Annotated in this window: 53 protein-coding genes, 6 tRNA genes and 1 rRNA gene (1 of these 60 only partly in view); 28 read left to right on the forward strand and 32 right to left on the reverse strand. The window is 62.2% G+C overall.

Annotated elements, in window-relative coordinates; genetic code table 11:
• On the reverse strand, positions 1–1,640 hold the 5' portion of the coding sequence (gene ettA / locus ACZ6YA_RS21760) for an energy-dependent translational throttle protein EttA (protein WP_346614845.1). 28 nt of this gene lie to the left of the window's left edge; only the first 1,640 of its 1,668 coding nucleotides appear in the window; it begins with the start codon at positions 1,638–1,640; the stop codon falls past the left edge of the window.
• Positions 1,641–1,931: 291 nt separating this feature from the next.
• Entirely contained in the window at positions 1,932–2,327 is a 396-nt protein-coding gene (locus ACZ6YA_RS21765) for a hypothetical protein (RefSeq protein WP_465899328.1), read from the reverse strand.
• Between the two features lie 258 nt (positions 2,328–2,585).
• On the opposite strand from ACZ6YA_RS21765, the gene ACZ6YA_RS21770 reads away from it, so the two are divergent.
• The 5 genes from ACZ6YA_RS21770 (at position 2,586) to ACZ6YA_RS21790 (ending at position 9,945) form a co-directional block, all read left to right on the forward strand.
• Positions 2,586–6,422, forward strand: a complete 3,837-nt coding sequence (locus ACZ6YA_RS21770) for a sensor domain-containing protein (RefSeq protein ID WP_465899330.1) — start codon at positions 2,586–2,588, stop codon at positions 6,420–6,422.
• Between the two features lie 163 nt (positions 6,423–6,585).
• Entirely contained in the window at positions 6,586–7,839 is a 1,254-nt protein-coding gene (glyA, locus tag ACZ6YA_RS21775; protein ID WP_012316314.1) for a serine hydroxymethyltransferase, read from the forward strand.
• A 202-nt stretch (positions 7,840–8,041) separates the two neighbouring features.
• Complete coding sequence (locus ACZ6YA_RS21780; RefSeq protein WP_465899332.1) at positions 8,042–8,998, forward strand: arsenic resistance protein; 957 nt, start codon at positions 8,042–8,044, stop codon at positions 8,996–8,998.
• Between the two features lie 400 nt (positions 8,999–9,398).
• Complete coding sequence (locus tag ACZ6YA_RS21785) at positions 9,399–9,626, forward strand: hypothetical protein (protein ID WP_465899333.1); 228 nt, start codon at positions 9,399–9,401, stop codon at positions 9,624–9,626.
• 1 nt (position 9,627) lies between these two features.
• Positions 9,628–9,945, forward strand: coding sequence for a helix-turn-helix domain-containing protein (locus ACZ6YA_RS21790; protein WP_465899335.1), 318 nt, complete (start codon positions 9,628–9,630; stop codon positions 9,943–9,945).
• A 211-nt stretch (positions 9,946–10,156) separates the two neighbouring features.
• Here ACZ6YA_RS21790 and ACZ6YA_RS21795 read toward each other — a convergent pair whose 3' ends face one another.
• The 4 genes from ACZ6YA_RS21795 to ACZ6YA_RS21810 all read right to left on the reverse strand — a co-directional run bounded on the left by ACZ6YA_RS21795 (position 10,157) and on the right by ACZ6YA_RS21810 (position 11,812).
• Positions 10,157–10,387, reverse strand: coding sequence for a hypothetical protein (locus tag ACZ6YA_RS21795; RefSeq protein ID WP_465899337.1), 231 nt, complete (start codon positions 10,385–10,387; stop codon positions 10,157–10,159).
• 480 nt (positions 10,388–10,867) lie between these two features.
• On the reverse strand, positions 10,868–11,221 hold the full coding sequence (locus tag ACZ6YA_RS21800; protein WP_465899338.1) for a hypothetical protein: 354 nt from the start codon (positions 11,219–11,221) through the stop codon (positions 10,868–10,870).
• A 168-nt stretch (positions 11,222–11,389) separates the two neighbouring features.
• Positions 11,390–11,503 (reverse strand): hypothetical protein, encoded by a 114-nt coding sequence (locus tag ACZ6YA_RS21805; RefSeq protein WP_465899340.1) that lies wholly within the window; start codon positions 11,501–11,503, stop codon positions 11,390–11,392.
• A gap of 126 nt (positions 11,504–11,629) precedes the next feature.
• Entirely contained in the window at positions 11,630–11,812 is a 183-nt protein-coding gene (locus ACZ6YA_RS21810; RefSeq protein ID WP_465899342.1) for a hypothetical protein, read from the reverse strand.
• 461 nt (positions 11,813–12,273) lie between these two features.
• Here ACZ6YA_RS21810 and ACZ6YA_RS21815 point away from each other — a divergent pair, with 461 nt between their 5' ends.
• From ACZ6YA_RS21815 to arsH, 4 genes are read left to right on the forward strand one after another with little or no spacing between them, the layout of a single operon-like run.
• A complete protein-coding gene (locus tag ACZ6YA_RS21815; protein WP_465899343.1) occupies positions 12,274–12,624 on the forward strand; it encodes a metalloregulator ArsR/SmtB family transcription factor in 351 nt (116 codons plus the stop codon).
• Between the two features lie 9 nt (positions 12,625–12,633).
• Positions 12,634–13,923, forward strand: a complete 1,290-nt coding sequence (locus ACZ6YA_RS21820) for an arsenic transporter (RefSeq protein ID WP_465899345.1) — start codon at positions 12,634–12,636, stop codon at positions 13,921–13,923.
• Between the two features lie 9 nt (positions 13,924–13,932).
• On the forward strand, positions 13,933–14,403 hold the full coding sequence (locus ACZ6YA_RS21825) for an arsenate reductase ArsC (RefSeq protein ID WP_465899347.1): 471 nt from the start codon (positions 13,933–13,935) through the stop codon (positions 14,401–14,403).
• On the forward strand, positions 14,403–15,149 hold the full coding sequence (arsH, locus tag ACZ6YA_RS21830) for an arsenical resistance protein ArsH (protein WP_465899349.1): 747 nt from the start codon (positions 14,403–14,405) through the stop codon (positions 15,147–15,149). The genes ACZ6YA_RS21825 and arsH overlap by 1 nt, the downstream gene beginning before the upstream one ends.
• A gap of 131 nt (positions 15,150–15,280) precedes the next feature.
• Here the strand turns inward: arsH and ACZ6YA_RS21835 are convergent.
• Both ACZ6YA_RS21835 and ACZ6YA_RS21840 read right to left on the reverse strand, forming a co-directional pair.
• Positions 15,281–15,356 (reverse strand) — tRNA-Thr (locus ACZ6YA_RS21835).
• 70 nt (positions 15,357–15,426) lie between these two features.
• On the reverse strand, positions 15,427–15,837 hold the full coding sequence (locus ACZ6YA_RS21840; RefSeq protein WP_465899351.1) for a pilin: 411 nt from the start codon (positions 15,835–15,837) through the stop codon (positions 15,427–15,429).
• Positions 15,838–16,051: 214 nt separating this feature from the next.
• Between ACZ6YA_RS21840 and ACZ6YA_RS21845 the strand changes: the two genes are divergently transcribed.
• From ACZ6YA_RS21845 to yacG, 4 genes are read left to right on the forward strand one after another with little or no spacing between them, the layout of a single operon-like run.
• On the forward strand, positions 16,052–17,263 hold the full coding sequence (locus ACZ6YA_RS21845) for a type II secretion system F family protein (RefSeq protein WP_465899353.1): 1,212 nt from the start codon (positions 16,052–16,054) through the stop codon (positions 17,261–17,263).
• Between the two features lie 2 nt (positions 17,264–17,265).
• Positions 17,266–18,132 (forward strand): prepilin peptidase, encoded by an 867-nt coding sequence (locus ACZ6YA_RS21850; protein WP_465899355.1) that lies wholly within the window; start codon positions 17,266–17,268, stop codon positions 18,130–18,132.
• A complete protein-coding gene (coaE, locus tag ACZ6YA_RS21855; RefSeq protein WP_465899357.1) occupies positions 18,132–18,755 on the forward strand; it encodes a dephospho-CoA kinase in 624 nt (207 codons plus the stop codon). The genes ACZ6YA_RS21850 and coaE overlap by 1 nt, the downstream gene beginning before the upstream one ends.
• Complete coding sequence (yacG, locus tag ACZ6YA_RS21860; RefSeq protein WP_465899358.1) at positions 18,752–18,952, forward strand: DNA gyrase inhibitor YacG; 201 nt, start codon at positions 18,752–18,754, stop codon at positions 18,950–18,952. The genes coaE and yacG overlap by 4 nt, the downstream gene beginning before the upstream one ends.
• Positions 18,953–19,087: 135 nt before the next feature.
• Here the strand turns inward: yacG and ACZ6YA_RS21865 are convergent, their stop codons facing one another.
• Entirely contained in the window at positions 19,088–19,822 is a 735-nt protein-coding gene (locus tag ACZ6YA_RS21865) for an energy-coupling factor ABC transporter permease (RefSeq protein ID WP_465899360.1), read from the reverse strand.
• A 46-nt stretch (positions 19,823–19,868) separates the two neighbouring features.
• Between ACZ6YA_RS21865 and ACZ6YA_RS21870 the strand changes: the two genes are divergently transcribed.
• The 3 genes from ACZ6YA_RS21870 (at position 19,869) to ACZ6YA_RS21880 (ending at position 22,185) form a co-directional block, all read left to right on the forward strand.
• Positions 19,869–20,498, forward strand: coding sequence for a DUF1780 domain-containing protein (locus ACZ6YA_RS21870; RefSeq protein WP_403131343.1), 630 nt, complete (start codon positions 19,869–19,871; stop codon positions 20,496–20,498).
• 133 nt (positions 20,499–20,631) lie between these two features.
• Positions 20,632–20,805, forward strand: coding sequence for a DUF3094 domain-containing protein (locus tag ACZ6YA_RS21875; protein WP_346615901.1), 174 nt, complete (start codon positions 20,632–20,634; stop codon positions 20,803–20,805).
• A gap of 84 nt (positions 20,806–20,889) precedes the next feature.
• Positions 20,890–22,185 (forward strand): NAD(P)/FAD-dependent oxidoreductase, encoded by a 1,296-nt coding sequence (locus ACZ6YA_RS21880; RefSeq protein WP_465899363.1) that lies wholly within the window; start codon positions 20,890–20,892, stop codon positions 22,183–22,185.
• A gap of 117 nt (positions 22,186–22,302) precedes the next feature.
• Here ACZ6YA_RS21880 and ACZ6YA_RS21885 read toward each other — a convergent pair.
• The 8 genes from ACZ6YA_RS21885 to rluD all read right to left on the reverse strand — a co-directional run bounded on the left by ACZ6YA_RS21885 (position 22,303) and on the right by rluD (position 27,729).
• A tRNA-Lys gene (locus ACZ6YA_RS21885) sits at positions 22,303–22,378 on the reverse strand.
• Positions 22,379–22,383: 5 nt separating this feature from the next.
• A tRNA-Pro gene (locus ACZ6YA_RS21890) sits at positions 22,384–22,460 on the reverse strand.
• Between the two features lie 48 nt (positions 22,461–22,508).
• Positions 22,509–22,584 (reverse strand) — tRNA-Lys (locus tag ACZ6YA_RS21895).
• Between the two features lie 6 nt (positions 22,585–22,590).
• Positions 22,591–22,667, reverse strand: a tRNA-Pro gene (locus ACZ6YA_RS21900).
• Between the two features lie 2 nt (positions 22,668–22,669).
• Positions 22,670–22,745: transfer RNA gene (locus ACZ6YA_RS21905), tRNA-Asn, on the reverse strand.
• A gap of 466 nt (positions 22,746–23,211) precedes the next feature.
• Complete coding sequence (gene clpB, locus ACZ6YA_RS21910) at positions 23,212–25,776, reverse strand: ATP-dependent chaperone ClpB (RefSeq protein ID WP_465899365.1); 2,565 nt, start codon at positions 25,774–25,776, stop codon at positions 23,212–23,214.
• 253 nt (positions 25,777–26,029) lie between these two features.
• Positions 26,030–26,770, reverse strand: a complete 741-nt coding sequence (gene pgeF, locus ACZ6YA_RS21915) for a peptidoglycan editing factor PgeF (protein WP_465899367.1) — start codon at positions 26,768–26,770, stop codon at positions 26,030–26,032.
• A complete protein-coding gene (gene rluD / locus ACZ6YA_RS21920; protein WP_465899369.1) occupies positions 26,767–27,729 on the reverse strand; it encodes a 23S rRNA pseudouridine(1911/1915/1917) synthase RluD in 963 nt (320 codons plus the stop codon). Before rluD ends, pgeF begins: the two co-directional genes overlap by 4 nt.
• Before the next feature lie 147 nt (positions 27,730–27,876).
• Between rluD and ACZ6YA_RS21925 the strand changes: the two genes are divergently transcribed.
• From ACZ6YA_RS21925 to ACZ6YA_RS21970, 10 genes are all read left to right on the forward strand, one after another.
• The gene (locus ACZ6YA_RS21925) at positions 27,877–28,896 is read left to right on the forward strand and encodes an outer membrane protein assembly factor BamD (protein ID WP_465899371.1); all 1,020 of its coding nucleotides are present in this window, start codon (positions 27,877–27,879) and stop codon (positions 28,894–28,896) included.
• 94 nt (positions 28,897–28,990) lie between these two features.
• Positions 28,991–29,221 carry a PP0621 family protein gene (locus ACZ6YA_RS21930; protein ID WP_465899373.1) on the forward strand — a complete coding sequence of 77 codons (231 nt, stop codon included), beginning with the start codon at positions 28,991–28,993 and terminating at the stop codon, positions 29,219–29,221.
• A 219-nt stretch (positions 29,222–29,440) separates the two neighbouring features.
• Positions 29,441–30,205 carry a FadR/GntR family transcriptional regulator gene (locus tag ACZ6YA_RS21935; protein WP_465899375.1) on the forward strand — a complete coding sequence of 255 codons (765 nt, stop codon included), beginning with the start codon at positions 29,441–29,443 and terminating at the stop codon, positions 30,203–30,205.
• A gap of 88 nt (positions 30,206–30,293) precedes the next feature.
• Positions 30,294–31,496, forward strand: a complete 1,203-nt coding sequence (locus ACZ6YA_RS21940; RefSeq protein WP_465899377.1) for an ABC transporter substrate-binding protein — start codon at positions 30,294–30,296, stop codon at positions 31,494–31,496.
• Between the two features lie 63 nt (positions 31,497–31,559).
• On the forward strand, positions 31,560–32,420 hold the full coding sequence (locus tag ACZ6YA_RS21945) for a branched-chain amino acid ABC transporter permease (RefSeq protein ID WP_465899379.1): 861 nt from the start codon (positions 31,560–31,562) through the stop codon (positions 32,418–32,420).
• Positions 32,421–32,422: 2 nt separating this feature from the next.
• Positions 32,423–33,442: a branched-chain amino acid ABC transporter permease gene (locus ACZ6YA_RS21950; RefSeq protein WP_465899381.1), complete on the forward strand. Its 1,020-nt coding sequence runs from the start codon at positions 32,423–32,425 to the stop codon at positions 33,440–33,442.
• Positions 33,442–34,194 (forward strand): ABC transporter ATP-binding protein, encoded by a 753-nt coding sequence (locus ACZ6YA_RS21955; protein ID WP_465899382.1) that lies wholly within the window; start codon positions 33,442–33,444, stop codon positions 34,192–34,194. Before ACZ6YA_RS21950 ends, ACZ6YA_RS21955 begins: the two co-directional genes overlap by 1 nt.
• A complete protein-coding gene (locus tag ACZ6YA_RS21960) occupies positions 34,194–34,889 on the forward strand; it encodes an ABC transporter ATP-binding protein (protein ID WP_465899384.1) in 696 nt (231 codons plus the stop codon). Before ACZ6YA_RS21955 ends, ACZ6YA_RS21960 begins: the two co-directional genes overlap by 1 nt.
• A gap of 13 nt (positions 34,890–34,902) precedes the next feature.
• Positions 34,903–36,180, forward strand: a complete 1,278-nt coding sequence (locus ACZ6YA_RS21965) for a Zn-dependent hydrolase (RefSeq protein ID WP_465899386.1) — start codon at positions 34,903–34,905, stop codon at positions 36,178–36,180.
• Between the two features lies 1 nt (position 36,181).
• Complete coding sequence (locus ACZ6YA_RS21970; protein WP_465899387.1) at positions 36,182–37,591, forward strand: amidase; 1,410 nt, start codon at positions 36,182–36,184, stop codon at positions 37,589–37,591.
• 127 nt (positions 37,592–37,718) lie between these two features.
• Here ACZ6YA_RS21970 and thiO read toward each other — a convergent pair whose 3' ends face one another.
• The 5 genes from thiO to ACZ6YA_RS21995 are packed head-to-tail and all read right to left on the reverse strand — an operon-like array spanning position 37,719 to position 40,581.
• Positions 37,719–38,816: a glycine oxidase ThiO gene (gene thiO, locus ACZ6YA_RS21975; RefSeq protein ID WP_465899389.1), complete on the reverse strand. Its 1,098-nt coding sequence runs from the start codon at positions 38,814–38,816 to the stop codon at positions 37,719–37,721.
• A gap of 53 nt (positions 38,817–38,869) precedes the next feature.
• Positions 38,870–39,259 (reverse strand): type IV pilin protein, encoded by a 390-nt coding sequence (locus ACZ6YA_RS21980; RefSeq protein WP_465899391.1) that lies wholly within the window; start codon positions 39,257–39,259, stop codon positions 38,870–38,872.
• Position 39,260: 1 nt separating this feature from the next.
• On the reverse strand, positions 39,261–39,734 hold the full coding sequence (locus tag ACZ6YA_RS21985; RefSeq protein ID WP_465899392.1) for a hypothetical protein: 474 nt from the start codon (positions 39,732–39,734) through the stop codon (positions 39,261–39,263).
• Positions 39,731–40,381: a PilW family protein gene (locus ACZ6YA_RS21990; RefSeq protein ID WP_465899394.1), complete on the reverse strand. Its 651-nt coding sequence runs from the start codon at positions 40,379–40,381 to the stop codon at positions 39,731–39,733. The genes ACZ6YA_RS21985 and ACZ6YA_RS21990 overlap by 4 nt, the downstream gene beginning before the upstream one ends.
• Entirely contained in the window at positions 40,378–40,581 is a 204-nt protein-coding gene (locus ACZ6YA_RS21995) for a prepilin-type N-terminal cleavage/methylation domain-containing protein (protein ID WP_465899396.1), read from the reverse strand. The genes ACZ6YA_RS21990 and ACZ6YA_RS21995 overlap by 4 nt, the downstream gene beginning before the upstream one ends.
• Positions 40,582–40,689: 108 nt before the next feature.
• On the opposite strand from ACZ6YA_RS21995, the gene ACZ6YA_RS22000 reads away from it, so the two are divergent.
• Complete coding sequence (locus ACZ6YA_RS22000) at positions 40,690–41,181, forward strand: GspH/FimT family pseudopilin (protein ID WP_465899398.1); 492 nt, start codon at positions 40,690–40,692, stop codon at positions 41,179–41,181.
• On the opposite strand, the gene ispH is transcribed toward ACZ6YA_RS22000, so the two are convergent.
• The 6 genes from ispH to murJ form a co-directional block, all read right to left on the reverse strand.
• On the reverse strand, positions 41,182–42,129 hold the full coding sequence (gene ispH, locus ACZ6YA_RS22005; protein ID WP_465899400.1) for a 4-hydroxy-3-methylbut-2-enyl diphosphate reductase: 948 nt from the start codon (positions 42,127–42,129) through the stop codon (positions 41,182–41,184).
• Between the two features lie 14 nt (positions 42,130–42,143).
• A complete protein-coding gene (gene fkpB, locus ACZ6YA_RS22010) occupies positions 42,144–42,581 on the reverse strand; it encodes an FKBP-type peptidyl-prolyl cis-trans isomerase (RefSeq protein ID WP_012270371.1) in 438 nt (145 codons plus the stop codon).
• Positions 42,574–43,089, reverse strand: coding sequence for a signal peptidase II (gene lspA / locus ACZ6YA_RS22015; protein WP_465899402.1), 516 nt, complete (start codon positions 43,087–43,089; stop codon positions 42,574–42,576). Before lspA ends, fkpB begins: the two co-directional genes overlap by 8 nt.
• Positions 43,082–45,913 carry an isoleucine--tRNA ligase gene (gene ileS, locus ACZ6YA_RS22020; protein ID WP_465899404.1) on the reverse strand — a complete coding sequence of 944 codons (2,832 nt, stop codon included), beginning with the start codon at positions 45,911–45,913 and terminating at the stop codon, positions 43,082–43,084. The genes lspA and ileS overlap by 8 nt, the downstream gene beginning before the upstream one ends.
• A complete protein-coding gene (gene ribF, locus ACZ6YA_RS22025; RefSeq protein WP_465899406.1) occupies positions 45,910–46,860 on the reverse strand; it encodes a bifunctional riboflavin kinase/FAD synthetase in 951 nt (316 codons plus the stop codon). The genes ileS and ribF overlap by 4 nt, the downstream gene beginning before the upstream one ends.
• Before the next feature lie 118 nt (positions 46,861–46,978).
• The gene (gene murJ, locus ACZ6YA_RS22030) at positions 46,979–48,517 is read right to left on the reverse strand and encodes a murein biosynthesis integral membrane protein MurJ (RefSeq protein ID WP_465899408.1); all 1,539 of its coding nucleotides are present in this window, start codon (positions 48,515–48,517) and stop codon (positions 46,979–46,981) included.
• A gap of 250 nt (positions 48,518–48,767) precedes the next feature.
• Here murJ and rpsT point away from each other — a divergent pair, with 250 nt between their 5' ends.
• Positions 48,768–49,046: a 30S ribosomal protein S20 gene (gene rpsT / locus ACZ6YA_RS22035; protein WP_003247625.1), complete on the forward strand. Its 279-nt coding sequence runs from the start codon at positions 48,768–48,770 to the stop codon at positions 49,044–49,046.
• A 113-nt stretch (positions 49,047–49,159) separates the two neighbouring features.
• Here rpsT and ACZ6YA_RS22040 read toward each other — a convergent pair whose 3' ends face one another.
• The 4 genes from ACZ6YA_RS22040 to rrf all read right to left on the reverse strand — a co-directional run bounded on the left by ACZ6YA_RS22040 (position 49,160) and on the right by rrf (position 52,973).
• Complete coding sequence (locus ACZ6YA_RS22040; protein WP_465899410.1) at positions 49,160–51,460, reverse strand: PqiB family protein; 2,301 nt, start codon at positions 51,458–51,460, stop codon at positions 49,160–49,162.
• On the reverse strand, positions 51,453–52,076 hold the full coding sequence (locus ACZ6YA_RS22045) for a paraquat-inducible protein A (protein WP_465899412.1): 624 nt from the start codon (positions 52,074–52,076) through the stop codon (positions 51,453–51,455). Before ACZ6YA_RS22045 ends, ACZ6YA_RS22040 begins: the two co-directional genes overlap by 8 nt.
• Complete coding sequence (locus ACZ6YA_RS22050; RefSeq protein ID WP_465899413.1) at positions 52,063–52,722, reverse strand: paraquat-inducible protein A; 660 nt, start codon at positions 52,720–52,722, stop codon at positions 52,063–52,065. Before ACZ6YA_RS22050 ends, ACZ6YA_RS22045 begins: the two co-directional genes overlap by 14 nt.
• 135 nt (positions 52,723–52,857) lie before the next feature.
• A 5S ribosomal RNA gene (rrf, locus tag ACZ6YA_RS22055) occupies positions 52,858–52,973 on the reverse strand.
• Positions 52,974–53,127: the final 154 nt, after the last annotated feature.

Consider the following 53,127-nt stretch of genomic DNA (forward strand, 5'->3'; position numbering starts at 1 on the left):
CGGTGCGGCTGGGCAGCAGCATCGCCCAGGCGCTTTTTGCGGTCGGCTTCGTACTCGGTGTAGTTGCCCTCGAAGAACATCACGTTCGAGTCATCTTCATACGCCAGGATGTGGGTGGCCACACGGTCCAGGAACCAACGGTCGTGGGAAATCACGATCGCGGCGCCGGGGAAGTCCAGCAGGGCCTCTTCCAGCGAACGCAGGGTTTCGACGTCGAGGTCGTTGGACGGTTCGTCGAGCAGCAGGACGTTACCGCCCTCCTTCAGGGTCAGGGCCAGGTGCAGGCGGCCACGCTCACCACCGGACAGGTCCTTGACGAACTTCTGCTGATCGCCACCCTTGAAGTTGAAACGGCCAACGTAGGTACGCGACGGGATTTCGTAGTTGCCGATCTTGATCATGTCGGACCCGTCGGAAACCTGCTGGAACACGGTCTTGCCGCCGTCCAGGTCTTCGCGGCTCTGGTCGACGCAGGCCAGTTGCACGGTTTCACCGATCTCGATGCTGCCCGAGTCCGGTTGCTCCTTGCCCATCAGCATGCGGAACAGGGTCGACTTACCGGCACCGTTACCGCCGATCACGCCGACGATGGCGCCTTTAGGCATGGCGAACGACAGGTTGTCGATCAGCACGCGGTCGCCGTAGCCTTTGGAGACGTTCTTGAACTCGATGACCTTGTCGCCCAGGCGCGGGCCGGCCGGGATGTAGATCTCGTTGGTCTCGCTGCGCTTCTGGAATTCCTGCGACTGCATTTCTTCGAAACGCTGCAGACGCGCCTTGGATTTGGACTGGCGGGCCTTGGCGCCTTTGCGCACCCACTCCAGTTCCTCTTTCATGGCCTTCTCGTGGGCGCTCTGCTGCTTGGATTCCTGCGCCAGACGGTCCGACTTGGCTTCCAGCCAGCCCGAGTAGTTGCCTTCGTACGGGATGCCGGCGCCGCGGTCCAGTTCGAGGATCCAACCGGCGACGTTGTCGAGGAAGTAACGGTCGTGGGTAATCGCTACCACGGTGCCCGGGAAGTCGTGCAGGAAGCGCTCCAGCCAGGCCACCGAGTCGGCGTCCAGGTGGTTGGTAGGTTCGTCGAGCAGCAGCATGTCGGGGGCCGACAGCAGCAGGCGGCACAGGGCCACACGGCGCTTTTCACCACCGGACAGGTGTTCGATTTTTGCGTCCCAGGCCGGCAGGCGCAGGGCGTCGGCGGCGACGTCCAGTTGACGCTCGAGGTTGTGGCCGTCGGCGGCTTGCAGGATCGATTCGAGCTTGGCCTGTTCGGCGGCCAGCTTGTCGAAGTCGGCGTCTGGCTCGGCGTAAGCGGCATAGACCTCGTCCAGGCGGGCCTGGGCGTCCTTGATCACGCTGACTGCTTCCTCGACCACTTCACGCACGGTCTTGGTCGGGTCCAGTTGCGGTTCCTGAGGCAGATAACCGACGTTGATGTCGGGCATCGGACGGGCTTCGCCGTCGAATTCCTTGTCGACGCCCGCCATGATCCGCAGCAGGGTCGATTTACCCGCGCCGTTCAGGCCAAGCACGCCAATCTTGGCGCCTGGGAAGAACGACAGGGAAATGTTTTTGAGAATTTCCCGCTTCGGCGGCACGACCTTGCTCAGCCGATGCATGGTGTAGACGTATTGAGCCAAAACCAAGCCCTCTAGATAGGTAAAGACATCGTTGTACGCCCCGGCCAGGTGGCCAGGCGGATGTGTTTACGGGGTGTTGAACAAAGTCGACCATTCTACGCCAACGCGCGGCGTTGCATAGGAGTGGCGGATGGGGGATGAGGCGTTGTGACCCAGGGCTTAGTATTGCCTTTACTGGCCTCTACGCGGGCAAGCCCGCTCCCACAGGTACTACACAGGGCTCAAGCCTTATGCAAAACCTGTGGGAGCGGGCTTGCCCACGAAGAGGCCAGAACAGTCACGAAAAAATACTCAGACGTGACGCTGTTTACCAGCCTTGCCCCGCGGCAACCGGCAACGGTCGCCCTGCTCGGCCAGGCGCGCGGCCCAGGCGGCTTTCACGCTGAGGCCGCCACTGCGGGCTGGCTGCTCGGCAACCTTGGCCGGCTTGGCCGCAGGCTTGCTCACGGCCTTGCTGGCCGGCTGCACCGCCGCCACAACCTCAGCCGGTGCCACCGCCGCCTTGGCGACCTTGCGCAATTCAGCCAGCGACGGCGTCTTGTTCTTGGAGGCAGCGGCCTCGGGTTTGACCAGCGAACGCTGGCAGGACTTGCAGGATACGTCCTCGGTCACGGCAGTGCTGACAAGGGTCTGACTGCTGCGCCCGCAGGCGGAATCGAGGCCATTGGAGGAAAAGTGAGTAACCAAAACCGAACATCTCCGATGCGTTGTCATTGAAGCGGCCGGCATTCTCGCACAGCCAGCAGGGTCTTGCCGAACGCCCCGCTTTCACCGCGACCGTCGGCACCGCCAAGCAAGGCTGGCACTTTGCCATAATCACAGGCATGCTAGCCCGTTTCGGGTATCCGGCCTTATAGTGCGCCACCGCGGTCCGGTCCCCCGAGACACCGGCATACACCGTGCATGATCAATCCCTGCCATCCAGCCCCATAGCAGGATCATCGCTTGACCAATCTCAATCATATGTCTGCGCTGCGCCCCGCCACACCAGCCCCCGCTGCTTCGGTGCGCGGCTCGGTCAAGGGTGCGCTGGCCTTGCTGGCCCTGATGCTGCTGGGTTTGCTGCTATGGCAATTGTTCGCGCAGTTCCGCCATACCCAGGCCGACCAGCGCCAGCAGCAGTTGGATGCCAGCGCCGAACTGGCCGACCACCTGGGCCTGAACATGGCACTCAAGGCTCAGCAGGCACTGAATATCGTGCAGCCCTACGTCAAAGCGCCGACGCCCGCCGCCCTGCCAGGCCTGCTTGGCACCTTGCGCGAACGCCTGCCCGGCTTGCAAGAACTGGCTTGGCTGGACCACAGTGGGCAGCTGTTGAGCGACAGCCTGGTCGGCAGCCCCGACCGCCAGCTGATTGACGAGCTGTTCCAGCTGAACCAGGGGCGCAGCTACTTCTTCGGCAATTCGGCGGACAACCGCACCGTCTACCTGCTGCTGCGCCAGACCGCCGAGCAGGACCGGGGCTACTGGCTGCTACGCCTGTCCAACGATTACTACCGCACGCTGACCGTGCATCTGGACGGTCCCGGCCACCCCCTGTGGCTGCTGGAAAACAGCCGCAGCGGCGACGTACTGGAACGCCACGCGCCCGCGCAAACCAGTGACGAGGCTCTGCAAAGCGTGATGCTGGCGTTCATCGACAACAGCGCCTGGCAACTGCGCGGCCTGTTCGATGCCGGCCTGGCCCAACAAAAGCTGCTGCCAGCGCTGCTCGGCAAGGTCCTGCTGGCATTGTTCTGCGCCCTGTTGCCGGTGCTGGCGTTGATCAACATGCGTCGTCGTCAACGCGCCCTGCAGGAAGACCGCCGGCGTTATCAGGAAATCTTCGAAGGCACCGGCGTGGCCCTGTGCGTGCTCGACCTCTCCAGCCTGCCTGGCCAGCTCGACCGCTACCACCTGCGCAACCTCGCCGCACTCAAGCAGAGCCTGGCGCTCGACCCCAACCTGCGCCGCTCGCTGCTGCTGGAACTGAAGATCACCGAGATCAACCAGGTGGCGCGCCAGCTGCTCAACGTCGACTGCCACGAAGGCGCCTGGCAGCGCCTGATCGACGGCAGCGGCGATGGCCGCGACAGCGTCGGCATGCAACTGATCGACGCGCTGATCGAACAGCGCCCACTGCTCGAACTCGAAGTACGCCTGCCCGCACCGCTGGGTGGCGAGCTGCACCTGTGGCTGATGGCGCGCCTGCCCGAGCAGCGCCGCGACTACCAGGCGGTGATCCTTAGCATCAGTGACATCACCAGCCGCAAACAGGTTGAGCTGTCTTTGCTGGAGCGCGAGAGCTTCTGGTCGGACGTGGTCCGCACCGTACCGGACCAGCTCTACGTGCAGGACGTGCTCAGCCAGCGGATGATCTTCAGCAACCGCCACCTCGGCCAGACCCTCGGTTACGATCGCAGCGAGCTTGCGCAGATGGGCGATCGCTTCTGGGAGCTGCTGTTGCACCCCGAAGACGCCGCGCACTACCAGGCCTTGCGCCAGCAGCAGCGCGGCAACGGCCACGACCAGCCGCTGCATTGCCAACTGCGCTTCCGCCATCGTGACGGCGGTTGGCGCTGTTACGACATCCGCGAACAAGTGCTGACCCGCGACGGCGATGGCCTGGTCACGCGCATCATCGGCGTGGGCAAGGACGTCACGGTGCAGATCGAGGCCAGCCAGTCGCTGCGCGACAGCGAGCAGCGCTACCGCATGCTCGCCGAAAGCATCAGCGATGTGATCTTCTCCACCGACAGCCGCCTGCAGCTCAACTACGTCAGCCCCTCGGTGCAGGCGGTGCTGGGCTACCAGGCCGACTGGATCTTCGACAACGGCTGGCAGTCGATCATCGCCAACCCGTCGCAGCTCACCGGCATTTATAGCCTGATGGAGCGGGTCAGCAAGGCCATGGGCGACCGCGAGCAACTGGCGCAACTGCGCAGCCAGTTGCCTACCCAGCTGTTCCTGTTCGACTGCCTGCGCGCCGATGGCCGCAAGATCCCCATCGAGCTGCGCCTGGTGCTGGTGTGGGACGAACACGAGCGCTTCGAAGGCGTGCTGGGCGTTGGCCGCGACATCAGCCAGCAGCGCCGCGCGGAAAAAGACCTGCGCATGGCCGCCACGGTGTTCGAGCACTCCACCTCGGCGATCCTCATCACCGACCCGGCCGGCTACATCGTGCAAGCCAACGAAGCCTTCAGCCGGGTCAGCGGCTACGCGGTCAGCGACGTGCTCGACCAGTTGCCGAGCATGCTCACGGTCGACGATCAGCAGGAAGGCCACCTGCGCTACGTGCTCAAGCAACTGCACCAGCGCGGCACCTGGGAAGGCGAAGTGTGGCTCAAGCGCCGCGACGGCGAACGCTACCCGGCCTGGGTCGGCATCACCGCGGTGCTCGATGACGAGGGCGACCTGGCCAGCTACGTGTGCTTCTTCACCGACATCAGCGAGCGCAAGGCCAGCGAACAACGCATCCACCGCCTGGCCTACTACGACGCGCTGACCCACCTGCCCAACCGCACGCTGTTCCAGGACCGCCTGCACACCGCGCTGCAGCAGGCCGAACGGCAGAAGTCGTGGGTGGTGCTGATGTTCCTCGACCTCGACCGTTTCAAGCCGATCAACGACTCCCTCGGCCACGCCGCGGGCGACCGCATGCTCAAGGACATGGCCCTGCGCCTGCTGGCCTGCGTCGACGACGATGACACCGTGGCACGCATGGGTGGCGACGAATTCACCCTGCTGCTGCAATCGCGCGCCACCCGCGAAATGGCCCTCAACCGCGCTATCCACGTGGCCGAGAACATCCTCGGCAGCCTGGTGCGGCCGTTCGTGCTGGAGGGCCGCGAGTTCTTCGTCACCGCCAGTATCGGCATCGCCCTCAGCCCGCAGGACGGCAGCGAGCTGAGCCAGCTGATGAAGAACGCCGACACCGCCATGTACCACGCCAAGGAGCGCGGCAAGAACAACTTCCAGTTCTACCAGGCCGAGATGAACGCCAGCGCCCTGGAGCGCCTGGAGCTGGAAAGCGACCTGCGCCACGCGCTGGAGCAAAACGAATTCATCCTCTATTACCAGCCCCAGTTCAGTGGCGACGGCAAGCGCCTGACCGGTGCCGAGGCGCTGCTGCGCTGGCGCCACCCGACCCGTGGCCTGGTGCCGCCGGGCGACTTCATCCCGGTGATCGAAGAGCTGGGTCTGGTGGTGGATGTCGGCGACTGGGTGCTGCGCGAGGCCAGCCGCCAGCTCAAGGCCTGGCACAAGGCCAAGGTGCGCGTGCCAAAAGTGTCGGTGAACATTTCGGCGCGACAGTTCTCCGACGGCCAACTGGGCAATCGCATCGCCAGCATCCTTGAAGAAAGCGGCCTGCCGCCGGCCTGCCTGGAGCTGGAGCTGACCGAAAGTATCCTGATGCGCGATGTGAACGAAGCGATGCAGATACTCGACGGCCTCAAGGTGCTGGGCCTGAGCATCGCGGTCGACGACTTTGGCACCGGCTACTCGTCGCTCAACTACCTCAAGCAGTTCCCCATCGACGTGCTGAAGATCGACCGCACCTTCGTCGACGGCCTGCCCGAAGGCGAGCAGGACGCGCAGATCGCTCGCGCGATCATCGCCATGGCCCACAGCCTGAACCTGGCCGTGATCGCTGAGGGCGTCGAGACCCACGAGCAGCTGGAGTTCCTGCGCGAGCACGGTTGCGACGAGGTGCAGGGCTACCTGTTCGGGCGGCCGATGCCGGCCAACCAGTTCGAGGCGCAGTTCGCCAACGAGACGTTGTTCATGTTCCAGGAACCCTGAAAAAGCGGACCTTCGAGTCAACTCCCGCGCCCAGCCAGCCCAGGCGGGGCGCGGGATGCAACATGAAGCCCATTGGTCCGCGACTTGATGCCACTTCATATGCCAGGCGCGAATCAATCGGTTAGAATGCACCCCCAATTCAGCCCGATCCTTGAGGACCGTTATGTTCAGCCGTGATTTGACCATTGCCAAGTACGACGCCGAGCTCTTCGAAGCCATGCAACAAGAAGCTCTGCGCCAGGAAGAGCATATCGAGCTGATCGCTTCGGAAAACTACACCAGCCCAGCGGTCATGGAAGCTCAGGGTTCGGTCCTGACCAACAAGTACGCCGAAGGCTACCCAGGCAAGCGCTACTACGGTGGTTGCGAGTACGTCGACGTGGTCGAGCAACTGGCCATCGACCGCGCCAAGGAGCTGTTCGGCGCCGACTACGCCAACGTCCAGCCGCACGCCGGTTCCCAGGCCAACGCTGCCGTTTACCTGGCCCTGCTGTCGGCCGGTGACACCATCCTGGGCATGAGCCTGGCCCACGGCGGTCACCTGACCCACGGTGCTTCGGTCAGCTCCTCGGGCAAGCTGTACAACGCCATCCAGTACGGCATCGACGCCAACGGCCTGATCGACTACGACGAAGTCGAGCGCCTGGCTGTTGAACACAAGCCAAAGATGATCGTTGCCGGCTTCTCGGCCTACTCGCAGGTCCTGGACTTCCCACGCTTCCGCGCCATCGCCGACAAGGTCGGTGCCTACCTGTTCGTCGACATGGCCCACGTGGCCGGCCTGGTTGCCGCTGGCGTGTACCCGAACCCGGTGCCGTTCGCCGACGTGGTCACCACCACCACCCACAAAACCCTGCGCGGCCCACGTGGCGGCCTGATCCTGGCCCGTGCCAACGCCGACATCGAGAAAAAGCTCAACTCGGCCGTGTTCCCAGGCGCCCAAGGCGGCCCACTGGAGCACGTCATCGCCGCCAAGGCCATCTGCTTCAAAGAAGCTTTGCAGCCTGAGTTCAAGGCTTACCAGCAACAAGTGGTGAAAAACGCCCAGGCCATGGCCAGCGTGTTCATCGAGCGTGGTTTCGACGTCGTTTCCGGCGGCACCCAGAACCACCTGTTCCTGCTGTCGCTGATCAAGCAGGAAATCTCCGGCAAAGATGCTGACGCTGCCCTGGGCAAAGCCTTCATCACCGTCAACAAGAACTCGGTGCCGAACGACCCACGTTCCCCGTTCGTGACCTCGGGCCTGCGTTTCGGCACCCCAGCCGTCACCACCCGTGGTTTCAAAGAAGCCGAGTGCAAAGAGCTGGCTGGCTGGATCTGCGACATCCTCGCCGACCTTAACAACGACGCCGTCATCGACGCCGTGCGTGAAAAGGTCAAGGCCATCTGCAAGAAGCTGCCGGTTTACGGCAACTGATTGGCGATTGCCTGATGTGAAAGAGCCCGGCCTTTGTGCCGGGCTTTTTCGTTTATGGCAGCAGGCAACGCAGTGGATGGCACCGGCTGGCACAATGTGATCCCTGTGGGAACAGGCTTGCCCCGCGAACACCGGCGCAGCCGGTGCCATCCACCGCTAGCCCTGCCCCCACCCAAACCAATCTACCAGCACAGGCCCCACCTTGACCCGAGAACAACTCGAAACCCAGCAAATCCCGATCTACTTCGCCGCCGTGCTCGCCGCCGTCGCCTTCGGCCTGCTGGTCACTGACACCGCGCGCTTGCTGGAAGCCCTGATTACCCCCGCCATTGCCGTGCTGATGTACGCGATGTTCCTGCAGATCCCCTTCCTCGACCTGCGCCAGGGCCTGGGCAACCGGCGCTTCATGGCCGCGCTGCTGCTGGCCAACTTCGTGCTCGTGCCGCTGCTGGTATGGGCCGCCACCCGCAGCCTGGTCGCGCATCCGGCCATCCTCATCGGCGCCCTGCTGGTGCTGCTGACCCCGTGCATCGACTACGTAGTGGTGTTTACCCACATTGGCAAAGGCGACTCACGCCTGACCCTCGCGGCCACGCCTGTGCTGCTGCTGGTGCAGTTGCTGCTGTTGCCGGTGTACCTGATGTTGATGCTTGGCGATGGCAACGCGGTGGCGATCGACATCACCCCCTTCGTCGAAGCCTTCGTGCTGCTGATCGTGCTGCCGATGGTCCTCGCCGTGCTCACCTCGGCCGGCGCTCGGCGCTCAAGGGTGGTATCGACCTGGAATGACGCCTGGGCGTGGATGCCGGTGCCGGCGATGGCACTGGTGCTGGTGGCGGTGATCGCTTCGCAGATTGCCGTGGTGCTGCGCGATTTTGAGCACTTGCTGCCGGTGATCCCGGTGTACCTCGGCTTCATGCTGCTGGCCCCGGTGCTCGGGTTTGTCTCGGCGCGGTTGTTCCGCTTACCGGTGGCCGAGGCTCGCTCGGTGACCTTCAGCGCCGCGACACGCAATTCGCTGGTGGTGTTGCCGCTGGCGCTGGCGTTGCCGGAAGACCTGCGCGGGCTGGCAGCGGCGGCGGTGATTACCCAGACGTTGATGGAGCTGGTGTTTGAGTTGGTTTATGTGCGGGTAGTGCCAGCACTGGTGCGGGCATGATTCGCGCGCTGCATACCCTGTGGGAGCGGCTTTAGCCGCGAAGCAGGCGACACAGTGGATGGCACCGGCTTCGCCGGTGTTCGCGGCTGAAGCCGCTCCCACAGGAGATCGTCTAAAACAATGAGTTAGCCACCTTTTTCTAACGTCCTCTACTCCTGCTTGGCTGTGAAACATTCGGAAAATCAGCGGCTGAAGCATTTTGACTACTGAGCCCGGAAAATGAACCGGATGCGCGCACTCAGTTTGCGCTCGACGACTTCAAGGAGCGGCTCGCCCCTTCGAGCATCCGTTTTCAACGTTGCACGCTGTAAGGGATTCCCGTACATTCACTATGCGCACAGTAATCGAGACGCCAACGTTTCAAAAAAACGCTGCCAAGTTATGGACTGATGAAGAACGAGTGGCATTCATCGACTGGATTGCGGTGAATCCGCTGGCTGGAGATGTGATTCCCGGAGCGGATGGCGCACGAAAAGTACGATGGAGCTGCGCAGGATCAGGCAAATCCGGCGGCGCTCGGGTGATTTACTTCAACCTGAGCGAAAACGAAATTGTGTTGTTGGTTACGGTTTATGCCAAGGCAGAGCGAACCAACATCAGCCCCGCTGAAATCAGCAAGGTGGTATGACATGCGTGATCTTGATATCGAAAAAGTTGCGAAGGCTATTGAGGTCGATGCGGGCGAGCCGTTGCCTGATCTGCGCCAAGCGCTAGAAGAAGCCAAGCTGGGGGTTGGGCGCATTACCACCCCTGAGCAAATCCTGGTTCGCCAGGCTCGCGAGCGCTGCGGCCTGACTCAAGTTTCGTTCGCCGAGCGCATTGCTACACCCGTGGCGACTTTGCGCGATTGGGAACAAGGTCGCTTCGTGCCTCCTGGCGGTGTGCTGTGCCTGATGCGTTTGATTCTCAAGCATCCTGAGCTTACACAGGAGCTGGTCACACATTAGTCGAATTTCCCTGCTACACAGTGGTGGCCATATCTTCAATCTCTTGCACACGTCGAGTTGTGTAAGCAAGGCAGAAGGCAAAGCCGGCGTGATGGGGACCAAGCTGGCAAGGACGTTGTAGCCGACGCCGGAAGTCTTATCCAACTTGTGATGTGTTGGTGTCGACACATGCGCTATCGCCCACCCCATGGCCGACGATAGCGCCTGCTTCCTAGTCGGCTAGATCACTTTGATGGCTGAGCTCGGCCATCTTCCCAGACTCCTCACTGGCCAAACGACTGATGATCCGAATCGCCTGATGGATGCCGGCGGCGTTGCGGAAGGTCAGCTGCGGGTTGTGCTCGCATTCGAGCATCTCGTCGTGCTGTACGAGGGCTTCGCCGAGCAGTTCGAGCGTCCAGGCGTAGCTTTGGATTGTGGATAAACGTTCGAAGTCAGTCATGGGGGACCTGCCTTGGTGTGCAGGCGAGATAGGGTTTGAAGCAGATGGGGTAGAAACGGTGAAGGCTGGGGGCCGGCGTGGGGCGGCGGTGGAGAACGGATGCGAGGATCCGCAAGGGATTTCTGGTGGTCATGCATGAGTTCCTTTCGTTGTGGAACTGCCACCGCTCGCGGCCAAGCAAGTTAAGGTGGCAGCAGTACGCGGGTTGGCCGACCGGGACGAAAGGAGCCCGGCACACCCGAAGGTGTCCCGCGCACCACCGCCATAACACGACATCGCGGACACAAAAAAAGCGCCTGCGATGAAGACTGGGCGCTGATGCGCCTTTCGATTCCGACCGGCCAAGGTCGCATCACCGATGCTTCGGTGACTGAGGCAATGTATCCCCCTGCCCCAGCTTTCGCAAGCCGTTCGCCTCTGAGGAAGTACGACTCATGGTGTGGGAAAACACCGGAGGCCGATCAGGCTTGGATGTGCCTGTCAGACTTTCATAGCCTCGCTGGCCTTGCAAATATCGGCCGCCACCTCGGCGATTGCCCTGCAAAGCGCCTGGGTGGCGAGATCAACTTCAGTTTCGCCGTTCACCCCTGCCGGGTAACTCCGAACATGCTCTCGTTTGTGGGTGCCAACACGGCAGGTCACTGCACCCGCATTAATCTGCATGCCGTGCTGCACCACCAACCGCATTGCATCAGCACCATCCACAATCGGGTCCCATGGAAGCCAGGCCACGCAGTCCCCGAAATCTCGGTAATAGCCTGCCGAACCATTCTGGAAGGAAAGCTTCAGCCCGATGGACCTGGCTGAAAGCTCAATCAACTCGCAATCCGACACACTGCCTCCACGCGTCAACTATAAGTGCATCATGAATGCGATATCACAACGCCACTAACCAGCCCCGATTGTGACAAATCCCATTCGGACCCGCCAGTGCAGGACATGAGCTCATTCCACTCCTGCAATCCCCGCCCAGGCCCGGTGCGAAGCTGACCAAGATGCTTTTCAGGGTAAGTTCCGACCCATGCTGAACAATGCGAACAGCAGGAACGGCACATTGCTTGCCGGCACCAGGACCGATGGCGGGCAGGCGGTGACGAACGACGCCAGCAGGGCCATTCCAGCAATACCCCCGGTGATCAGCCCGCTCTTGCCAGAATTGCAATTCCGGTCGCGGCCAGGGCGATGCCCGTAACTAGGCCGTATGCGTCATCTAGCGTGCTGTGGCGTGGGTAAGAGGAGGCGTTAGTGTTCATACGGCGTCTCCATGCGCCGAGTGGCTGGTTGGCGCACACCTTCCACACGGGTGACGCGGGCAATCTCGATGCCGTGGCGAACGATGATAACCACGGTTCCGTAGATCACTTGTTCAAGTATGAATTCTAGGCTCGACTGGGCGTCGGCCAGGTCGTAAGTCACCTGGTACACGGTGCGGTTCCTTTTGGGAGGATGGTTCGAAAGGTGGGTTACACCTGGGGCGCCTTGGGCCAGGGTAGGCCGGCAGCTGAGGGAAATGATGGCGCTGATTGTGCGAAAAGTGCTTTCTAACTTTGCAGGTAATGGGACTATTTTCGAATTAATTATTCGCAATACCGCAAAACAGCGAGAGAACTATGCGCTGACAAGTAGGGGCGGATTTTTTAGAGCCGTCTAAAGCCGATCCATGGCTCCAATCAGTCATTCTCAAGCATGGCGCGCACTGCGCCGTCGTTTGCCTCGCAGGCACGGCACGAAATGCGCTAGCCCGGGGCGATAGTGTTGCCAGCAAAAGCGTGCAGGGCCGAGGCGGCTACCAAAGGATTTCAACAGAGGTACCACAGGGCTTCCCTAGCACAGGTAATATATGCGTAAATCCGAATATACGAATTACCATATTTAGTAGGCCTACCATGCCCCTCTCTCCTCCCGCCGTCTTCAAGTGCCTCGGTGATGAAACCCGCGCACGGATCATGTTGATGCTGTTCGCCGAAGGTGAGCTTTGCGTGTGCGAACTCATCTGGGCGCTCGATGACAACCAGCCGAAGGTGTCCCGGCATCTGGCCCAGCTAAGGGCCTGCGGGCTGTTGGAGGATCGTCGCCAGGGCCAGTGGATCTACTACCGACTTCACCCCGAGCTTCCCGAGTGGATCAAAAGTGTCCTGCAGGTAACGCTTGAGGCACATCAGGCCTGGGTTCATGACGATCAAGGACGTCTTGCTTCAATGGAAGGCCGTCCCGTCCGTCAGGCTTCGTGCTGCTGAGGTTCGCAGATGCTAACAGCTGGCTTGATATTCGTTTTCACACTCACACTGGTCATCTGGCAACCCAAGGGCCTTGGCGTCGGCTGGAGTGCCGCTGCGGGCGCAATCCTGGCGCTACTTACTGGCGTGGTCAGCTTGGCTGATGTTCCAACGGTCTGGCACATCGTGTGGAATGCCACGGCCACCTTCATCGCGGTCATCATCATCAGCCTTCTGCTCGACGAGGCCGGGTTCTTTGAATGGGCAGCCCTGCATATGGCGCGCTGGGGCCGTGGCAAAGGTGGGCGCCTTTTCGCACTGATGGTGCTGTTGGGGGCTGCGGTATCGGCACTGTTCGCCAACGATGGCGCTGCACTGATCCTGACGCCCATCGTTATCGCGATGCTCACTGCCCTGCGCTTCGGCCCTGCTTCCACCCTCGCCTTCGTTATGGCAGCTGGATTCATCGCTGACACTGCAAGCCTGCCCATGGTCGTGTCCAACCTGGTGAACATCGTCTCTGCTGACTTCTTCGGTGTGGGCTTCGGTGAGTACGCCTCCATCATGTGGCCAGTCAACCTGGTGAGTGTGGCCGCCACACTGCTGATGCTCTGGCTGTTCTACCGCAAGAACATTCCTGCCCAGTACGACCCCGAGCAACTGGCGGCCCCCGAGCATGCCATTCGTGATCGGGCGACATTCGTAGCCGGCTGGTGGGTACTCGTCCTGTTGTTGGCCGGACTTTTCGCGCTGGAGCCGTTGGGAATTCCCATCAGCGTTGTCGCGGCCCTGTGTGCCGTCATCCTCCTGTTCATCGCAGGTAGGGGCCACATTATTTCTACACGCAAGGTCATCAAGCATGCTCCCTGGCAGGTCGTAGTGTTCTCGCTGGGGATGTACCTGGTGATCTACGGTTTGCGAAACGCTGGGCTTACCGATGCCCTTTCCACATTGTTCAGCTATTTCGGCGAACAGGGACTTTGGGCAGCAACCATTGGCACAGGAGTCTCGGCAGCATTGTTGTCCTCAGTAATGAACAACATGCCCAGCGTGCTCATCGGCGCCCTTTCGATCCAAGGCAGCAATGCTACCGGCCTGATCCATGACGCAATGGTCTACGCCAACGTGATCGGCTGCGACCTAGGCCCGAAGTTCACGCCGATCGGTAGCCTCGCCACGTTGCTGTGGCTGCACGTCCTGGCACAGAAGAACATCCGCATCACCTGGGGTTACTACTTGAAGGTGGGCACCCTCCTCACCCTCCCTATCCTGCTCGTGACCCTGGCTGCCTTGGCCTTGCGGCTGAGCCTCCACGCCTAGGAGTCAATGATGAAAGTGCTGTTCATGTGTACCGCCAATAGCTGCCGGAGCGTGCTGTCCGAGGGCCTGTTCAACCACGTTGCCCCTGAGGGAATGACTGCTGTGAGCTCCGGCAGCTTCCCCAGTGGGCGCTTGAACCCACGCGCAGTCAGCACGCTGAATAGCCTTGGCGTAGATACTTCTGCGCTGTATAGCAAAGGCTCCGAGCGCTTCCAGGACAGCCCACCGGACATCGTGATTACCGTGTGCGATAAAGCTGGCGGTGAACCGTGCCCGGTGTATTTCGGGCCGTCCGTGAAAAGCCACTGGGGCCTCTCCGATCCTTCCGATGTTCAAGGAAGCGATGAGCAAGTGCAGGCCGCTTTCGATGCGACCGTAAGCCATATCCGCAAGCGCCTCGCCGCTTTCTTCGCTCTCAACCACAGCGCGCTCAGCCCAACGGAGTTCAAGCACGCACTGGATCGGATTGGCGAACTCTGATGACCGATTTCACCGCGCAGACGCCGCAGGACTTCCCAAGCCTGGACCTGGAGTTGTTCGACGCCCCGACTCTCGACCAGCTCACCCAGCACGCCCCTCCAGCCCACAAGCCGCGCATCTTGTTGCTCTACGGATCGACTCGGGAGCGCTCGTTCAGCCGCCTGCTCACCCAAGAGGCTGCCCGGATTCTGGAGCTCATGGGAGCAGAGACGGTCATCTTCGACCCTTCCGGCCTGCCACTTCCGGATGATGCGCCTGTAGAGCATCCGAAGGTGCAGCAGCTGCGTGACTTGGTGCTGTGGTCGGAGGGCCAGGTGTGGTGTTCACCCGAGCGTCACGGCTCCATGTCCGCTGTGTTCAAGGCACAGATTGACTGGATCCCCCTGGCGTTGGGCGCAGTGAGGCCCTCTCAGGGCAAGACACTTGCGGTGATGCAGGTGAGTGGTGGCTCGCAGTCGTTCAACACGGTCAATCAGCTGCGCGTGCTGGGCCGCTGGATGCGCATGGTCACCATCCCCAATCAGTCGTCCGTGCCAAAGGCATTTCTGGAGTTCGATGAGAACGGGCGGATGAAGCCATCTTCTTATTACGACCGCCTGGTCGATGTGATGCAGGAGCTCATGAAGTTTACGCTGCTGGTGCGGGGGCGGGAGGCGTATATGGTTGAGCGGTACTCGGAGCGTAAAGAAAGTGCAGAAGCGCTGACCAAGCGAGTGAATCAGCGGGTAATTTGGACGGTAGGCTAATGGAGCGTGCTTGAAATAGGGTAGTTGGTGGAGATATGTGAGTTTTCCGGGGATTCGGAAACGAAAAACCGGCCAGAAGGCCGGTTTAGAGGGCTTCCAAAGCATTCAGCGGAATGCTGTGGAGCTGGATATGGTGCCGGAGACAGGAATCGAACCTGCGACCTTCGCGTTACGAGTGCGCTGCTCTACCGACTGAGCTACACCGGCGTGTAGCGCAACGTACCACTGCCGCACCCGTTACGCAAACCCCTGTTTCCCCTGGCTTATTGCCCTACCCTCAGCCCCCTTTGCACCCGCTCGGCGCGAGGTCGTCTTCGATGGTGGTGGTACAGCTCCACCCGCTGGCCGAGCGGGTCAGCGTCAGGGCTTTGCCGACCACATTGGCCGGCGCGTCGACCAGGGTGCAGACGAGGCTGCCACTACCCGTAGCCGCGGTGCCCTGCGCCGTGATCGCACAGTGCGCAGTCGCAGGCTGGCCGCCGAGTGAGGCTACGTCGGCCACGTCCTTGCCTTCGTTCAACCGAAGGTCCATCGCCGTCTTCAGTGCGCTGATCTCCAACAGCCCGGCCGACGCCTTGCTGCGTGACTGGTAGTTGGTATAAGCCGGTAAGGCGATGGTCGCCAGAATGCCGATGATCGCGACGACGATCATCAGTTCGATCAGGGTGATACCACGTTGCCCTTTCATGAACAGTTTCCTTTTTGATACGCGTATGCATTGAGGTCACTCTCGACCCCGGCGGGCAGCGGCGCAGTAGGCCTGAACAGACACCTTTTGTCACCCCTGCCCGCCTGGGCGTCATCTTCGCTGAACTACTCTAGTGAGCATCAGGGAAGTGCGCCCCTCCATGGACGCGGCAAGCTGTTTCCAGGCTTGTCACACGGGCAAAAAGGACCTTTGCATGAATCATTCAACACAGCTTTACGCATGGTATGGCACCGATGCCAACGGCGCGGTGGTCAGCGGGCAGGTGGCGGGGCGTAGCCAGGCTTACGTGCGTGCCGGGCTGCAGCGTCAGGGTATTCTCGTCACCCGCGTGCGGCTGGCAGGAGGCGGGCTGGCCTGGCGCTGGCCGAAGCGGCCAGAGAAGCGTGACCCGGCGGGTTTCAGCCGGCAGTTGGCCACCTTGCTCAGGGCCGGGGTGCCGTTGTTGCAGGCGTTCGAAGTGATGGGGCGAAGCGGCTGTGGGGCTGGGCAGGCGGCGCTGCTGGAGCGATTGAAACAGGATGTGGCAGCGGGGCTAGGGTTGGCGGATGCGTTGCAGCGGCATCCGCTGTGGTTCGATGCTTTGTACTGCAACCTGGTGCGGGTGGGGGAGCAGTCCGGCACGCTGGATCGGCAGCTCGAACAGCTGGCGGGCATGCTGGAGCAGGGCCAGGCGCTGCGCAAACGGGTGCGTAAGGCGATGCTTTATCCACTGCTGCTGTTGCTCACAGGGTTGGGGGTGTCGGCGATTTTGTTGCTGGAGGTGATTCCGCGGTTTCAAAGTTTGTTTGCGGGCTTCGATGCAGCATTGCCGGCGTTTACGCAGTGGGTCATCGACTTGTCCACAGGGCTGAGCCGCCTTGCACCCCAGCTGTTGATAACTGCAATTGCGCTCTCTGTGGGGGTGCGCCAGGTTTATCGGAAGCATCCGTCAGCGCGCCTGTGGATAGCTTGCCAAGTGCTACGAATACCGGTGCTTGGGGGGTTGTTGGGGCAGGCGGCGCTGGCTCGCTTTGCACGCAGCCTGGCAACGGCTTACGCCGCCGGTGTGCCCTTGCTGGATGCACTGGGTACCGTGGCCAAGGCGAGTGGCAGTGACTTGCACGGGCAGGCGATCCTGCGGCTGCGTCAAAGCATGGCCAATGGGCAGGGGCTGAATCAGGCGATGGCGCTGGAGAGGTTGTTCCCGCCACTGCTGGTGCAGCTTACGGCCATCGGCGAATCCAGCGGTACGCTGGATCAGATGCTGGATAAAGCCGCCAGCCATTATGAGGAACAGGTCAGCCAGGCGCTGGACCAGTTGACCAGCCTGCTGGAGCCGGCCATCGTGCTGATCCTGGGCTTGCTGGTCGGCGGCCTGGTGGTGGCGATGTACCTGCCGATCTTCCAGTTGGGTAGCTTGATCTGAACATGACTGCATGGACTTTACTGGCGCAGCAGCCAGCGTATTTCATCACCCTGGCGGCGGTGCTTGGCCTGTTGCTCGGCAGCTTCATCAATGTGGTGGTGCACCGCCTACCGATCATGCTGGAGCGCCAATGGCAGCGTGAAGCGCAGGAGGTGCTGGGGCTGCCAACCTGTGAGCACGAGCGCTTCGACCTGTGCCTGCCCGCGTCACGCTGCCGGCATTGCGGGCACTCGATCCGCGCCTGGGAAAACATTCCGGTGCTGAGCTACCTGGCCCTGCGCGGGCGCTGTTCGGCTTGTAAGCACCCGATCAGCTCACGTTATCCACTGGTCGAGGTGAGCTGCGCGTTGCTCTCGATGGTGGTGGCCTGGCAATACGGCGCTGGCGCAACGGCGATCGCCCTGCTGGTCTTCACCTGGAGCCTGCTGGCGCTGAGCCTGATCGACCATGACCAGCAAATCTTGCCGGATGTGCTGGTGCTGCCGACGCTGTGGCTGGGGCTGATCGTCAATGCGTTCGACACCGTGGTGCCGTTGCCCGATGCCCTCTGGGGCGCGGTGGCGGGTTACCTCAGCTTGTGGTCAGTGTATTTGGTGTTCAAACTGATCACCGGCAAGGAAGGCATGGGCTATGGCGATTTCAAGTTGCTGGCCTTGATAGGCGCCTGGGGCGGCTGGCAGGTAATACCCCTGACCTTGATGTTGTCGTCGTTGGTCGGCGCGGCTGTCGGCCTGTGCCTGCTGCGCTTGCGCAAGCACTCGGTCGGCACGGCGATACCTTTTGGTCCTTATCTGGCGATTGCGGGGTGGATTGCTGTGCTCTGGGGTGATGAAATATACGCCTCCTACCTGCAACTGCTTGGATTCTGATGACCACTGCGGCCTTCACCCCTTGGATACTCGGCCTCACCGGCGGCATCGGCAGCGGCAAAAGTGCCGCCGCCGAGCGCTTCGTCGAGCTTGGCGTGCATCTGGTCGATGCCGATCAGGCAGCGCGCTGGGTGGTAGAACCTGGCCGCCCGGCCCTGGCCAGCATCGTCGAACGCTTCGGCCCTGGCGTGCTACAGGACGACGGCCAGCTCGACCGTGCGGCGTTGCGTCAATTGATCTTTGCCGACCCGGCCCAGCGCAAATGGCTGGAACAGCTGCTGCACCCGCTGATCGGGCAGGAAATTTTCAGCTACCTGGCCAAGGCGGAGTCACCCTATGCGGTGTATGTGTCGCCCTTGCTGATCGAGTCTGGCCAACACCAGAAGGTCCAGCGCGTGCTGGTGATCGATGCGCCAGCAGAGCTCCAAGTAGCGCGAACCCTGGCGCGGGATAACACCAGCGCCGAGCAGGTGCAGGCGATTCTCAAGGCCCAGCTGGCCCGTGAGGAGCGCTTGGGCCATGCCAACGATGTGGTGGTCAATGACGGCGACCTCGCCTCGCTCCATGAGCAGATTGACCGCCTGCACCACTTTTACCTGACTTTACGAGGAGGCCAGCCGTGAGCCAGCCATTGACCGTCGACTGCCCGACCTGTGGCGCACCTGTGGAATGGCACGAGAACAGCCCGTTCCGGCCGTTCTGTTCCGATCGCTGCAAACTGATCGACCTGGGGGCCTGGGCGGCGGAGGAGCACAAGATCCCGGTGGCGCCGGATTCTGAAGATGAGTTGTTTTCGGGGGATTTAGAACCGAGGCACTGACGGGAATACTAGCTGCCTGTGCCGGCCTCTTCGCGGGGCAAGCCCGCTCCCACAGGTACATCACATTCTTGAGGTCAGTGGTCAACCTGTGGGAGCGGGCTGGCCCGCGAAGAGGCCGGCACAGCCAATACAAGACTATCGCTCATCATCCTTCCAAGGCGCCTGCAGATACCGGCTGCGGTTGAACGTCTCCAGCCACTCCGGGCTGAACACCACCAAGGCACTGATCACCATGCCGTTGATGAATGCCTCCGGGAACATCATCAGCCACAGGTAACCGACAAAGTCGCTGAGCCACTCCGGCATCGCGAAAAGCCCATCCCACCACAGCACCCCCAGCGCCACTGGCACGCAAATCAATACGGTCAATGCCGCCGGGAAGAACCCCGAACAGAAGATATACACGAACAGGTTACGCGGCTGCGCCCGTTCAACCAGAATGGCGCATACCTCGGTGATCAGCACCGGCAGGCCTATCAGCAGCAAACCGTTGACCCCAAGCGCCGCCAGGTCCTGACGCCCCAGCGCCAGCAAGCCGAGCTGGGCAAGAAACCCACCGAGCACCGCCAGCGGCCAGTCCAGCAGCAAGGTCACCGCCGTCATGCCAATGAAGTGATAGGACACGCCGGTGTCGAAGTCGCGCCTCACCAGCCACAGCGCAAACAGGCAGAACACCGTACCGAACAGCAGGTGCTGCCGGCGGCTGTCGGCGAACAGCTCCAGCCAGCGGGTGCGGCTGGCCGCCCAGAGTAGTAAAGGCACATAACCGAGCCAGCCGAGGGTAAGGCTGGTGTCGGACAAAACCTGCGCGCTGATCACCTGTCGAATGCCCCCGGTCGAGCCTGTGGATAAGCTTGAGTCTAGACCCATTCAAAACAGCATCTTAACGTCATGGTTAGCGTCTAAGCTTGTCTGCATGGATGACTCAGACTACCTGCGCCTGCTTACCATCCAGGCCGAACAAGCCAATGCCTTCCTCTCCAATGCACGCAAATGGGAGCGGGAGCGTTGGGTATGCCAGCGCCTGCTGCAGGGGCTGAACATTCCCTATCGCGGCGAGGATTTCACTCCGGCCGGGCAGGAGCCTCCGGATGTGCTGTTCCGCGATGCTTCATTCGAAGTGTTTTTCGTGCTCGACGAAGGGCGTCGGCTCAATGACGAGTGGCGCGAAGAGTTGCAGCGCCGGCGCAGTGCCTTTTCCCTGGCCCAGCTGGTGCGGCGTGAGGCGCGCCCTCGGCGCATCGCCGCCACTGAGCTGCTGGCGCGGTTGGCGCCGACCTTGCGCAAGAAGGCGCACAATTACCGTGAACGTGGGCTGGACTTGAGCGAGCTGGACATCATCGCCTTCGCCAGCCTCAAGCGCGAAGTACTCGACCTCAACACCCACTTCCCGCCGCCCACCGAGTACCTGCGCCAGGGCTGGCGCTCGTTGTCGCTGGTCGGCCCGACCTTTGCCCGAGTGCTGTTCGCCCACCCCGACGCGCCGGATTTCCTGCGCGGCAACCTGGGGCGCAGTATCGTTTTCGACGTCGGCATCAGTCTTTGATCCAGTGCCGAGTGTCATTGCGATGGCGTACACTCGGCGCCAGGGACAGAAAGCTTTATCATTTACCTCAAGTACTTGCCCGAACGCTGTAGCGTTCCGGCAGTCACATACGTCTACCTGACGAGGCCCTACCATGACCAGCCGACTGAATCCTGAAGATCAGCGTCGTGTCGATGAGTACCTGCAAGCCCCCCAGCACCAAGTCGAGCGCAAGCCTTTCCGGCCGTGGCTGCTCCTGGTGCTGGTGCTGGCGGTGACCATCGGGTTGGGCCTCATCAGCCGCCTGTTGAGTGGACTGGTGCTATGAGCTGCCTCGCGCTCGCCCTCCCCTCATGCAGTTTGCGGCCGGCCCCAAGGGCCAAGAATTCCGTAAACCTTATGAGATATCCCCATGACTCATCGCATCGTGATTGTCGGCGGCGGCGCCGGCGGCCTGGAACTGGCGACCCGCCTGGGTAAAACCCTGGGCAAGCGCAAGCAGGCCGAAATCACCCTGGTCGACGCCAACCTCACACACATCTGGAAGCCACTGTTGCACGAAGTGGCGGCCGGCTCGCTCAACTCCTCGGAAGACGAACTGAACTACGTGGCCCAGGCCAAGTGGAACCACTTCAACTTCCAGTTGGGGCGCATGAGCGGCCTGGACCGTGAAGGCAAGCAGATTCAGCTGGCCGCCACCCTCGACGAAGAGGGCCGCGAGCTGGTGCCTGCGCGCACCTTGAGCTACGACACCTTGGTGATCGCCGTGGGCAGCAACACCAACGACTTCGGCACCCTGGGCGCGGCGCAGCACTGCCTGTTCCTGGATACCCGCAAGCAGGCTGAGCGCTTCCACCAGCAATTGCTCAACCACTACCTGCGCGCCCACGCCGGCGACCAGGCCAGCGAGAAAATCAGCGTCGCCATTGTCGGCGCCGGTGCCACCGGTGTTGAGCTGGCAGCAGAGCTGCACCACGCTGCCCATGAGCTGGCGGCCTATGGACTGGACCGCATTCAACCGAAAGATATGCACATCACCGTGATCGAGGCCGGCCCGCGCGTGCTGCCGGCGCTGCCTGAACGCATCAGCGTGCCGGTGCACAAGACCCTGGAAAAACTCGGCGTGACGGTGATGACCAACGCGGCAGTCAGTGAAGTGACGGCCGAAGGCCTGAAGACCGCCAGCGGCGAAGTGATCCAGGCCAGCCTGAAGGTCTGGGCGGCGGGCATTCGTGCACCGGGTTTCCTCAAGGACATCGATGGCCTGGAAACCAACCGTATCAACCAGCTGGTGGTGCGCCCCACCCTGCAGACCACCCGCGATGAGGACATCTTCGCCTTTGGCGACTGCGCCGCCTGCCCGCAGCCTGGCAGCGACCGCAATGTGCCGCCACGTGCCCAGGCGGCGCACCAGCAAGCCGAAATGCTGGCCAAGAGCCTGAAGGCGCGGCTGGAGAACAAGCCGCTGCCAACTTACACCTACAAGGACTACGGTTCGCTGGTGTCGCTGTCGCGCTTCTCGGCGGTGGGTAACCTGATGGGCAACCTGATGGGCAGCGTGAAGCTGGAAGGCTGGCTGGCGCGGATGTTCTATGTGTCGTTGTACCGCATGCACCAGATGGCGCTGTATGGGTTCTTCCGCACGGCGATGATGATGCTGGGCAGCAAGATTGGCCGAGGTACGGAGCCGCGGCTGAAGCTGCACTGATGGTAATGAAAGGGCCGCAATTGCGGCCCTTTTTTTCGCCTGCGATTGGCCGTGCTGGCCCACGACTTTTCGCCAGACAAAGAAAAAGGGCATCTCATGCGAGATGCCCTTTTTACATGGTGGGTCGTGTAGGATTCGAACCTACGACCAATTGGTTAAAAGCCAACTGCTCTACCAACTGAGCTAACGACCCGGAAATGGTCGGGGTGAGGGGATTCGAACTCCTGACATCCTGCTCCCAAAGCAGGCGCGCTACCGGACTGCGCTACACCCCGGGTGTTACATAAGAAAAAGGGCATCTCTATGGAGATGCCCTCTTTACATGGTGGGTCGTGTAGGATTCGAACCTACGACCAATTGGTTAAAAGCCAACTGCTCTACCAACTGAGCTAACGACCCGGAAAATGGTCGGGGTGAGGGGATTCGAACTCCTGACATCCTGCTCCCAAAGCAGGCGCGCTACCGGACTGCGCTACACCCCGAGTGGCTCCGCGACCTGGACTCGAACCAGGGACCCAATGATTAACAGTCATTTGCTCTACCGACTGAGCTATCGCGGAACTGAACTTCGGTACATCTTTACTGCTTCGAAGCCTGTGTTAGCTTCGATCTCTTCAGCTTCGCTGCTTTCGCTTTGTCGCTGCTGAGGCCGGCTATTCTACATTCTTCGTTTTGCTTGTCAACCTCTTTTTTTCATTCAACTTACTGATTTGTAAGTTGTTTTGCGATCGCCGATGTTGCTGGTGATTCGCTTAGTGGCTGACAACGCGGCGTATATTAGGGGCACTCGATTGGGTATGCAAGCAGAAATTTCACAATTTTCAGCATGTTATGCAAAAAGGTCTTTAACCCCCGGTTTTACTGGGTCTGAGCTGGCCTCGTCGCGGGCAAGCCCGCTCCCACAGGAAATACAGAAGCTTCAAAACGGCGCGGTACCTGTGGGAACGGGCTCGCCCGCGAAGAGGCCGGCACAGGATAAACAGGCGAAAAAAAGCCCCGCCGAAGCGGGGCTCATCATGCAGCTGATTACGCAAAGATGATGTCTTCGCCTTCCACCGTGGCGGTGATCGCCGTGCCGGGCAGGAATTTTCCGGACAGGATCAGTTGCGCCAGCGGGTTCTCGATCCAACGCTGGATCGCCCGCTTCAGCGGCCGTGCGCCATACACCGGGTCGTAACCCACCGCGATCAGCTTGTCCAATGCCTCAGGGCTCAGGCTCAGCGCCAGTTCGCGCTCGGCCAAGCGGCTGCGCAGGCGGCCCAGCTGGATCTCGGTGATACCGGCGATCTGCTCGCGGCCCAGCGGTTCGAACACCACCACTTCATCGATCCGGTTGATGAACTCCGGACGGAAGTGCGCCCCTACCGCATCCATCACCGCCGCACGCTGTGCATCACGATCACCCACCAGCTCCTGGATCTGCGCCGAGCCCAGGTTGGAGGTCATCACGATCACCGTATTGCGGAAGTCCACGGTGCGGCCATGGCTGTCGGTCAGGCGACCATCCTCAAGCACTTGCAGCAGCACGTTGAACACATCCGGGTGGGCTTTCTCCACCTCGTCCAACAGCACCACCGAGTACGGCTTGCGGCGTACCGCTTCGGTCAGGTAACCGCCCTCTTCATAACCCACATACCCTGGTGGGGCGCCGATCAGGCGAGCCACGGAGTGTTTCTCCATGAACTCGGACATGTCGATGCGCACCATGGCCTCTTCGGTGTCGAACAGGAACTCGGCCAGCGCCTTGCACAGTTCGGTCTTGCCCACACCGGTCGGGCCAAGGAACAGGAACGAACCACTCGGCCGGTTCGGGTCGGACAGGCCGGCGCGCGAACGGCGCACGGCGTTGGCCACGGCGGTGACGGCTTCGTGCTGGCCAATCACGCGCTGGTGCAGCAGTTCTTCCATCTTCAGCAGCTTTTCGCGCTCGCCTTCGAGCATCTTGGACACCGGAATGCCGGTCCACTTGGACACCACTTCGGCAATTTCTTCCTCGGTGACCTTGTTGCGCAACAGCTGGTTCTCGGTCTTGCCATGCTGGTCGACCATCTGCAGGCTGCGCTCCAGGTCCGGGATCACCCCGTACTGCAGCTCGGCCATGCGGCTCAGGTCACCTTTGCGACGGGCAGCTTCCAGCTCCTGGCGGGACTGCTCGATCTTTTGCTGGATCTGCGCCGAGCCCTGCACTTCTGCTTTTTCGGACGCCCAGATCTCTTCCAGGTCGGAGTACTCGCGCTCCAGGCGCTCGATTTCCTCCTGGAGTTTTTCCAGGCGTTTTTTTGCCGCTTCGTCTTCTTCTTTCTTCAGCGCCTGCGATTCCACCTTCAGCTGGATCAGGCGACGGTCGAGGCGGTCGAGCACTTCCGGCTTGGAGTCGATTTCCATGCGGATGCGGCTGGCCGCTTCGTCGACCAGGTCGATGGCCTTGTCCGGCAGCTGGCGGTCGGTGATGTAGCGATGGCTGAGCTTGGCCGCAGCGATGATCGCGCCGTCGGTGATGGCCACCTTGTGGTGCACTTCATAGCGTTCTTTCAGGCCGCGCAGAATGGCAATGGTGTCTTCCTCGCTCGGCTCTTCCACCAGTACTTTCTGGAAGCGGCGCTCCAATGCGGCGTCCTTCTCGATGAACTGGCGGTATTCGTTGAGCGTGGTGGCACCGACGCAATGCAGCTCGCCCCGGGCCAGGGCCGGCTTGAGCATGTTGCCGGCGTCCATGGCGCCCTCGCCTTTGCCGGCGCCGACCATGGTGTGCAGCTCGTCGATGAACAGGATGATCTGGCCTTCCTGTTTGGACAGCTCGTTGAGCAGCGACTTGAGGCGCTCTTCGAACTCGCCGCGGTACTTGGCACCGGCGATCAACGCACCCATGTCAAGCGCCAGCAGACGCTTGCCTTTAAGGCCGTCGGGCACCTCACCGTTGATGATGCGCTGGGCCAGGCCTTCGGCAATGGCGGTCTTGCCCACGCCGGGTTCGCCGATCAGCACCGGGTTGTTCTTGGTGCGCCGCTGCAGCACCTGGATGGTGCGGCGGATTTCGTCGTCACGGCCGATCACCGGGTCGAGCTTGCCATCTTCGGCACGCTTGGTCAGGTCGACGGTGTACTTGTCCAGGGCCTGGCGCGATTCTTCGACATTGGCATCGTTCACTGCCGCGCCGCCGCGCAGGTTGTTGATGGCGTTTTCCAGGGCCTTCTTGCTCACGCCCTGGCTCAGCAGCAGCTTGCCGAGCTTGCTGTTCTCGTCCATGGCGGCGAGCAGCACCAGCTCGCTGGAAATGAACTGGTCACCCTTCTGCTGGGCCAGGCGGTCCGCCTGGTTGAGCAGGCGCGCCAGGTCCTGCGACATGTTCACGTCGCCGGTGGGGTTCTGGATTTTCGGCAGCTGGTCGAGCTCTTTTACCAGCGTCTGGCGCAGGCTGTTGATGTCGAAGCCGACCTGCATCAGCAGCGGCTTGATCGAACCACCTTGCTGCTCGATCAGCGCCTGCAGCAGGTGCAGGGGCTCGATGGCGGGGTGGTCCATGCCGACGGCCAGGGACTGGGCATCGGATATGGCTAATTGAAGTTTGCTGGTCAAACGGTCTATTCGCATGGGAGTACCTTCCTTTAAAGGGCAGGTCGGAGCGATGGACAGCGCCTGTTCATGAAGAAACCTGCCTGAGATGCCCTTATAGATAAGGGTGATTCTGGAAGATTCAAGCGTAGCGGGGTTGACCGGGGTCAGTCGGATGGATTAGCGGTGCATTCTTCGCGAGCAAGCCCGCTCCCACAGGAATATCACTCTCTCGAAGTCGGTGGTGGACGACCTGTGGGAGCGGGCTTGCCCCGCGAAGAGGCCGGAGCAGTCAGCGAGGATCTAACCAGACCAATGAAGCAAAGCGCCCACCCTGGGGGGTGCGGCGATAGGAAAAGAAACGCGCATCGCTGACCGTGCACAAACCGCCACCGTAAACCGCCGTCACCCCACGCGCCGCCAGGCGAATGCGTGCGAGCTTGTAAATGTCGGCCATCAGCTTGCCCGGGCGCTCACCCTCGACAAAGGCTTCGGCAGCCTCCGGGTGAATGGCGGTGAAGGCACCACGCACTTCCAGTCCCACCTCGAACGCCTGCGGGCCGATCGCCGGACCCAGCCATACCAGCACGTCTTCAGGTGGCAATGCCAACCGATCGAGGGTGGCCTCCAGCACGCCACCGGCCAATCCGCGCCAGCCGGCATGGGCCGCCGCCACGCGGGTTCCTGCGCGGTCGCAGAACAGCGCGGGCAGGCAGTCGGCCGTCATCACGGTGCAGGCGATGCCGGGCTGGTCGGTCCAGCTGGCGTCGGCTTCGGCGACTACCGACGGGTCGGCATCCGCCACCACCAGGCCATGCACTTGCTTGAGCCAGGCGGGCTGGATGGCGAACTCATCGCTCAGGCGACGGCGATTCTCGGCGACCGCCTGCGGCGCGTCGCCGACGTGATCACCCAGATTGAAGGATTCGTAGGGCGGCAGGCTGATGCCGCCCTGGCGGGTGGTGACACAGGCGCGTACCGAGGCCGGGGCAGGCCAATCGGGGAACAGCAGCGACTGCGTCAGGCCACTCATCCGATAAAGCTCTCGCGGTCCTGGTTGAGCAGCGACAGCAGCCAGGTGAAGTCATCTGGCAAAGGCGACTCCCACTTCATCACTTCACCGGTGATGGGGTGGCGCAGCGCCAGGAAACGCGCATGCAGCGCCTGGCGAGGGAAGGTCTTGACCGCTTCGACCATGGCCACGCTGGCCGCCGGCGGAATGCGGAAACGCACGCCGTACGTCTGGTCGCCGACCAGCGGATAACCGACATGCGCCATGTGCACACGAATCTGGTGGGTACGGCCGGTTTCCAGCTTGACCCGCACATGGGTGTGCGAACGGAAGCGCTTGAGCACCCGGTAGTGGCTGACCGCCGGCTTGCCACCGTCCGTCACCGCCATGCGCTGACGCAGGCCGCCATGACGGCCGATCGGGGCGTCGATCTTGCCACCGGCGATCACCACCCCAACCACGATGCATTCGTAGATCCGGCTGACGGAGCGGCTCTGCAGCTGCTCGACCAGGTTGGTCTGCGCCTGCAGGGTCTTGGCGACGACCATCAGACCGGTGGTGTCTTTGTCCAGGCGATGGACGATACCGGCACGCGGCACATTGATGATATCTGGCACGTGGTGCAGCAAGGCATTGAGCAACGTACCGCTGGCGTGACCGGCGGCCGGGTGCACGACAAGCCCGGCAGGCTTGTTGATCACCATGATATGGTCGTCTTCATAGACGATATCCAGCTCGATGTCTTCGGCGACCCAGTCGCCCTGGGCCTCTTGCTCGGCCTCCAGGGCCAGCATCGAGCCACCATGCACGGTGTCACGCGGGCGCACGACGGCGCCATCGACCGTCAGGCGGCCTTCTTTGATCCACGTGGTAAGCCGCGAACGCGAGTATTCAGCGAACAATTGGGCGGCGACCTGGTCGAGGCGTTGACCGCCCAGTTCGGACGGTACCTCTGCGCTAAGTTGAATGATCTCGGACATGCTCGATTCGGCGGGCGTACAGCCTTTGGTTTCGGCTGCACGCTTGTGGTTAAATACGGCTTCTTTTGTCCCGGGGTTGGCCGGGGCGCTCATCATAACAGGACGGCACCGCCCAAGACAGCGGCCGTCAAAGGGACGCAAGCCGCCATGCAAGTGAAACACCTGCTGCTGATCGCCATCCTCGGGCTTACCGCGGCCTGTTCCTCTAATAAAGAGGTCATTGACGAGAACCTCAGCGAGACCGAGCTGTACCAGCAAGCTCAGGCCGACCTGGACAACTCCAGCTATAACAGCGCCGTGAACAAGCTCAAGGCCCTGGAGTCGCGCTACCCGTTCGGCCGTTACGCCGACCAGGCGCAGCTCGAGCTGATCTACGCCAACTACAAGAACTCCGAGCCAGAGGCCGCCAAGTCGGCTGCCGAGCGCTTCATCCGCCTCCACCCACAGCACCCGAACGTCGACTACGCCTACTACCTCAAGGGCCTGACCTCGTTCGACCAGGACCGCGGCCTGCTGGCGCGTTTTCTGCCGCTGGACATGACCAAGCGTGACCCGGGCGCCGCGCGTGACTCGTACAACGAGTTCGCCCAGCTGACCAGCCGCTTCCCCAACAGCCGTTACGCACCGGACGCCAAGCAGCGCATGATCTACCTGCGCAACTTGCTGGCTGCCTATGAAATCCACGTGGCCGACTACTACCTGAGCCGCCAGGCTTACGTAGCTGCCGCCAACCGTGGCCGCTACGTGGTGGAAAACTTCCAGGAAACCCCATCGGTCGGCGACGGCCTGGCCGTGATGGTCGAGGCGTACCAGAAGATGCACCTGGACGAACTGGCGGCCTCCAGCCTGGAAACCCTCAAGCTCAACTACCCTGACCATCCGAGCCTCGCCGACGGCGAGTTCCAGCCCAAGCAGGCCGAGTCCGATGGCCGTGGCTGGCTGTCCAAGGCGACCCTGGGCCTGATCGAAACCGACACGCCACTGCCGCCGGGTGAAACCCGCGCCAACCAGGACGTGGTCCGCCAGTTCCAGGACGCCCGCGCCGAGATGCCGCAGGACCTGCTGCCGAAAGACGAAAACGGCGACCCGATCCTGCCGGAAGGGCCGAAAGAAGCCGAGAAAGACCGCTCGTGGTTCAGCTACATGACCTTTGGTCTGTTCGACTGACTCACCGCGATACGAGAAAGGGAGGCCTGAGGCCTCCCTTTTTTATTAGCCGCGCCCTAGACTATCGGCTTCTTATCTCGACAAGCTGAACACCATGGTTCGCCTACTTTTCTGGATCGCCCTGATCGCCGCCGCGTTCTGGCTGTGGCGCAAATTCAAGATCAGCCAGCAATCGCCGTCCGAGCCGAAACTCGACGCCCCGTTGCAGATGGTGCGCTGCGCCCATTGCGGCGTGCACCTGCCCAATGATCGGGCGCTGCACCGCGGCAATGAGTGGTATTGCAGCCCGTCGCATCTGGAGCAAGGGCCCGGCCGGCAAGGCTGAGCACATTACCCAGTGGGACCGGCTTCAGCCGCGAGCACCGGCGAAGCCGGTGCCATTCACCGCGTCGCTTGCTTCGCGGCTAAAGCCGCTCCCACACGGCACATATCCCTCCCCGACCCTTTCGCACTGTTTACGACCCCCTCCCCGCCCCCAGCATTGACCGCTACCAACAAAATTCGCTAAATCCTATTTATCCGCATAAATACGAAAAATAGCGATATGCTCAAACCCAAACGCAAGCGCCAGAAGCTGTCCGACGTGATCGTCGAATCGGTCAAGCGCTCGATCGTCACCGAAGCCTTGCACCCCGGCGACCGCCTGCCGACCGAGCGTGAGCTGATGGAGCACTTCGAGTGCTCCAAAGGCACAGCCCGTGAAGCGCTCAAGGCCCTGGAGGTCGAAGGGCTGGTCAGTACCCGCACCGGCCCCAGCGGTGGCGCCTACCTCAATGAAGTCGGCACCGAGCCGGCCAGCCGCGCGCTGCGCAACTACCTGCACTTCCAGCATCTGGACGGCGAGCAGGTATACCAGCTGCGCAAAGTCATCGAAGTTGAGCTGGCGGTGTCGGTCATGGGCCAGTTGAGTGAAGCGGACTATGCCGCGCTGCAGGCCAACATCGATTTTTGCAGCACCCCCGAAGACAGCGAAGAAGGCCAGCGCGAGCAGCGTCTGGCGGAGCTGGAGTTCCACACCCTGCTGGCGAACCGTTGCGCCAACCCGCTGCTGCGCTTCATGGCGGTGTTCCTCAACGACCTGCTGCGCGACCTGGTCGTGCTGAAAAAAGCCTACCTGCCCAAGCGCCAGCAGTTCGCCGCCGCCAACATCGACTACCACAAGCAACTGCTGCTCGCCCTACGCGCCAGCGACGAGCCCGCCGTGCGCCGGTTGATGCACGAACACATGTGCGATGCCGAACACCACATGACCGCGCTGGAAGGCGAGGTTGCCCGCAACTTTCTGCTGGAGTTTCCCCACCACCACTGATCCGCCTGGAAAGAGGCCTGCATACAGGCCCGGCCGCACCGCTTTGTCATTGCACTCCTGCCTAATAACCACAACCAAGGAGTTACTCATGCAAAGACGTACCCTGCTCAAGGCAGGCCTTGCCCTGGGTGCCTTAGGTAGCCTCCCCCTGGGGGCGAACCGGGCATTTGCCGACGAACCGTTGACCTTCTACGGGCTCAAATCCATGTCTGGTGCCTTTGCCAGCTACGGCAAGTACGCCGACATGGGTTCGCGCCTGGCCATCGCCGAGTACCCGCAACTGCTCGGCCACCCGCTCAAGTACAAAGTCATCGACACCGAAGGCAACGCCGGCAAGGCGGTGCGCAAGGTACAGGAAGCCATCGGCCAGGATGGTGCACGCTTCTTCCAGGGCTGTACCTTGTCGTCCTCGGCACTGGCAGTGTCGAAGGAAATCCACAAGGCCGGTGGTGTGTTCATGACGCCGGTCGGCGCCGACGAGATCACCGGCAAGGACTGCAACGCCTCGACCTTCCGCTGGTCGGTGCCCACCTATGGCGCCATCCGCGAGACGCTGATCCCGATGATTCGCCAGCTGCCTCAGGCCAAGCGCTGGTACACCATCACCCCGCAATACGTGTTCGGCGATGCGCTGCTGGACAACGCCCGCAAGGTATTCGCCGAATTCGGCGTGGAGCACATCGGCAACAGCTACCACTCGCTGCAGGAGCAGGAGTTCTCCGGTTACCTGACCAACGCCATTGCTGCCAAGCCCGATGTGCTGGTATTGCTCAACTTCGGCAGCCAAGCGTCCAACGCCCTGCGCCAGGCGGTCAACTTCGGCATCAAGGACCGCATGAAAGTGCTGATGGTGTGGTCGGCCGGCCTCGACCAGTTCCAGGAGCTGGGCAGCGATGTGCTGGAAGGCGTTTATCTTGGCGCACAGTACTGGCACCAGGTCGACACACCGCTCAACAGGCAGCTGGTCGCCGCCACTCAAAAAGCCTACGGCATCAACCCAAACTACCCGCTGGCCGCCGACTACATCGGCACCAAGGTCATGCTCGAAGCGATCACCAAGGCCGGCACGCTCGATGGCGCCAGCGTATCCGCCGCCTTGCAGGGCATGCGCTTCCAGGGCCCGACCGGTGATGAACTGATCCGCCCCGGCGACCACCAGGTGCTCAAGGACTATTACCTGCTGCGCGGCAAGCCCCAGGGGCAGATGCGCGACGCAGACGACCTCGCCGAAGTTATCAGCGCTGGGCGCTCATTCGTCGAAATCGACCACACCGGTTGCGCCTTGGCCTGAAGCTGCGGCGTTAGTCAAACACTCGTACAGGCAGGCGCACCGCGCGCTGTCGAGGGCACACTCATGCTCGATTTGTACCTGTTCCAACTGCTCAACGGCTTGGGGTTGGGGATGATCTACTTCCTCATCGCCGTGGGCCTGACGATCATTTTCGGCCTGCTCAACTTCGTCAACTTCGCCCACGGCGCGTTCTTTCTGCTCGGCTCATACCTCTGCTACACCGCCGTCGCTGTCACCGGCAACTTCTGGCTGGCCTTGCTGATCGCCCCGCTGGTGGTGGCGGCGCTGGCCTGGGTGGTCGAGCGCCTTTTGATCAAACGCATCTACCACTTGCCGCACACCTTCCAGATCCTGGTCACCTTGGGGATAGCACTGATCATCCAGGAAGCTTCGGTGCTGATCTGGGGCCCGGTAGGCAAGAGCATCGCGGTGCCGCCAGAGCTGCGCGGGGTACTGATCCTCGGTGACTTCATTTACCCGTACTACCGCTTGTTCCTGATTGGCTTCGCCGCATTGATCGGCCTGGGCCTGTGGCTGCTGCTGGAACGCACCCGCTTCGGCGCCTTGGTACGCGCCGGCAGCGAGAGCACCGAAACCGTATCGCTGCTGGGCACCAATATCTTCCGCTTGTTCTCGCTGACCTTCGCCCTGGGCGTGGGCCTGGCCGGTGTCGCGGGCGTGCTGTTCGCACCGCTGCGCGGCGCCCAGCCGTTCGTCGGCCCGGAAATCCTCGGCATCGCCTTCGTGGTGGTGGTGATCGGTGGCATGGGCTCGTTCGGTGGCGCTCTGGTCGGCGGGCTGCTGGTGGGCGTGGTGCAAAGCATGATGACCAGCCTCTGGCCACAAGGCGCCAGCTTGATGATCTACGGCGCCATGGCCGCAGTCATTCTGGTCCGCCCCTATGGCCTGTTCGGGAGAGCATGACGATGAGCGAGAAGAATCCATTGCCCGTGGCCCATGGCCGCGCCCCTGCCCTGCTGTTACTGGTCATCATCAGTTTGGTGGCGCTACCGCTGATACTGCCGTCGGCCACCCTGGCCACCGAAATCCTGATCTTTGCCCTGGCGGCGCTGGCCTGCAACCTGTTGCTCGGCTACACCGGCCTGCTGTCGTTCGGCCAGGGCATCTTCTTCGGCGTGGGCGCTTACGGCGCTGCGCTGCTGATGATCCACCTCAAATGGGGCATGTTCAGTGCCTTGCTTGGCGCGGCGCTGTTCGGTGCCTTTCTGGCCTTGCTGGTCGGGGCTCTGGCGATTCGCCGCAAGGGCATCTACTTCGTGATGCTGACCCTGGCCTTCAGCCAGATGGCCTATTTCCTGGCCTACACCCTGAGCGGCTGGACCGGAGGCGACAACGGCCTGCTCGATGTCCCACGGCCGAACATCGAGATCGCCGGCCATGTGCTGGTCGACCTGGCTGACCCCCGCCACTTCTATGTGTTCGTCGCGGTGCTGTTCCTGCTGATCTTCGCCGGCGCGCTGCGGGTAATCCGCTCGCCATTCGGCAGCACGCTGCTGGCGATTCGCGAGAACGAGACCCGCGCCGCCGCCATCGGCTACGACACCCGCCACTTCAAGATCCTGGTGTTCATGCTGTCCGGCGCCATCACCGGCATTGCCGGGGCGCTGTACGCGATGCTGTTGCACTTCGCCCCGCTGTCGAACATCGACCTGATGATGAGCGAGAACATCCTGATCATGACCATCGTCGGCGGCACCGGCTCGTTGTTCGGTTCGCTGCTCGGTGCCGGCGCCATCGTGGTGTTGGGCGATGTGCTGTCGGAGCTGTGGCCGCGCTGGCTGATGCTGCTGGGGGCGATCCTGATCCTGGTGGTGGTGTTCATGCGCGGCGGTTTGTGGGGCGGATTGGCCGCACTGGGCAAACGCCTGACGTCGCCGCGTGGCGCTGCCGACAAATCCGCAGCCAAGACAGAGGAGACCCTGTGATGAGCGATTACCTCCTGGAAACTCGCAACCTGGAATTGGCCTACGGGCCGTTCAAGGCGGTCGCAGGCGTCGACCTGAAGGTCCAAGCCGGCACCATCCATACGGTCATCGGCCCCAACGGCGCCGGCAAGACCAGCCTGTTCCACTGCCTGACCGGCGAACGCCAGGCCACCAGCGGCAAGATCCTGTTCAACGGCAAGGACATCATCCGCAAGCCGTCCCACGGCCGCGTGGCGCTGGGCATGGCGCGCTCGTTCCAGCTCACCAGCCTGTTCCAGAACCTGTCGGTGCGCGAAAACCTGCGCCTGGCCGCCCAAGGCCGCGACGGCCTGGGCGCGCTGAACTTCTGGCGCAGCGTGGAGCACAAGCGCAGCCACTGGAACACCGCCGACCAGGTGCTGGAGCGCCTGAAGCTGACCGCCCGCGCCGACACCCTGGCCGGCGAGCTGTCGCACGGCCAGCAACGGGTGCTGGAGGTGGGCATGTCGATCTGCGCCAAACCGACGCTGCTGATGCTCGACGAGCCGACTTCAGGCATGGGCATCGACGACATCCCGGTGATGACCGACCTGATCAGCGACCTGGGCCGCGACCATACCGTGCTGTTGATCGAGCACAACATGAGCATCGTCATGTCGATCAGCCAGCGCATCACCGTCATGAGCCACGGCCAGATTCTGGTCGAGGGCACCCCGGAACAGGTGCGCAACGACGCCCGCGTGCGCACCGCCTACCTTGGAGAGGCCGCCTGATGCTCAACGTCGAATCAATCCATTCCTACTACGACAAGAGCCATGTGCTCGAAGGGGTTTCGCTGCAGGTCGGTGCCGGCGAGCTGGTGACGCTACTGGGGCGCAACGGTGCCGGCAAGACCACCACCCTGCGCAGCATCCTCGGCATCGTCCGCCCGCGCCAGGGGCAGATCAGTTTCAACGGCCAGCAGCTGGTCGGCCGCGAAATCTTTGACATCGCTCGCCAAGGCATTGCCCTGGTGCCGGAGCATCGCGGCATTTTTCGCCAGCTCAGCGTCGAGGAAAACCTGAACATCGCCGTGCGCAAGGGCAGCCGCTGGCAGCTCAAAGACGTCTACGGCATGTTCCCGCGCCTTGAAGAGCGTCGCCGCAACGGCGGCTTCGCCCTCTCCGGCGGCGAACAACAGATGCTGGCCATCGCCCGCGCCCTGCTCAACGACCCCAAGTTGCTGATCCTCGATGAGCCCACCGAGGGCCTGGCTCCGGTGATCGTCGATGAACTGGTGAAGATCTTGCGGCGGATCAAGGGCGAAGGCCTGTCGATCCTGCTGGTGGAGCAGAACCTGATGGTCTGCGACGCCCTCGCCGACCGCCACTACGTACTCGAACAGGGCCGTGTGGCTTACCAGGGCAGCGCTGCGCAATTCCGCGAAGACCCGAGCATCAAGAACCGCTACCTGGCCCTGAGCGCCTGACAGGAGAATGCCCATGAACACCCGCATCGATCCCTCGCAGCACCTGCTCGGCCAAGGCGCGCTGATCAGCCGCGAGCGCCTCTGGCAATCGCTGATGGACCTGGCCAAGCTCGGCGCCACCGCCAAGGGCGGCGTGTGTCGCCTGGCCCTGACCGACCTTGACCGCCAGGCCCGCGACTTGTTCGTGCGCTGGTGCACAGAGGCCGGCTGCACGGTCAGCGTCGACGCCATTGGCAACATTTTCGCCCGACGCCCGGGGCGTAACCCGGCCTTGGCGCCGGTGATGACCGGCAGCCATATCGACACCCAGCCCACCGGCGGCAAGTTCGATGGTTGCTACGGGGTAATGGCCGGGCTGGAGGTGATTCGCACCCTCAATGACCTGCAGCTGACCACCGAGGCGCCGCTGGAGGTGGTGGTGTGGACCAATGAAGAAGGTTCGCGCTTCCCGCCGTGCATGATGGGCTCTGGCGTGTTCGCCGGTAAGTTCGGCCTGCAGGAGACCCTGGACAAGGTCGATGACCAGGGCCTGTCGGTCGGCGCGGAATTGACGCGCATAGGCTACGCCGGCCCGCGCGTGCCCACCGGGCATGCCGTGGGCGCCTACTTCGAAGCGCATATCGAACAAGGCCCGGTGCTCGAAGACCAACGCACCACTATCGGCGTGGTCCAGGGCTGCCTGGGGCAGAAGTGGTTCGACCTGGTGCTGACCGGCGTCGAAGCTCACGCAGGCCCTACGCCGATGCACCTGCGCAAGGACGCCCTGGTCGGCGCCGCCGAAGTCGTCGCGGCGGTCAACCGCGTGGCCCACGCCCACCAGCCGCATGCCTGCGGTACCGTGGGTTGCCTGACCCTGCACCCAGGCTCGCGCAACGTCATCCCCGGCCAGGTGCACATGACCCTCGACTTGCGCCACCTTGACCCCGAGCACTTGGCCGCCATGGTCGCCGAGGTACGTCAGGCGATCGCTGCCAGCACAGCCAAACACGGGCTGAGTTTCGAACTGACGCCAACCGCCGATTTCCCTCCGCTGTACTTTGCCGAGCAGTGCGTTGACGCCGTGCGCCAGGGCGCGCGTGAGCTGGGCCTGAGCCACATGGATATCGTCAGCGGCGCCGGCCACGACGCAATTTTCCTCGCCGAGCTGGGCCCGGCCGGGATGATCTTCGTGCCGTGCGAAGGCGGCATCAGCCACAACGAAATCGAAAACGCCGCGCCACAGGATTTGGCCGATGGCTGCGACGTGCTGTTGCGGGCCATGTACCAAGCCGCCAACCAGGGAGCGTATTGAGATGCCCGGTAAAACCTCAATCGGTGAATTCACCGCCGTCGAATTGCTCGACCTGTATCAGCGCCGCCAGCTGTCACCCGTCGAGGTGATCGACGACGTGCTGGCCCGCATCGGCCTGCACAATCCGGCAGTCAACGCCTACTGCCACGTGGACGGCGAAGGCGCCCGCGGCGCTGCCCGCGCCAGTGAGCAACGCTGGCAGCGCGGTGAGCCGTGTGGCCGCCTGGACGGTGTGCCCGCGTCAATCAAGGACCTCACCCTGACCTGCGGCATGCCCACGCGCAAAGGCTCGCGCACCACGTCGGCTGCTGGGCCGTGGGAGGTCGATGCGCCCCTCACCGCGTTCATGCGTGACGCCGGCGCGGTGCTGGTCGGCAAGACCACCACACCGGAGTTTGGCTGGAAAGGTGTGACCGACAACCCGTTGTACGGCATCACCCGCAACCCTTGGGATACGCGCATGACTGCCGGCGGCTCATCCGGTGGTGCAGCGGCTGCCGCCGCGCTGAACCTGGGCGTGCTGCACCAAGGCAGTGATGCCGGCGGTTCGATCCGTATCCCCTGCGCGTTCACCGGCACGTTCGGCATCAAACCCACCTTCGGCTACGTGCCGCAATGGCCGGCCAGCGCCATGACCGTGCTCTCACACCTCGGGCCCATGACCCGCACCGTCGACGATGCGGTGCTGATGCTCGACTGCGTAGCCCGTCCCGACGCCCGCGACGGGCTGGCCGGGGCGGCTCGGCAGGCACCGTGGCTGGGCAAGCAGCAGGATCTGCGAGGCCTGCGCATCGCCTACAGCGCCGACTTCGGCTACGTCCAGGTCGATCCGCAGATACAAGCGTTGGTGGCACAAGCGGTGCAGCGCCTGGCACGGTTGGGGGCGCAGGTGGAGGAAGTCGACCCAGGCTTCGCTGACCCGATGGATACCTTCAATACGCTGTGGTTCGCCGGGGCTGCGCGGCTGGCAAGCGCCTTCAGCAATGAGCAACGGGAGCTGCTCGACCCTGGCCTGCGCTGGATCGCCGAACAAGGCGAGCAGATCAGCCTGAACGCGTACACCCAGGCGCTGGAGGCGCGGGGTGAGTTGATTGCGCGGATGAATGCCTTCCACCAGCGGTATGACGTGCTGCTGTCACCGATGCTGCCGCTGACGGCGTTCGAGGCGGGGCACAACGTGCCGCCGGGGTCGGGGATGGGGCAGTGGATGGAGTGGACGCCGTTCAGCTATCCGTTCAATTTGACTCAGCAGCCGGCAGCGTCGGTGCCGTGTGGGTTTACCCGGGAGGGGTTGCCGGTGGGGTTACAGGTGGTGGCCGGGCGCTTTGCCGATGAGCACGTGCTGCGGGTGTGCAAGGTGTATGAACAGCACTATCCGAGCCAGCATTTGCAGGCGCCGATAGTTAGCTGAGATCCAAGTTTTGTGTTGGCCTTCCCGGCCCTTTCGCAGGCAAGCCCACTCCCAGAATGACCGCAGCGCGGCGAAATCTGTGGGAGCGGGCTTGCCGCGAATGGCCCGCGCAGCGGGCCCGGCGATTTCAGCCCAGACGCCCGGCCGGAGCATACGGCGCCGGATCAATAATCGGCTCCGCCCCCGTCAACAGGTCCGTAAACAACTGACACGAAGCCGGCGCCAGCACCAGCCCATTGCGGTAATGCCCACAGTTCAACCACAACCCCTCATGCCCTGGCACCCGCCCGATGTAGGGAATGCCTTCAGGCGACCCCGGTCGCAGCCCGGCCCAGTGCCCCACCACCGTGGCATCCTTCAATGCCGGCAGCAGTTCCACCGCCGAGGCCTTGAGGCTTGCCAGCGCATCCTCGGTCGGCGTCTTGTCGTACCCGGCATGCTCCAACGTGCTACCGACCAGAATATGCCCGTCCCGGCGCGGAATCGCATAGCGCCCCTTGGCCAGCACCATGCTCGGCAAAAAGTTCTCGGCACACTTGAACAGAATCATCTGGCCCTTCACCGGTTCCACCGGCAGCGCCAGGCCGAGCGTGCGCAACAGGTCGCCGCTCCAGGCGCCAGCACTGAGCACCACCTCATCAGCCGACAGCACGCCATCTTCTGTCTGCACACCAGTGATGCGCCCGCCTTCATGAGCGAAGCCGGTAATCTGGCAGTTTTCGCGCAAGGTCACGTTGGGCAAGGCGAGCAGCGCCGCCTTGAGCGACTTCACCAGCCGTGGATTTCGCACGTTGGCCACGCCAGCCATGTAGATGGCACGCTTGAAACCGGGGCCCATCACCGGGACCGCGTCGTAGGTCGCAGAGATATCCACAGCACTGAGCGGCCGCCGCTCGCGCTCCGCCCAGGCCAGGGCCTCGGCCTCGTCGTCCAGATCGAGCCAGTACAAGCCGGTGGTATGGACCTCAGGGTCGATACCGGTGCTGGCGAACAGGCGCTCGCCCAGCTGTGGATAAAAGTCCTGTGACCAGTGCGCCAGCGCGGTGACTGCCGGGCTGTAGCGCCAAGGGTACAAAGGCGAAACGATACCGCCGCCGGCCCAAGATGACTCGCGGCCCACTTCGCCCTGATCGCACACCACCACCTGGCCAACCTTCGCCGCCAGGTTGAACGCCGTCAGCAGGCCGATCACGCCGCCACCGACCACCACTACTCGCTTGCTCATCTGTCGATCCAACACCTGAAGTAAAACCGCGATGCACGGGCATCATTCAACCTTCAGCTTCCCCAACAGCGCTCGCTGGCCTCGGTGCCGCCAGGATTGCTCTGCACGCCAGCCTGGTCGAGCTGAAAATCACCACAGCGATCTTCGGCCATCAGGCCATGCGGCAGCCGCCGTGCGCGCAACGTGAAGGTGTCGCTGCCGCGTTGGGCCTGCAGGCTGTAGTGACGGTTGGCGGTGGGCAATGCCGGATCGCCCTCGGCGTACTGACCCGTGCGCACGCGATGGCGCTCCAGGCGCAAAGCGGCGTCATGCAGCAGGCCAACCACTTCGCTGCGTGCGGCTCGCCTGAGCTGGTCGCTGTAACTGGGGTAGGCAATGGCTGCCAGAATGCCGGTGACGGCCACGACAATCAACAACTCGATCAGGCTCAGGCCCTGCTGCATGTCAGTCTTCCTTCAGTCTTTGCCGCCAGAGAATGCGCTGGGGGACCTGTGCTTGAGCAGCCGGGACGGCATAGACCGTTTCCAGCACCTGCCTTGCCGCGAGCTGACGGCTTACGGCCGTGACGCGGTACAGCGTGACCGGCTCATCCTCCGGCATGTGCAGGGCACGCGTACTTACGCCCAGGTTCTGCAGTTGGAAGAATCCGTCTTTGCTGGCTTGCCATCGCCCATCAAGGTCATGGGGGCGTGCAGGTGGTAGGCAGACCTGGCACAAGGCTGGCGGCGCACGTAGCACCTCGTCCTCAGCGGCCTGCAACGTGACCTCTGCCTGTTCAAAGGCTTGCAAGCTGTCGCGTAAGTAGCCACTCATGCGTGTCTCCACCAAGGCATCTCGCAGGGCGGATGCCGCCAGCAGGCCAAGCAATAGGCTCAGAACCAGCGCCAGCAGGAGTACCATGCCACGCTGACGCTTCATGGTCGGGCCTGCGGGTTGCGCACTGCCACGCTGAGGTCGTAGCGCTGCTCGATATCCAACGTCGGCTCGTACAAGGTCAGAGCAATATCGACCCGCCCGCCCTCCAACGTCTGCACGTGTTCGAAACGTAGTTCGCGCACATGGTCGATCAGCGGCTGGAAGCTGGCCTTGCCTCGCTTGAGACTCAGCGTGGTCCCCGCGAGTTGATAGATATGTCGGCTAACCGCATACGACAAAGGTCGCTCGTTGCTCTTGGCCAGGTCCTCGCCAACCCGCACGTCGCGAATGCAGTCTGTTTGCAACGTCCATTCCGGCGCCCCGGCGTATCCGGGAAGCTCCGCCACTATCAGGGTCAGGCTGGTCGACCCTACGTGCAAAGGGTGAGCAAAAGCATCCCGCGAGGCCGAGTCTTTGAAGTCACCCGGTTTCAGGCGCAAGCAACCGAACATGCCGGCCATGCGAATATCCTGGGCGATACGCAGCAACACCAGCCGGGCATCTGCCTGCATGAGTAGCGCCGCGCCCTGCAACCGCCAGCTGTGGTGGGCGGAAACGAATAGCCGGCTGGCCGCCGTGAGCAGCATCAGCCCAATGGCAAGCGCCAACATGGCTTCGACCAGACCGAAGCCTCTGTGCCTACGCCTCATGGCTGGCGCACCGTGCCTGCAGCCCTGGCTCGCTCATGCAAGGTATGCGCGGCCAGCGCCTCTTGTACCTCGCGATGCGCCGCATCGGTGGCTTGCAATGCCTGGATCTGCAAAGCCGCTGCGGCAAACAAACCCGCACCGACCACCCCCACGGCCAACAAAACTTCCAGCAGCGTCATGCCCCGTTGCCTTGCGTGCATCCCTGCACCTCCTGCGACTTTTCCCGCGATGGCTTGAAACCTGGCCGACTGGACCTCTTGTCCGGTGAGCCTGAAGCTAAGCCAAGCACTTCCAGGGAGGAATGCACGATGAAGCAACAGGGCGTAACACTGATACAAATGATGTTCGCGTTGGCCATAGCAACGTTGCTGACACAACTTGGCATGCCGGCCTACGCCAAGTTGAGCGATGACCTACACAACGCGGCCGTGGCCCGCGACCTGGCCCAGGCGATGCGCAGCGCACGCAGCCATGCCGTCCTGCAAAGTCAGCCGGTACTGGTGCAACCTTTGGAAAAAGATTGGGGGAAAGGTTGGCAGGTGATGCTGGAGCATAACCATCAGATATTGCGTGAGCAGCGGCTCCCACGGCCCGTGCACATCGCGGCCAATATTGGCGGTCAAGTCAGGTTCAGTGCGCTGGGCGTTCCAATGAATGGCCACCGTGGCTGGCTGAGTGGCAGGCTGGAGCTCTGCGAGAAAACCGCCGGGCCAAGCCAGTACCGGGTGGTACTGGCAAGCAGCGGCAGGATCAGCCTGCGCACGAATGAACCGGAAAAGTCCCTGTGCGCAGGCCCTTGATCAGATCAGCGAGCGAACCCGCAGCTCTTTGGGCATGGAGAACGTGATGTTCTCCGGGCGCCCGTCCAGCTCTTCGGCGCCGGTAGCGCCCCAGGCCTTGAGCTGGTCGATCACGCCACGCACCAGCACTTCGGGGGCCGAAGCGCCGGCCGTGATGCCGATCCGTGCCGCCTGGTCGAACCAGCCGCGCTGCATGTCTTCGGCGCCATCGATGAGATAGGCCGGGGTACCCATGCGCTCGGCCAGCTCACGCAGGCGGTTGGAGTTGGAGCTGTTGGGGCTGCCCACCACCAGTACCACGTCGCACTCGCCGGCCAGTTGCTTGACGGCGTCCTGACGGTTCTGAGTGGCGTAGCAGATGTCGTCCTTGCGCGGGCCGCCGATGTTCGGGAAGCGTGCGCGCAGGGCATCGATGACACGGCTGGTGTCATCCATCGACAGCGTGGTCTGGGTAACGAAGGCGAGATGGTCCGGGTCGCGCACTTCCAGCTGGGCGACATCGTCCTCGTCTTCGACCAGGTAGATGGCGCCGCCGTTACTGGCGTCGTACTGACCCATGGTGCCTTCGACTTCCGGGTGCCCTTCGTGGCCGATGAGAATGCACTCACGGCCATCGCGGCTATATTTGGCGACCTCGATATGCACCTTGGTCACCAGTGGGCAGGTGGCGTCGAACACCTTCAGGCCACGGCCAGCGGCTTCCTGGCGCACGGCCTGGGAAACACCATGGGCACTGAAGATGACGATGACGTCGTCCGGTACCTGGTCCAGCTCTTCGACGAAGATGGCGCCACGGTTGCGCAGGTCTTCCACCACGAACTTGTTGTGCACCACTTCATGGCGCACATAGATCGGCGGGCCGAAGACTTCCAGCGCGCGGTTGACGATCTCGATCGCCCGGTCGACCCCGGCGCAGAAGCCGCGAGGGTTGGCGAGTTTGATTTGCATGCTCGGCTCCAGGCTTACAGGGCCTTCACCTCGAGGATCTCCACCTCGAAGGTCAGGGTCTTGCCAGCCAGTGGGTGATTGAAGTCGATGGTCACCTGGTCGTCATCAAATGCTTTGACCACACCCGGCAGCTCGGTGTTGGCGGCATCGTTGAAGATGATCAGCAGCCCCTCGGACAGCTCCATGCCCTCGAAGTTGGACCTCGGCATGACCTGCACATTCTGTGGATTGGGTTGGCCGAAGGCATTCTCCGGGGCCACCACCACTGTACGCTTGTCGCCAGCCTTGAAGCCGAACAACGCGCTTTCGAAACCCGGTAGCAGGTTGCCGTCGCCGACCTTGAAGGTGGCCGGCGCCTTGTCGAACGTGCTGTCGACGGTGTCGCCGTTTTCCAGGTGCAGCGCGAAGTGCAGGGTGACTTCGGTGTTCTGGCCGATACGGGTGTCAGTCATGGACCGGGTCCTCGGACTTCTTGCTCTTGAACATGTCCAGCGCCAGCATCACCGCACCAACGGTGATGGCGCTGTCGGCGATATTGAAGGCTGGGAAGTAATGGGTGTTCTTCCAGTGCACCAGGATGAAGTCGACCACATGGCCAAGCACGACGCGATCGTACAGGTTGCCAATGGCCCCACCCAGCACTAAGGCCAGTGCCACCGCCAGCCAGGTCTCGTTGCGCCCCAGGCGCTTGAGCCAGACCACCAGCACCGCACTGACCGCCATGGCGATCAGGGCGAACAGCCAGCGCTGCCAACCGGCACCATCGGCGAGGAAGCTGAACGCTGCACCGGTGTTATAAGCCAGGGTCCAGCTGAAGTAGTCGGGAATGACGACGATCTGCTGGTACATGGTCAGGGCATTGTTGAAGTACAGCTTGGTGGCCTGGTCGAGGACCAGGACCAGCAAGCTCAGCCACAGCCAGGGAAGGCGCCCGAAGCGCCCTGCCGAAGGGTTAGGCATAGTGGCGCACCTCACCGGAGCCGCTCAGGTTGTCGACGCAACGGCTGCAGATTTCCGGGTGCTCCGGGTGGCTGCCGACGTCGGCGCGGAAGTGCCAGCAACGGCCGCACTTGGCGTGGCCGGACTTGCCCACTTTCAGCTTGAGACCTTCGACTTCGGTGGCCACGGCTTCAGCCGGCGCCTGTACGAAAGGCACCACGCTGGCAGCGGAGGTAATCAGTACGAAGCGCAGCTCGTCGCCCAGCTTGGCCAGGTCGGCGCTCAGGCCTTCATCGGCGAACAGGGTGACTTCGGCCTGCAGGTTGCCGCCGATGACCTTGGCGGTACGCTGGTTTTCCAGTTCCTTGTTGACCGCGGCCTTGACTGCCATCACGCGGTCCCAGTAGGCACGGTCCAGCTCGGTGCCTTGCGGCAGTTCGCTGAGGCCTTGATACCAACCGTTGAGCATCACCGACTCGTTGCGCTCGCCCGGCAGGTACTGCCAGATTTCGTCGGCAGTGAAGGCCAGGATCGGCGCAATCCAGCGCACCAGCGCCTCGCTGATGTGGTACAGCGCGGTCTGGCAAGAACGGCGGGCGACACTGTTGGCACCGGTGGTGTACTGGCGGTCCTTGATGATGTCGAGGTAGAAGCCACCCAGCTCTTGCACGCAGAAGTTGTGGATCTTCGAATAGACGTTCCAGAAACGGTATTCGCCGTAATGCTCTTCCAGCTCGCGCTGCAGCAGCAGGGCACGGTCCACCGCCCAACGGTCCAGGGCGATCATTTCTTCCGGCTTCAGCAGGTCACGGGCCGGGTCGAAGCCAGACAGGTTGGAAAGCAGGAAGCGCGCGGTGTTGCGGATACGGCGGTAGGCGTCGGCGCTGCGCTGCAGGATCTGCTCGGAAACGGCCATTTCACCGGAATAGTCGGTGGCCGAGACCCACAGGCGCAGGATGTCGGCACCCAGGGTGTTATTGACCTTCTCCGGCTCGATGGTGTTACCCAGCGACTTGGACATCTTGCGGCCGTTCTCGTCCACGGTGAAACCGTGGGTCAGCAGCTCGCGGTACGGGGCGTGATTGTCGATGGCGCAACCGGTCAGCAACGACGAATGGAACCAGCCGCGGTGCTGGTCGGAGCCTTCCAGGTACAGGTCGGCGCGCGGACCGGTGGCGTGGCCGATGTCGTGCGAACCGCGCAGCACGTGCCAATGGGTGGTACCGGAGTCGAACCAGACGTCCAGGGTGTCAGTGATCTTGTCGTACTGGGCGGCCTCGTCACCGAGCAGTTCGGCGGCGTCCAGCTTGAACCAGGCCTCGATGCCTTCTTGTTCAACGCGCGCAGCCACGGCGTCCATCAACTCGACGGTGCGCGGGTGCAGCTCGCCGGTCTGCTTGTGCAGGAAGAACGGAATCGGCACGCCCCAGTTACGCTGACGCGAAATGCACCAGTCCGGGCGGTTGGCGATCATCGAGTGCAGGCGCGCCTGGCCCCAGGCCGGGACGAACGTGGTGTCTTCAATGGCCTTGAGCGCGCGTTCACGCAGCGGCTCGCCGGTGGTCGGCTGCTTGTCCATGCCGACGAACCACTGCGCGGTGGCGCGGTAGATCAGCGGAGTCTTGTGGCGCCAGCAGTGCATGTAGCTGTGGCTGATGGTTTCGGTGTGCATCAGCGCACCGACTTCGCTCAGCTTGTCGACGATGGCCGGGTTGGCCTTCCAGATGAACTGGCCGCCGAAGAACTCCAGCGACTCGACATACACGCCGTTGCTCTGCACCGGGGTGAGGATGTCGTCGTTGACCATGCCGTAGCGCTTGCAGGTGACGAAGTCGTCTTCACCGTAGGCAGGTGCGGAGTGAACCACACCGGTACCGGCGCCCAGTTCGACATAGTCGGCCAGGTAAATCGGCGACAGGCGGTCGTAAAACGGGTGGCGGAAGTTGATCAGCTCCAGGGCCGAACCAGGCGCGGTAGCGATCACCGAACCTTCCAGGTTCCAGCGCTTGAGGCAGGATTCAACCAGCTCTTCAGCCAGCACCAGCAGACGCTCGCCGGTATCGACCAGGGCGTACTTGAACTCTGGGTGGATATTCAGCGCCTGGTTGGCGGGGATGGTCCACGCAGTGGTGGTCCAGATCACGATCGCGGCGGGCTTGGCCAGCGAGGCCACACCAAATGCGGCGGCCAGCTTGTCGGCGTCGGCAACCGGGAAGGCCACGTCGATAGTCTGCGATTTCTTGTCGGCGTACTCGACTTCAGCCTCGGCCAGGGCCGAGCCACAGTCGAAGCACCAGTTCACCGGCTTGAGGCCCTTGAACACGAAGCCTTGCTTGACCATTTCGGCCAGGGCGCGGATTTCACCGGCCTCGTTGGCGAAGTTCATGGTCTTGTACGGGTTGTCCCAGTCACCCAATACACCCAGGCGGATGAACTCGGTCTTCTGCCCTTCGATCTGCTCGGCGGCGTACTCGCGGCACAGTTCGCGGGTGCGGTCGGCGGTCAGGTGCTTGCCATGGGTGACTTCGACTTTGTGCTCGATCGGCAGGCCGTGGCAGTCCCAACCCGGCACGTAAGGCGCATCGAAGCCCGACAGGGTCTTGGAACGGACGATCATGTCCTTGAGAATCTTATTCAGCGCATGACCGATGTGGATCTTGCCGTTGGCATAGGGCGGACCGTCGTGCAGGACGAACTTCGGACGATCCTTGCCAATTTCGCGCAGCTTCTGGTACAGGCCAATGCTGTCCCAGCGCTGCAGAATTTGCGGTTCGCGCTGAGGCAGGCCGGCCTTCATGGGGAAGGCGGTGTCCGGAAGGTTAAGCGTGGCTTTGTAGTCGGTCATTTCAGGCTCTTGGTTAGCGGTTGAGCGTGCCAATGTGCACGTGCGGCGGCGATATCCGCATCGATCGCCGACTTCAGCGCCTCCAGGGAGGCGAATCGCTGCTCTTCACGCAGCTTGTGGTGGAATTCCACCGTCAGGCGCCGGCCATACAGATCGCCGGCATAATCCAGTAGATGAATCTCGAGGTGCGGGCGGCCGTCACCGGCCACCGTGGGACGCACCCCGATGTTGCCAACGCCCGGCCAGGCCTTGCCGTCGATCTCGATACTGGCCAGGTAGACCCCGGACAACGGCACACGGCGGCGCTTGAGCTGGATGTTGGCGGTGGGCGTGCCGAGCTGGCGGGCCAGCTTCTGGCCATGCAACACACGCCCGGTAATGCGGTACGGGCGGCCCAGCAAGTGCTCGGCGAGTTCGAAGTTGCCCTGGGACAGCGCCTTGCGCACTTCGGTGCTGCTGACTCTCAGGCCGTCCTGGATCACCGTGTTGGCGGCTTCGACGGTGAAGCCATACTGCTTGCCAGCCTCGATTAGAAAGGCAAAGTCGCCAGCGCGGTCACATCCGAAACGGAAGTCGTCGCCCACTTCGAGGTGGCGCACGCCGAGTCCGTCAACCAGGATCGCCTTGACGAATTCGTCGGCGCTGAGTTTGCTCAGGCGCTGGTTGAAGGCCAGGCACAAGACCCGGTCGATACCTTCGGCGGCCAGCAGCTCAACCTTGTCACGCAAGCGCGCAAGGCGAGCTGGCGCGGTGTCGGGGGCGAAATACTCGCGCGGCTGCGGCTCGAAGATCACCACGCAAGTCGGCAGGCCCAATTCCTGGCCGCGCTCGCGCAGGCGCGCCAGGATCGCCTGGTGGCCACGATGAACCCCGTCGAAGTTGCCAATGGTGGCGACACAGCCCCGGTGCTCGGGGCGCAGGTTGTGAAGACCTCGAACCAGCTGCATAACGCGCTTCTTGCTCATAAAGTGGCCGATTATAACCACACCCGGGCGCTGGTGACAGGCAGCAGCGCCTGGGTGCAGTGTGGAAGATGAAAAACCGACGCCTGACCCGCCTTCTACTTCAATGCAGCGCCTTGCGGGCGAAATGCCGAGGCCTGAAGCCGCACAGGTACAGGCAACCGAAATACGTCACGATACCGGCCGCGATCAACGCGCCCAGGCGCATGAAACGTTCGAACATGTTGCCTTGTTCCCAGGCCGGCAGGTAGTGCATGCCCACCAGCAGCACCGCGACCATCAAGGTCACGGCCAACACCAGCTTGAACAGGAACATCGTCCAGCCCGGCTGAGGCTGGAACAGCTGCTTGCTGCGCAACTTCCAGAACAGCAGGCCGGCATTCAGGCAGGCGCCAAGGCTGATCGCCAGGGCGAGGCCGGCGTGCTGCAGCGGGCCGACCAAGGCCAGGTTGAACAATTGGGTGCAGACCAGGGTGAAGATCGCGATACGCACGGGGGTGCGGATATTCTGCTGCGCATAGAAGCCCGGTGCCAGCACCTTGACCAGAATGATCGCCAGCAGGCCTACCGAATAGGCGATCAGGGCGCGCTGGGTCATCGCTGCGTCGAAGGCGCTGAATTTGCCGTACTGGAACAGCGCGACGGTCAGTGGCTCGGCCAGAATCGCCAGTGCCAGGGTGCAGGGCAGCACCAGCAGGAAGCACAAACGCAGGCCCCAGTCGAGGATCCGCGAATACTCCTCGCGGTCCTTGTTGGCGTAGGTCTTGGCCAGGGTCGGCAGCAGGATGGTGCCCAGCGCCACACCGAGCACCCCAGAGGGCAGCTCCATGAGCCGGTCGGCGTAGTACATCCACGACACCGAGCCGGCCACCAGGAAGGAGGCAAAGATGGTGTTGATGATCAGCGAAATCTGGCTGACCGAAACGCCGAGGATGGCGGGCAGCATCTGTTTGAGCACCCGCCAGACGCCGCTGTCACGCAGGTTCAGGCGCGGCAGCACGAGCATGCCGATCTTCTTCAACGCCGGCAGCTGGTACAGCAACTGCGCCAAACCCCCGGCCAGCACGCCCCAGGCCAATGCCATGATCGGTGGGTCGAAGTACGGCGTGAGCAGCACGGCGAAGATGATCATCGCCACGTTCAGCAGGGTCGGCGTGAAAGCCGGGACCGAAAAGCGGTTCCAGGTATTGAGGATCGCCCCGACCAGGGACGACAGCGAGATCAGCAATATATAAGGAAAGGTCACCCGCAGCAGGTCGGTGGTCAGCTGGTATTTCTCGGCATTGTCGACAAAACCCGGCGCGGTGGCCCAGACCACCCAGGGCGCGGCGAAGATGCCGATCACCGTGACCAGGGCCAGGACCAGCGTCAGCAGGCCGCTGACATAAGCGATGAAGGTACGTGTCGCCTCTTCGCCCTGCTGGGTCTTGTATTCGGCCAGAATCGGCACGAACGCCTGGGAAAAAGCGCCCTCGGCAAAAATTCGCCGCAGCAGGTTAGGCAACTTGAAGGCGATGAAGAAGGCGTCGGTGGCGACGCCGGCGCCGAAAACACGGGCCAGGATGGTGTCGCGCACGAAGCCCAGCACCCGGGAAACCATGGTAATGGAGCTGACTGCAGCCAAGGATTTGAGCAGGTTCATCGAAAAGATTCACGCCAAGGGCAGAGGACGCTGCCAGACAGCGTCCGAATGTGCGATACTCCCGCGCCTTCGCAGGGGAGCCAAAAATTCCCGAGTTTACAGGTCGTACAGCAGAAAGGAATATTTCCCTCCTGTTGGTGCGCCGCTCGGCGGAACCTTGCAGGTGGCCTTGACATCCGATCAAGTGATCGGCATGATTCGCGGCCTATTTTGTTTGCTATTTACCTAAAGTCTTTCGAGGAGCTCGACGGTGGCCAACACACCTTCCGCCAAGAAACGTGCAAAACAGGCTGAGAAGCGTCGCAGCCACAACGCCAGCCTGCGTTCCATGGTCCGCACCTACATCAAGAATGTAGTTAAAGCCATCGACGCAAAAGACGCCGAAAAAGCGCAAGCCGCTTACGTTCTGGCTGTACCAGTAATCGACCGTATGGCCGACAAAGGTATCATCCACAAGAACAAAGCTGCTCGCCACAAAGGCCGTCTGAATGGCCACATCAAGGCGCTGAAAGAAGCTGCAGCTGCCTAAGCGACGCTTTAGTCGAAAAACCGACCCTAGGGTCGGTTTTTTATTGCCTGCGATTTATACCGGGCGCGTACAGTAGTTGAAAAAAGGGGCTGCACCTGGCAGCCCCTGATCCATCACTTGGCGATCTGAATCTTTGGCGCCCACTGCAGCCAGGCATCTTCTGGCTTGTCGAACAAGGCAAAGGTCTGCTGCGGCCGCGCCGGGTTGCCCATCTGCTCCCCATCAGGCGTTGCAAACGCGATGCCGCCATCGATGAGCGTCTCCAGCGACTCGGTACGCACAGTAGCACCCTTGAACAGCCCCCAGTCGAAACCAAAACCACTGCTGTTCCAGAACCGGCTGCCGCCACGCACCAGGGCTGCGTAGCGTGGCTCGATCAAGATATGGATCAGTACGCGGTCTGCGGTTTGGCCCAGCTCGAAACCGGTTACCTTGCCCACCGCCACTTCACGGTAGGTGACTGGCACGCCAGGCTTGATCGACCCACGCCGTGGAGCGCTGAGGGTCAATGGCAGGCCGACTTCCACACCCGTAACCTCAGGCGCACCGGCGAGGGCGATGAAGTCGCGCTGCGGGCCTTTGTCCTTCACCGCAGGCTGTACCTCCAGGTATTGCCCGCCAATCAACGTATCGAGGTTCTCGGTGCGCACCAGGCCAAGCGCCGGCTTCACTACCCAGAACTGCGTCCCGGCCCGTGCGATGCGGTCTGCCGATTCAGTGATACGCGCACGTAGCAGCACCGCCTGCAGGTCCTTGGTCAGGTCGACGCTTTCGATACTGCCCACATCCAGTCCGCGGAAACGGATCGGCGTACCTGGTTTGAGACCATCGGCACGGTCCACGCGGATAGTGATCAGCGTACCGGCGCGGTTCACCGCCTCCTGGCTGTCATGCAGGCGGAAGCGTGGGATATGGCGCTTGAGCGCCACGTTCGGCGTCGGCGTATCAAAGGCGATACCACCGGCCATCAGGGTCTGCAGCGATTCACTCTTGATCTTGATGCCTGAAAGACCGCCCGTGAGGGTAATGCCACTGACATTCCAGAAGCGCGAGGAGCCGTTGACCAGGTTCTCGTATTCTTTCTCGATGTGCACACCGATCAGGATGCGATTGCTGTTGCGGGCGAACTGGTAGCTCTGCACGCTACCCACCTTGACCTGGCGGTACATCACTGGGCTGCCGACCTCCAACGAACCGAGGGTATCGGCGAACAGCACCATGTGCAGGCCCGGCGCCTTGAGGTCCAGCGGCGGCGCCTTGGCCCGCGCCTCGAACTCGCGCTGGGGCGTGGCACCCTTCTCCCCTGGACGGATGGCAATATAGTTACCCTTGACCAAGGCTTCGAGGCCGGTGATACCTGCCAGGGAAATAGAAGGTTTGACCACCCAGAACTGCGTGCCGTCGACCAAGTAGTCTTCAGTCAGCGGGTCCAGGGTCAGCTCTGCCATGGCGCTGCCGAGATTGTCTTCCATCTTCAGGGCTTTCAGCGAGCCGACCTGAATACCTTTGTACATGACCGGTGTGCGTCCGGCCTGCAGCCCCTCGTAGTCACTCAGCTTGACCTTGACGCGGATGCCCGCCTGAGCTGCGTCGAAGTCTTCGTAGAGGCGGAACGGCAGGCTCGGATCGGTGGGCGGGCTGTCCATCCGATGCTCGGGCGTGGCGAAAGCGATGCCACCAGCAACGATGCTGGACAACGACTCGCTGCGTACCTTCACCCCCGACAGCCCTGCGTCGATGCTGATGCCACTGGCGTTCCAGAACCGGGTGTGTTTGCGCACCAGGCTGGCGTAGGCCGGCTCGATGAACACTTTGACTTCGACCGTGCTCTGATCTTCGGACAGGCGATAGCTCTTCACCCGACCCACCTGAATCTGCTTGTAGAACACCGGACTGTCTCGATTGAGCGACCCTAGGCGTTCGGCCTTCAGGGTAAGGTGCAGGCCAGGCTCACTGTCAGACAGCGGCGGCGCCACCTTCAAGGCGGTGAAGCGCTTGGTGCGCTCACCCTCACCAGGGCTGACCGCAATGTAGTTACCAGAGACCAGTGTCTCAAGCCCGGTGATGCCGGCCAGCGTGACACTCGGTTTGACCAACCAGAAGCGCGTGCCCTTTGTCAGGTGAGGCTCTGCCGCCTTGTTCATCTCGATGGTGGCAATAACGCCCTGCTTCTCGCCAGTGGCGTCGAGCACCAGGCTTTTCACCTTGCCGACCGGCATGCCTTTGTAGATCACTTCAGTCTTGTTGGCGACGATACCCTCACCGCTTTCAAAACGGACCTCGATTTCCACACCCGCATCGCGATAGGCCTGCCAGGCCAACCAGCCGCCGATCATCAACGCGATCAGTGGCAGGATCCAGATGGCCGACCAATTGGAGGCTGGCCGGGTTTTAGCCGTTGGCATGTCACTCATGGTCGTCATCCGACTCCGTGTTGTCCCAGATCAGTCGGGGATCGAAAGTTAAAGCAGCGAGCATTGTGAGAATCACCACAGTAGCGAAGGCGACGGCGCCCAGGTTGGCTTCGACACTGGCGATGCGGCCGAAATTCACCACAGCCACCAGGATGGCGATGACGAAGATGTCCAGCATGGACCAGCGCCCTATGAATTCGATGAAGCGGTACATGAGGATTCGCTGACGCGCCGACAACGGCTGGCGGCGCTGCACCGAATACAGCAGCAGGCCGATGCCCACCAACTTGAACGTGGGCACCAGGATACTGGCGATGAACACCACCGCAGCAATCGGCAGCATGCCGTGCTTGAGCAGGGTAATAACGCCGGACATGATGGTGTCCGGACTGCCCTGCCCCAGGGTGCTCACAGTCATGATCGGCAGCAGGTTGGCGGGGATGTACAGAATCGAGGCGGCAATCAGCAGTGCCCACGTCCGTATGATGCTATTGGGGCGCCTTGCGTGCACGATGGCCCCACACCGTGTGCAGGTCTGGGAGCCACCCTCGAGTTCCTGACGGTTCAGTTCATGACATTCATTGCAGACAAGAATGCCTGCATCAATCGCCCGCATGGAGATCCTCCCCCGACAATGCGCTCCAGATCTGGTGTGGCGACATCACCACCTCCAGCCATACCTGGATCAGCAGCAGGCTGATAAAACAGAACAGGCCCAGGCCTACGGTCAGCTCGGCGAGGTCGACCAACTTGACGATCGCGACCAGCACGCCCATGAAATAGACCTCGAGCATGCCCCAGTCACGCACATGGTGATAGATGCGGTAGAACAGCAGGCCATAGCTGCGCCCCACGTTCAGGCGGATGGTCAGCAGCACCATCAGCTGACACATCAGCTTGAGGAACGGGATGGCCATGCTGCAGAGGAATACCACGACGGCGACGCCGCGCATTTCCGAGTTGTACAGCCCCACCACGCCACTCCACACCGTATCGTCCGAAGTCTGGCCAAGCAGATGCAATTGCATGATCGGCAGGAAGTTGGCGGGCACGAACAGCAGCAGTGCGGTGAGCACCAGGGCCAGGCTGCGATTGACCACGTTATGCCGGTGAGCGTAAAGCTCATAGCCACAGCGCGGACATTGGGCTTTTTCATCATGCTGCAGTTGCGGCTTGCGCATCAGCAGGTCGCACTCGTGACAGGCGACCAGCTCCTCCAGCGGCAACTGCTCTAACGCTTGGGTTTCGACTGGGTTGGGCATCTCGAGATTCTGAATAGGTACGTCGGCTCTATTCTAGTGTTCCAGCTCGAAATGTGGGAGCCGACTTTCCGGCAACGGCACCTGAAAAGACAAAACCCCTACCTGCTCGCGCAGATAGGGGTTTTGCGAAATGAATCTTGACGATGACCTACTCTCACATGGGGAAACCCCACACTACCATCGGCGATGCATCGTTTCACTACTGAGTTCGGGATGGGATCAGGTGGTTCCAATGCTCTATGGTCGTCAAGAAATTCTGTAGCCAGAATGTCCAGATGGACAGCCCAGCGAATTCGGATATGCGATATTTGTGGTTCGTCGCGAACTTTCGGTTCGTTTCGTCTTCACCACCACAATCTGCGTAGCAGATTGCTTGGGTGTTATATGGTCAAGCCTCACGGGCAA

The organism is Pseudomonas sp. NPDC090752, assembly GCF_055584805.1.

Excerpts from the sequence above, each read along its gene's own strand:
- ACZ6YA_RS21930 (WP_465899373.1), top strand. The coding sequence starts at position 28,991 with ATGGTTCGCCTACTTTTCTGGATCGCCCTGATCGCCGCCGCGTTCTGG.
- rluD (WP_465899369.1), bottom strand. The coding sequence starts at position 27,729 with ATGTCCGAGATCATTCAACTTAGCGCAGAGGTACCGTCCGAACTGGGC.
- ACZ6YA_RS21960 (WP_465899384.1), top strand. The coding sequence starts at position 34,194 with ATGCTCAACGTCGAATCAATCCATTCCTACTACGACAAGAGCCATGTG.
- ACZ6YA_RS21790 (WP_465899335.1), top strand. The coding sequence starts at position 9,628 with ATGCGTGATCTTGATATCGAAAAAGTTGCGAAGGCTATTGAGGTCGAT.
- ACZ6YA_RS21925 (WP_465899371.1), top strand. The coding sequence starts at position 27,877 with ATGCAAGTGAAACACCTGCTGCTGATCGCCATCCTCGGGCTTACCGCG.
- ACZ6YA_RS21825 (WP_465899347.1), top strand. The coding sequence starts at position 13,933 with ATGAAAGTGCTGTTCATGTGTACCGCCAATAGCTGCCGGAGCGTGCTG.
- ACZ6YA_RS21875 (WP_346615901.1), top strand. The coding sequence starts at position 20,632 with ATGACCAGCCGACTGAATCCTGAAGATCAGCGTCGTGTCGATGAGTAC.
- glyA (WP_012316314.1), top strand. The coding sequence starts at position 6,586 with ATGTTCAGCCGTGATTTGACCATTGCCAAGTACGACGCCGAGCTCTTC.
- ACZ6YA_RS21955 (WP_465899382.1), top strand. The coding sequence starts at position 33,442 with ATGAGCGATTACCTCCTGGAAACTCGCAACCTGGAATTGGCCTACGGG.
- thiO (WP_465899389.1), bottom strand. The coding sequence starts at position 38,816 with ATGAGCAAGCGAGTAGTGGTGGTCGGTGGCGGCGTGATCGGCCTGCTG.
- ACZ6YA_RS21945 (WP_465899379.1), top strand. The coding sequence starts at position 31,560 with ATGCTCGATTTGTACCTGTTCCAACTGCTCAACGGCTTGGGGTTGGGG.
- coaE (WP_465899357.1), top strand. The coding sequence starts at position 18,132 with ATGACCACTGCGGCCTTCACCCCTTGGATACTCGGCCTCACCGGCGGC.
- ileS (WP_465899404.1), bottom strand. The coding sequence starts at position 45,913 with ATGACCGACTACAAAGCCACGCTTAACCTTCCGGACACCGCCTTCCCC.
- ACZ6YA_RS21940 (WP_465899377.1), top strand. The coding sequence starts at position 30,294 with ATGCAAAGACGTACCCTGCTCAAGGCAGGCCTTGCCCTGGGTGCCTTA.
- ACZ6YA_RS22000 (WP_465899398.1), top strand. The coding sequence starts at position 40,690 with ATGAAGCAACAGGGCGTAACACTGATACAAATGATGTTCGCGTTGGCC.
- ACZ6YA_RS21820 (WP_465899345.1), top strand. The coding sequence starts at position 12,634 with ATGCTAACAGCTGGCTTGATATTCGTTTTCACACTCACACTGGTCATC.
- ACZ6YA_RS21845 (WP_465899353.1), top strand. The coding sequence starts at position 16,052 with ATGAATCATTCAACACAGCTTTACGCATGGTATGGCACCGATGCCAAC.
- arsH (WP_465899349.1), top strand. The coding sequence starts at position 14,403 with ATGACCGATTTCACCGCGCAGACGCCGCAGGACTTCCCAAGCCTGGAC.
- ACZ6YA_RS21865 (WP_465899360.1), bottom strand. The coding sequence starts at position 19,822 with ATGGGTCTAGACTCAAGCTTATCCACAGGCTCGACCGGGGGCATTCGA.
- ispH (WP_465899400.1), bottom strand. The coding sequence starts at position 42,129 with ATGCAAATCAAACTCGCCAACCCTCGCGGCTTCTGCGCCGGGGTCGAC.
- ACZ6YA_RS21850 (WP_465899355.1), top strand. The coding sequence starts at position 17,266 with ATGACTGCATGGACTTTACTGGCGCAGCAGCCAGCGTATTTCATCACC.
- ACZ6YA_RS21980 (WP_465899391.1), bottom strand. The coding sequence starts at position 39,259 with ATGCAGCAGGGCCTGAGCCTGATCGAGTTGTTGATTGTCGTGGCCGTC.
- lspA (WP_465899402.1), bottom strand. The coding sequence starts at position 43,089 with ATGCCTAACCCTTCGGCAGGGCGCTTCGGGCGCCTTCCCTGGCTGTGG.
- murJ (WP_465899408.1), bottom strand. The coding sequence starts at position 48,517 with ATGAACCTGCTCAAATCCTTGGCTGCAGTCAGCTCCATTACCATGGTT.
- ACZ6YA_RS21965 (WP_465899386.1), top strand. The coding sequence starts at position 34,903 with ATGAACACCCGCATCGATCCCTCGCAGCACCTGCTCGGCCAAGGCGCG.
- ACZ6YA_RS21795 (WP_465899337.1), bottom strand. The coding sequence starts at position 10,387 with ATGACTGACTTCGAACGTTTATCCACAATCCAAAGCTACGCCTGGACG.
- clpB (WP_465899365.1), bottom strand. The coding sequence starts at position 25,776 with ATGCGAATAGACCGTTTGACCAGCAAACTTCAATTAGCCATATCCGAT.
- ACZ6YA_RS21950 (WP_465899381.1), top strand. The coding sequence starts at position 32,423 with ATGAGCGAGAAGAATCCATTGCCCGTGGCCCATGGCCGCGCCCCTGCC.
- ACZ6YA_RS21870 (WP_403131343.1), top strand. The coding sequence starts at position 19,869 with ATGGATGACTCAGACTACCTGCGCCTGCTTACCATCCAGGCCGAACAA.
- ACZ6YA_RS21990 (WP_465899394.1), bottom strand. The coding sequence starts at position 40,381 with ATGAGGCGTAGGCACAGAGGCTTCGGTCTGGTCGAAGCCATGTTGGCG.
- ACZ6YA_RS21995 (WP_465899396.1), bottom strand. The coding sequence starts at position 40,581 with ATGCACGCAAGGCAACGGGGCATGACGCTGCTGGAAGTTTTGTTGGCC.
- ACZ6YA_RS21880 (WP_465899363.1), top strand. The coding sequence starts at position 20,890 with ATGACTCATCGCATCGTGATTGTCGGCGGCGGCGCCGGCGGCCTGGAA.
- ACZ6YA_RS22050 (WP_465899413.1), bottom strand. The coding sequence starts at position 52,722 with ATGCCCAACCCAGTCGAAACCCAAGCGTTAGAGCAGTTGCCGCTGGAG.
- ACZ6YA_RS21815 (WP_465899343.1), top strand. The coding sequence starts at position 12,274 with ATGCCCCTCTCTCCTCCCGCCGTCTTCAAGTGCCTCGGTGATGAAACC.
- ACZ6YA_RS21970 (WP_465899387.1), top strand. The coding sequence starts at position 36,182 with ATGCCCGGTAAAACCTCAATCGGTGAATTCACCGCCGTCGAATTGCTC.
- ACZ6YA_RS22040 (WP_465899410.1), bottom strand. The coding sequence starts at position 51,460 with ATGAGTGACATGCCAACGGCTAAAACCCGGCCAGCCTCCAATTGGTCG.
- ACZ6YA_RS21840 (WP_465899351.1), bottom strand. The coding sequence starts at position 15,837 with ATGAAAGGGCAACGTGGTATCACCCTGATCGAACTGATGATCGTCGTC.
- ribF (WP_465899406.1), bottom strand. The coding sequence starts at position 46,860 with ATGCAGCTGGTTCGAGGTCTTCACAACCTGCGCCCCGAGCACCGGGGC.
- ACZ6YA_RS21935 (WP_465899375.1), top strand. The coding sequence starts at position 29,441 with ATGCTCAAACCCAAACGCAAGCGCCAGAAGCTGTCCGACGTGATCGTC.
- pgeF (WP_465899367.1), bottom strand. The coding sequence starts at position 26,770 with ATGAGTGGCCTGACGCAGTCGCTGCTGTTCCCCGATTGGCCTGCCCCG.
- ACZ6YA_RS21985 (WP_465899392.1), bottom strand. The coding sequence starts at position 39,734 with ATGAAGCGTCAGCGTGGCATGGTACTCCTGCTGGCGCTGGTTCTGAGC.
- ACZ6YA_RS22045 (WP_465899412.1), bottom strand. The coding sequence starts at position 52,076 with ATGCGGGCGATTGATGCAGGCATTCTTGTCTGCAATGAATGTCATGAA.
- fkpB (WP_012270371.1), bottom strand. The coding sequence starts at position 42,581 with ATGACTGACACCCGTATCGGCCAGAACACCGAAGTCACCCTGCACTTC.
- ACZ6YA_RS21805 (WP_465899340.1), bottom strand. The coding sequence starts at position 11,503 with ATGGCCCTGCTGGCGTCGTTCGTCACCGCCTGCCCGCCATCGGTCCTG.